57 protein-coding genes (1 of these 57 running past the window's edge) are annotated in these 57,671 nt (G+C 34.0%); 35 read left to right on the top strand and 22 right to left on the bottom strand.

The features are described from left to right. Positions 1 to 602, bottom strand: the 5' portion of a protein-coding gene (locus tag FA048_RS14280) for a cytochrome c biogenesis protein (RefSeq protein ID WP_136842254.1). Its footprint begins 55 nt before the window's first position; 602 of the gene's 657 nt are visible here — the first part of the coding sequence; its start codon is at positions 600 to 602; the stop codon falls past the left edge of the window. Positions 603 to 644: 42 nt separating this feature from the next. Then, complete coding sequence (locus FA048_RS14275; RefSeq protein WP_136842252.1) at positions 645 to 1,310, bottom strand: heme exporter protein CcmB; 666 nt, start codon at positions 1,308 to 1,310, stop codon at positions 645 to 647. 143 nt (positions 1,311 to 1,453) lie between these two features. Here FA048_RS14275 and FA048_RS14270 point away from each other — a divergent pair, with 143 nt between their 5' ends. Both FA048_RS14270 and FA048_RS14265 read left to right on the top strand, forming a co-directional pair. Further along, the gene (locus tag FA048_RS14270; protein ID WP_136842246.1) at positions 1,454 to 1,936 is read left to right on the top strand and encodes a methylated-DNA--[protein]-cysteine S-methyltransferase; all 483 of its coding nucleotides are present in this window, start codon (positions 1,454 to 1,456) and stop codon (positions 1,934 to 1,936) included. A gap of 44 nt (positions 1,937 to 1,980) precedes the next feature. After that, on the top strand, positions 1,981 to 2,496 hold the full coding sequence (locus FA048_RS14265) for a DUF421 domain-containing protein (RefSeq protein WP_136842244.1): 516 nt from the start codon (positions 1,981 to 1,983) through the stop codon (positions 2,494 to 2,496). Here the strand turns inward: FA048_RS14265 and FA048_RS14260 are convergent. The 4 genes from FA048_RS14260 to FA048_RS14245 all read right to left on the bottom strand — a co-directional run bounded on the left by FA048_RS14260 (position 2,493) and on the right by FA048_RS14245 (position 5,052). After that, on the bottom strand, positions 2,493 to 2,900 hold the full coding sequence (locus tag FA048_RS14260; RefSeq protein WP_136842242.1) for a hypothetical protein: 408 nt from the start codon (positions 2,898 to 2,900) through the stop codon (positions 2,493 to 2,495). The genes FA048_RS14265 and FA048_RS14260 overlap by 4 nt on opposite strands. A 74-nt stretch (positions 2,901 to 2,974) precedes the next feature. Continuing rightward, positions 2,975 to 3,310, bottom strand: a complete 336-nt coding sequence (gene gldC / locus FA048_RS14255) for a gliding motility protein GldC (protein ID WP_131553050.1) — start codon at positions 3,308 to 3,310, stop codon at positions 2,975 to 2,977. A 126-nt stretch (positions 3,311 to 3,436) separates the two neighbouring features. Then, a complete protein-coding gene (locus tag FA048_RS14250; RefSeq protein ID WP_136842240.1) occupies positions 3,437 to 3,706 on the bottom strand; it encodes a hypothetical protein in 270 nt (89 codons plus the stop codon). 2 nt (positions 3,707 to 3,708) lie between these two features. After that, complete coding sequence (locus FA048_RS14245) at positions 3,709 to 5,052, bottom strand: DEAD/DEAH box helicase (protein ID WP_136842238.1); 1,344 nt, start codon at positions 5,050 to 5,052, stop codon at positions 3,709 to 3,711. A gap of 286 nt (positions 5,053 to 5,338) precedes the next feature. Here FA048_RS14245 and FA048_RS14240 point away from each other — a divergent pair, with 286 nt between their 5' ends. Both FA048_RS14240 and FA048_RS14235 read left to right on the top strand, forming a co-directional pair. Beyond that, positions 5,339 to 6,673 carry a dihydroorotase gene (locus FA048_RS14240; protein WP_136842236.1) on the top strand — a complete coding sequence of 445 codons (1,335 nt, stop codon included), beginning with the start codon at positions 5,339 to 5,341 and terminating at the stop codon, positions 6,671 to 6,673. Positions 6,674 to 6,676: 3 nt separating this feature from the next. Next, on the top strand, positions 6,677 to 7,765 hold the full coding sequence (locus tag FA048_RS14235) for a DUF3810 domain-containing protein (protein ID WP_136842234.1): 1,089 nt from the start codon (positions 6,677 to 6,679) through the stop codon (positions 7,763 to 7,765). 49 nt (positions 7,766 to 7,814) lie between these two features. Here the strand turns inward: FA048_RS14235 and miaE are convergent, their stop codons facing one another. Further along, positions 7,815 to 8,396 (bottom strand): tRNA-(ms[2]io[6]A)-hydroxylase, encoded by a 582-nt coding sequence (miaE, locus tag FA048_RS14230; RefSeq protein WP_136842232.1) that lies wholly within the window; start codon positions 8,394 to 8,396, stop codon positions 7,815 to 7,817. 99 nt (positions 8,397 to 8,495) lie between these two features. On the opposite strand from miaE, the gene FA048_RS14225 reads away from it, so the two are divergent. The 10 genes from FA048_RS14225 (at position 8,496) to FA048_RS14180 (ending at position 20,460) form a co-directional block, all read left to right on the top strand. Continuing rightward, positions 8,496 to 9,725 (top strand): glycosyltransferase family 4 protein, encoded by a 1,230-nt coding sequence (locus FA048_RS14225; RefSeq protein WP_136842230.1) that lies wholly within the window; start codon positions 8,496 to 8,498, stop codon positions 9,723 to 9,725. A gap of 94 nt (positions 9,726 to 9,819) precedes the next feature. Next, positions 9,820 to 11,682, top strand: a complete 1,863-nt coding sequence (gene hscA / locus FA048_RS14220; RefSeq protein WP_136842228.1) for a Fe-S protein assembly chaperone HscA — start codon at positions 9,820 to 9,822, stop codon at positions 11,680 to 11,682. A 172-nt stretch (positions 11,683 to 11,854) separates the two neighbouring features. After that, a complete protein-coding gene (locus FA048_RS14215) occupies positions 11,855 to 12,415 on the top strand; it encodes an RNA 2'-phosphotransferase (protein ID WP_136842226.1) in 561 nt (186 codons plus the stop codon). Between the two features lie 41 nt (positions 12,416 to 12,456). Further along, the gene (locus tag FA048_RS14210; RefSeq protein WP_136842224.1) at positions 12,457 to 12,891 is read left to right on the top strand and encodes a hypothetical protein; all 435 of its coding nucleotides are present in this window, start codon (positions 12,457 to 12,459) and stop codon (positions 12,889 to 12,891) included. Between the two features lie 261 nt (positions 12,892 to 13,152). Continuing rightward, positions 13,153 to 15,531: a DUF2339 domain-containing protein gene (locus tag FA048_RS14205; RefSeq protein WP_136842222.1), complete on the top strand. Its 2,379-nt coding sequence runs from the start codon at positions 13,153 to 13,155 to the stop codon at positions 15,529 to 15,531. Beyond that, positions 15,512 to 16,744 (top strand): DUF3999 family protein, encoded by a 1,233-nt coding sequence (locus FA048_RS14200; protein ID WP_205943492.1) that lies wholly within the window; start codon positions 15,512 to 15,514, stop codon positions 16,742 to 16,744. Before FA048_RS14205 ends, FA048_RS14200 begins: the two co-directional genes overlap by 20 nt. Before the next feature lie 123 nt (positions 16,745 to 16,867). Continuing rightward, the gene (locus FA048_RS14195) at positions 16,868 to 17,956 is read left to right on the top strand and encodes a DUF695 domain-containing protein (RefSeq protein WP_136842218.1); all 1,089 of its coding nucleotides are present in this window, start codon (positions 16,868 to 16,870) and stop codon (positions 17,954 to 17,956) included. A 13-nt stretch (positions 17,957 to 17,969) separates the two neighbouring features. Beyond that, complete coding sequence (locus tag FA048_RS14190; protein WP_136842217.1) at positions 17,970 to 18,665, top strand: phytanoyl-CoA dioxygenase family protein; 696 nt, start codon at positions 17,970 to 17,972, stop codon at positions 18,663 to 18,665. A 53-nt stretch (positions 18,666 to 18,718) separates the two neighbouring features. Next, a complete protein-coding gene (locus FA048_RS14185; RefSeq protein ID WP_136842215.1) occupies positions 18,719 to 19,483 on the top strand; it encodes a methyltransferase domain-containing protein in 765 nt (254 codons plus the stop codon). A 20-nt stretch (positions 19,484 to 19,503) separates the two neighbouring features. After that, positions 19,504 to 20,460, top strand: coding sequence for a zinc dependent phospholipase C family protein (locus tag FA048_RS14180; RefSeq protein WP_136842213.1), 957 nt, complete (start codon positions 19,504 to 19,506; stop codon positions 20,458 to 20,460). A gap of 131 nt (positions 20,461 to 20,591) precedes the next feature. Here FA048_RS14180 and FA048_RS14175 read toward each other — a convergent pair whose 3' ends face one another. The 6 genes from FA048_RS14175 to FA048_RS14150 form a co-directional block, all read right to left on the bottom strand. Continuing rightward, entirely contained in the window at positions 20,592 to 21,275 is a 684-nt protein-coding gene (locus FA048_RS14175; RefSeq protein WP_136842211.1) for a VTT domain-containing protein, read from the bottom strand. A gap of 159 nt (positions 21,276 to 21,434) precedes the next feature. After that, on the bottom strand, positions 21,435 to 22,559 hold the full coding sequence (dnaN, locus tag FA048_RS14170; RefSeq protein ID WP_136842209.1) for a DNA polymerase III subunit beta: 1,125 nt from the start codon (positions 22,557 to 22,559) through the stop codon (positions 21,435 to 21,437). Between the two features lie 32 nt (positions 22,560 to 22,591). Beyond that, positions 22,592 to 24,328: a gliding motility-associated ABC transporter substrate-binding protein GldG gene (gene gldG / locus FA048_RS14165; RefSeq protein ID WP_136842207.1), complete on the bottom strand. Its 1,737-nt coding sequence runs from the start codon at positions 24,326 to 24,328 to the stop codon at positions 22,592 to 22,594. Beyond that, a complete protein-coding gene (gene gldF, locus FA048_RS14160; RefSeq protein WP_136842205.1) occupies positions 24,322 to 25,050 on the bottom strand; it encodes a gliding motility-associated ABC transporter permease subunit GldF in 729 nt (242 codons plus the stop codon). Before gldF ends, gldG begins: the two co-directional genes overlap by 7 nt. A 236-nt stretch (positions 25,051 to 25,286) precedes the next feature. Continuing rightward, complete coding sequence (locus tag FA048_RS14155) at positions 25,287 to 25,793, bottom strand: acyloxyacyl hydrolase (protein ID WP_136842203.1); 507 nt, start codon at positions 25,791 to 25,793, stop codon at positions 25,287 to 25,289. 123 nt (positions 25,794 to 25,916) lie between these two features. Next, positions 25,917 to 26,624, bottom strand: a complete 708-nt coding sequence (locus FA048_RS14150) for an ATP-binding cassette domain-containing protein (protein ID WP_136842201.1) — start codon at positions 26,622 to 26,624, stop codon at positions 25,917 to 25,919. Positions 26,625 to 27,029: 405 nt separating this feature from the next. On the opposite strand from FA048_RS14150, the gene FA048_RS14145 reads away from it, so the two are divergent. Together FA048_RS14145 and FA048_RS14140 are read left to right on the top strand one after the other, a co-directional pair. Beyond that, positions 27,030 to 28,508 (top strand): glycine--tRNA ligase, encoded by a 1,479-nt coding sequence (locus tag FA048_RS14145; RefSeq protein ID WP_136842198.1) that lies wholly within the window; start codon positions 27,030 to 27,032, stop codon positions 28,506 to 28,508. A gap of 15 nt (positions 28,509 to 28,523) precedes the next feature. After that, positions 28,524 to 29,444 carry a DUF6252 family protein gene (locus FA048_RS14140; RefSeq protein WP_136842196.1) on the top strand — a complete coding sequence of 307 codons (921 nt, stop codon included), beginning with the start codon at positions 28,524 to 28,526 and terminating at the stop codon, positions 29,442 to 29,444. A gap of 48 nt (positions 29,445 to 29,492) precedes the next feature. On the opposite strand, the gene FA048_RS20115 is transcribed toward FA048_RS14140, so the two are convergent. Together FA048_RS20115 and FA048_RS14125 are read right to left on the bottom strand one after the other, a co-directional pair. After that, the gene (locus FA048_RS20115) at positions 29,493 to 29,642 is read right to left on the bottom strand and encodes an ArsC/Spx/MgsR family protein (protein WP_225872551.1); all 150 of its coding nucleotides are present in this window, start codon (positions 29,640 to 29,642) and stop codon (positions 29,493 to 29,495) included. A 195-nt stretch (positions 29,643 to 29,837) separates the two neighbouring features. Further along, positions 29,838 to 31,037: a C40 family peptidase gene (locus FA048_RS14125; protein WP_136842191.1), complete on the bottom strand. Its 1,200-nt coding sequence runs from the start codon at positions 31,035 to 31,037 to the stop codon at positions 29,838 to 29,840. Between the two features lie 208 nt (positions 31,038 to 31,245). Between FA048_RS14125 and FA048_RS14120 the strand changes: the two genes are divergently transcribed. From FA048_RS14120 to FA048_RS14055, 14 genes are all read left to right on the top strand, one after another. Beyond that, complete coding sequence (locus FA048_RS14120) at positions 31,246 to 33,177, top strand: LTA synthase family protein (RefSeq protein WP_136842189.1); 1,932 nt, start codon at positions 31,246 to 31,248, stop codon at positions 33,175 to 33,177. A gap of 91 nt (positions 33,178 to 33,268) precedes the next feature. Next, positions 33,269 to 33,757, top strand: coding sequence for a GtrA family protein (locus FA048_RS14115; RefSeq protein ID WP_136842187.1), 489 nt, complete (start codon positions 33,269 to 33,271; stop codon positions 33,755 to 33,757). 301 nt (positions 33,758 to 34,058) lie between these two features. Continuing rightward, positions 34,059 to 34,448 carry a hypothetical protein gene (locus tag FA048_RS14110; RefSeq protein ID WP_136842184.1) on the top strand — a complete coding sequence of 130 codons (390 nt, stop codon included), beginning with the start codon at positions 34,059 to 34,061 and terminating at the stop codon, positions 34,446 to 34,448. Between the two features lie 11 nt (positions 34,449 to 34,459). Continuing rightward, the gene (gene arr, locus FA048_RS14105; RefSeq protein WP_136842182.1) at positions 34,460 to 34,897 is read left to right on the top strand and encodes an NAD(+)--rifampin ADP-ribosyltransferase; all 438 of its coding nucleotides are present in this window, start codon (positions 34,460 to 34,462) and stop codon (positions 34,895 to 34,897) included. A 16-nt stretch (positions 34,898 to 34,913) separates the two neighbouring features. Then, positions 34,914 to 35,450, top strand: coding sequence for a hypothetical protein (locus FA048_RS14100; protein ID WP_136842180.1), 537 nt, complete (start codon positions 34,914 to 34,916; stop codon positions 35,448 to 35,450). A gap of 201 nt (positions 35,451 to 35,651) precedes the next feature. Continuing rightward, positions 35,652 to 36,806 carry a toxin-antitoxin system YwqK family antitoxin gene (locus tag FA048_RS14095; RefSeq protein WP_136842178.1) on the top strand — a complete coding sequence of 385 codons (1,155 nt, stop codon included), beginning with the start codon at positions 35,652 to 35,654 and terminating at the stop codon, positions 36,804 to 36,806. A 112-nt stretch (positions 36,807 to 36,918) separates the two neighbouring features. After that, positions 36,919 to 37,563 (top strand): hypothetical protein, encoded by a 645-nt coding sequence (locus tag FA048_RS14090; protein WP_136842176.1) that lies wholly within the window; start codon positions 36,919 to 36,921, stop codon positions 37,561 to 37,563. Between the two features lie 50 nt (positions 37,564 to 37,613). Beyond that, positions 37,614 to 38,045, top strand: a complete 432-nt coding sequence (locus tag FA048_RS14085) for a hypothetical protein (RefSeq protein WP_136842174.1) — start codon at positions 37,614 to 37,616, stop codon at positions 38,043 to 38,045. Between the two features lie 11 nt (positions 38,046 to 38,056). Further along, positions 38,057 to 38,416 (top strand): DUF4180 domain-containing protein, encoded by a 360-nt coding sequence (locus FA048_RS14080; RefSeq protein WP_136842172.1) that lies wholly within the window; start codon positions 38,057 to 38,059, stop codon positions 38,414 to 38,416. A gap of 93 nt (positions 38,417 to 38,509) precedes the next feature. Continuing rightward, positions 38,510 to 38,971, top strand: coding sequence for a hypothetical protein (locus FA048_RS14075; RefSeq protein ID WP_205943491.1), 462 nt, complete (start codon positions 38,510 to 38,512; stop codon positions 38,969 to 38,971). A 563-nt stretch (positions 38,972 to 39,534) separates the two neighbouring features. Further along, the gene (locus tag FA048_RS14070; protein ID WP_136842166.1) at positions 39,535 to 41,319 is read left to right on the top strand and encodes an aromatic amino acid hydroxylase; all 1,785 of its coding nucleotides are present in this window, start codon (positions 39,535 to 39,537) and stop codon (positions 41,317 to 41,319) included. 75 nt (positions 41,320 to 41,394) lie between these two features. Beyond that, entirely contained in the window at positions 41,395 to 42,096 is a 702-nt protein-coding gene (locus FA048_RS14065; protein ID WP_136842163.1) for an SDR family NAD(P)-dependent oxidoreductase, read from the top strand. Between the two features lie 93 nt (positions 42,097 to 42,189). Next, positions 42,190 to 42,723: a C40 family peptidase gene (locus FA048_RS14060; protein ID WP_136842160.1), complete on the top strand. Its 534-nt coding sequence runs from the start codon at positions 42,190 to 42,192 to the stop codon at positions 42,721 to 42,723. 56 nt (positions 42,724 to 42,779) lie between these two features. Continuing rightward, the gene (locus FA048_RS14055; RefSeq protein ID WP_136842158.1) at positions 42,780 to 43,202 is read left to right on the top strand and encodes a DUF1801 domain-containing protein; all 423 of its coding nucleotides are present in this window, start codon (positions 42,780 to 42,782) and stop codon (positions 43,200 to 43,202) included. 760 nt (positions 43,203 to 43,962) lie between these two features. Here the strand turns inward: FA048_RS14055 and FA048_RS14050 are convergent. From FA048_RS14050 to rpiA, 3 genes are all read right to left on the bottom strand, one after another. Further along, positions 43,963 to 44,850, bottom strand: a complete 888-nt coding sequence (locus FA048_RS14050; RefSeq protein WP_136842153.1) for a flavin reductase family protein — start codon at positions 44,848 to 44,850, stop codon at positions 43,963 to 43,965. Between the two features lie 133 nt (positions 44,851 to 44,983). Continuing rightward, a complete protein-coding gene (locus FA048_RS14045; protein ID WP_136842150.1) occupies positions 44,984 to 45,979 on the bottom strand; it encodes a fumarylacetoacetate hydrolase family protein in 996 nt (331 codons plus the stop codon). 86 nt (positions 45,980 to 46,065) lie between these two features. Further along, on the bottom strand, positions 46,066 to 46,767 hold the full coding sequence (gene rpiA / locus FA048_RS14040; protein WP_136842148.1) for a ribose-5-phosphate isomerase RpiA: 702 nt from the start codon (positions 46,765 to 46,767) through the stop codon (positions 46,066 to 46,068). Positions 46,768 to 47,015: 248 nt separating this feature from the next. On the opposite strand from rpiA, the gene FA048_RS14035 reads away from it, so the two are divergent. The 3 genes from FA048_RS14035 to FA048_RS14025 all read left to right on the top strand — a co-directional run bounded on the left by FA048_RS14035 (position 47,016) and on the right by FA048_RS14025 (position 49,821). Then, a complete protein-coding gene (locus FA048_RS14035) occupies positions 47,016 to 48,182 on the top strand; it encodes a homogentisate 1,2-dioxygenase (protein ID WP_136842145.1) in 1,167 nt (388 codons plus the stop codon). Positions 48,183 to 48,268: 86 nt separating this feature from the next. Next, on the top strand, positions 48,269 to 49,399 hold the full coding sequence (gene hppD / locus FA048_RS14030; protein ID WP_136842142.1) for a 4-hydroxyphenylpyruvate dioxygenase: 1,131 nt from the start codon (positions 48,269 to 48,271) through the stop codon (positions 49,397 to 49,399). A gap of 68 nt (positions 49,400 to 49,467) precedes the next feature. Continuing rightward, on the top strand, positions 49,468 to 49,821 hold the full coding sequence (locus FA048_RS14025) for a DUF6970 domain-containing protein (protein ID WP_205943490.1): 354 nt from the start codon (positions 49,468 to 49,470) through the stop codon (positions 49,819 to 49,821). A 537-nt stretch (positions 49,822 to 50,358) separates the two neighbouring features. On the opposite strand, the gene FA048_RS14020 is transcribed toward FA048_RS14025, so the two are convergent. Then, entirely contained in the window at positions 50,359 to 53,352 is a 2,994-nt protein-coding gene (locus FA048_RS14020; protein ID WP_136842139.1) for a glycoside hydrolase domain-containing protein, read from the bottom strand. Between the two features lie 192 nt (positions 53,353 to 53,544). Here FA048_RS14020 and FA048_RS14015 point away from each other — a divergent pair, with 192 nt between their 5' ends. Beyond that, positions 53,545 to 54,432 carry a YihY/virulence factor BrkB family protein gene (locus tag FA048_RS14015; protein ID WP_225872545.1) on the top strand — a complete coding sequence of 296 codons (888 nt, stop codon included), beginning with the start codon at positions 53,545 to 53,547 and terminating at the stop codon, positions 54,430 to 54,432. Here the strand turns inward: FA048_RS14015 and FA048_RS14010 are convergent. Next, entirely contained in the window at positions 54,418 to 54,696 is a 279-nt protein-coding gene (locus FA048_RS14010) for a hypothetical protein (RefSeq protein ID WP_136842134.1), read from the bottom strand. The genes FA048_RS14015 and FA048_RS14010 overlap by 15 nt on opposite strands. A gap of 111 nt (positions 54,697 to 54,807) precedes the next feature. Further along, positions 54,808 to 55,395, bottom strand: a complete 588-nt coding sequence (locus tag FA048_RS14005; protein WP_136842131.1) for a porin family protein — start codon at positions 55,393 to 55,395, stop codon at positions 54,808 to 54,810. 134 nt (positions 55,396 to 55,529) lie between these two features. On the opposite strand from FA048_RS14005, the gene FA048_RS14000 reads away from it, so the two are divergent. After that, positions 55,530 to 57,293 (top strand): sensor histidine kinase, encoded by a 1,764-nt coding sequence (locus FA048_RS14000; RefSeq protein ID WP_136842128.1) that lies wholly within the window; start codon positions 55,530 to 55,532, stop codon positions 57,291 to 57,293. A gap of 33 nt (positions 57,294 to 57,326) precedes the next feature. On the opposite strand, the gene FA048_RS13995 is transcribed toward FA048_RS14000, so the two are convergent. After that, on the bottom strand, positions 57,327 to 57,626 hold the full coding sequence (locus tag FA048_RS13995; protein ID WP_136842125.1) for a hypothetical protein: 300 nt from the start codon (positions 57,624 to 57,626) through the stop codon (positions 57,327 to 57,329). Positions 57,627 to 57,671: the final 45 nt, after the last annotated feature.

Genomic DNA, 57,671 nt, shown 5'->3' with positions numbered 1-57,671 from the left:
TAACCAATAATAATCCAGCCTAAACATGCAGGATAAAAAACTGCACGCATCCTGCTATCTAAATCATAACTGTTGAAACCAGGGTTACCACCATTACCAGGGTGTAAGGAAGATTGTAATCGGGGTAACACAAAAAGTAAAACCACCATCATTGGGAAAGCGAAAATGTTATAAATAGCTGATATTTTAGCTCTTTTTTGCTCTTCATCTATTGCATTACGAAGCACTAAGTAAGCGAAATACAATAAAATTGATATGGCAGCAAAATTTTGCTTTGGATCGAAACTCCAATACTGACCCCATGTAAATTTAGCCCAGATGGCGCCAGTAACTAAACCTAAAACACCAAAAACAATACCTACGTTAATGCTTTCAACAGCTCTCAAGTCATCTGTTTCACTTTTTGAACTTAATGACTTTATACTATAAAAAACAGAGATAGAGAATAATACAATCATTGCAAACCACATTGGCACATGAAAATAAAGGTTCCTGATGGTTTCGTTTAAGATATCTAGATGCGGAACTCCTAACAATAAGCCAGCAATTGTAGTATAGATAACCAATATTGGTCCTAAAATTTTCCACCAAGTTTTACTCATATTGTTTATTTAAATCTTTATTAGTCAATTAAAATACCAAAACTAATCTCGCCAAAGGTAAGGAAATAGCAATAAAGACACGGCCATCACCATTATATTTACAATTACCACCATACCTATATCATCTAAGCTTACACTCCTATCTAACCCATCAATAGCGTTTTTAGCCAATTTTATCAATAAAATTAATACAGGAATAATAATGGGAAAACTTAAAATTGCCATTAGCATGCCCCCATTACCTGCTTTTGATGCAATTGCAGAAACCATGGTAAATATGGTTGCGAAAGTTAGACTACCTAAAATGGTTGCTACGATATACATTAACAAATCTCCACCTGCAGGGAAGTCGAAAACCATGCAATAAAACAGCAAAGCTATTAGGGTTAGCCCTATCATTAATAAGCTGTTATAAATAGTTTTGGCAATGATTAATGCTGTAGGACTAACTAAAGTATAAATATATAAATGCCTACCCTTGCTTTCCTGCAAAAAGCTTTTAGCCACCGCATTGATAGAAGCAAAAAGCATAATGATCCAAAAAAGGGCATTCCATGTCAATTTTTCGGGTCTATTTAAAAAAGATAAAAAGCAAACAAAAACAGTAGATACCACATATAATAAAACACCATTAAGGGCATATTTTGAACGCCACTCTAAAAGCATTTCTTTTCTGATAAGCTGTTTAACTTGTTTTGCTAATTGCATTGTCGCAAAGATAGTTTTTTGAGCTTAAAGCAGAAAGACGAAACCTTAAAGTGACAAAAGCTTGATTCATTTAATGGAAATAGAAGATGAAATATGGTTTTTCAGCAACATATAATTCTCAATACTATTTGTAAATTGCATTGATGAACAAATATTGTAGCATAGTTAAAAGTCCTATTGGCGAGGTAATTATTATAGCTAATGAAACTGCTGTTAATGAAATTACATTTGGCAAAAGAGAAACTGATGGGTTGGAAGAAAATTCGATGAGTAAATTGGCAGCTGAACAACTAAAACAATATTTTGAAGGAACACTAACAGTATTTACATTTCCCATGTCACAAACGGGAACTGAATTTCAAAAAGAAGTTTGGCAAAATTTATTACAAATTCCTTATGGCGAAACAACCTCTTATGCTAAGTTCTCAGCACACAAACCTTTAGCTATTAGAGCTATTGCGGCAGCAAATGGCAAAAACAATATCGCTATTGTAGTTCCTTGCCATAGGGTAATTGGGAGTGATGGTAAATTAGTTGGCTATGCTGGCGAATTATGGCGTAAAAAATGGTTGTTGCAACACGAAATAGAAGTAGCTCAAAGGGGGCAAACAGAACTGAAGTTTTAATAGGACAAAGATTAAGGAGCAAAGAACAAAGATAAACACATGCTATGAATCCATATTTAGATATTGCGCTTCGAAGTTTATCAGTTTACTTATTTATGCTGGTAGCTATTCGGTTAACCGGCAAAAAGGAACTTTCACAACTTAATACAATTGATGTAGTATTGATTTTATTAATCAGCAATGCAGTACAAAATGCGATGGTTGGAAACAACACTAGTTTACTTGGTGGAATTATAGCTGCAGCTGTACTCTTCATTCTTAATTACATTCTCAAAAAGATAACCTTTAGCAGCAAAAAAATTAGCGAATTCATATTTCAGCATCCGGAAATTTTGATCCATAATGGCAAATTAAATTTCGATAAATTAAGTCATTTAGGAATTAGTGATGAAGAATTAAAGGAAGCGATGCGTGAACATGGAGTAGAATATTACAAAGATGTAAAACTAGCCATTTTTGAAGTTGATGGCAATATCAGTATCATTACAGGTGAAAGCAATTTAAAGCAAACTCATTTTAAGCGCAAGAAAATACACAAAACACTTGGCCTAAATAGTTAAACAGTTGGCATTTTTAATTGCTCTTTTCTAACACTTGTAGCTAACAAGAGGACAGCAACTAATAAAACAATCCATCCCCATTGGTAATGCACAACCTTACCTATAAATTTATTTGCAAAGGCAGATTTAGTGTAATTGTTTGATTGAAAATAAACTGCACCGGCCATTAAAAAACACCAAATAAGAAATACAATAGAGAAAAGCTTGAAACCTCTTAATTGCCTAATTAACAGACAAAAAGTAGTTATTGCCAAAATTGCAAAAGAGATAAAAAACAACCTCGTATCGGTTTGATATAAATTCCAATTACCTTTTATAGGCACTCTTAACATTGGTGCAATGCTAATGGCTATGATGGCTAAAATTAAGCCGATGTATGCATTTGTTTTTCTTACGATTAACATTCTTAAGTTTTAAGTAGTAAGTAATAAGTTCTAAGTTAACTTCTATAAATGAAAACTGCTAACTGAAAACTGAATTATTTCCTTGGGTCAATACCCATTTTATCTGCAAAATGCGCACAATAATCACGCAAATCTTCAACTATGTTTTCTTCCCCAGTGGCTTTTAAAAAACTATCTCCCATGGTTTGCAAAGTCTCGTAAAAAAAACGTTTCATTTCATCAACAGGCATATCTTTAGTCCATAAATCAATGCGCATAGAGTTTTTATAATTATGATCCCACAAAGCCAAAATCATAGATTTTACAGGTACTTGGTCTTTAGTTTCAGCATCTGTACTTTCCCAAAGAATATTCTCTGGCATATTCTGGTCATCTAATTCTACGGTAATTTTTATTTCTGCTTGTCTCATAAAAGTGATTTCACTGATTTTAAATGATTTCACCAATTAAGATGATATCACCGAATTCGGTTTACTATTTATTTTTTCGGTTGCAAATATGCTGATTTTACAAAGCATATTTAAACACGCATCGTTTTACTTTTGTAATATTAAAAAAAGGACAACCGTTAACGCAATAAAAAACAACTCTACAAACCAAATGCGTTTTAGTTCTTTAAAGATAAACCTGAAAATCATATCAGTAATGAAAGAAACAACTACCATAGCGCCTAAAACTATTTGATAAAGACTACTCACATCAATGTGACCTTTAGCTATTGGTTTAGGTTGAAAAAAAGACACAATTAAAAATGCCAGTGCAAGTGCAGCTACAATATTTAAAGGTGTTATTCTAAGCTTCTTCATTACTACTTCTTTTTATCAAAGCGTTTTTTATTCTTAAATACTTTTGTTTTGTGGGCTTTATTTCTAGCCTTTTCTCTTTCACGATCTTCAATCTGTTTTGCATTTTTCTTTTCGTGGAAAGCACCTTTAAAGTCAGGGTCTTCCTTACGTTTCTGCAAATCTATTTCTTTAGCTATTTGTTGTTTTTCTTCATAAGGTGTTTCTTCTACAAAAACTCCCTCAGGAATTGGTTCAACTGGAATAAACTGACGCGTTAATTTTTCAATTTTACGGATGTAATATTTCTCAGCCTCTGTACAAAAAGTAATTGCATCACCTTTGGAAAATGCCCTTCCGGTTCTACCAATTCTATGTACGTAATCTTCTATAATAATCGGTACATCAAAATTAATTACATGACTTACCTCAGTAACGTCAATTCCTCTTGATGCAACATCAGTAGCTACCAAAACTCTAATATTACCTTCTTTAAAGCTATTTATTGAATTAATCCTTGTGTTCTGGCCTTTATTAGCGTGAATAACACGAACAGATTCTTCTCCAAATTTACGAACCACATAACTGAAAATATTATCAGCCACTGCTTTCGTTTTACAAAAAATAATCAATCTATTGAAAACTTCAACATCCTTCAGCAAATGCTGTAATAGGTTAATTTTAGTTTTAAAATTTGGCACTTCATACAAAACCTGCGTCACGGTTTGCGCTGGTGTTGCCTGTTCAGATGCTTCTATAATAGTTGGATGTTTTAAAAAATCTCCCGCAATTTTCTGAACTAAATCGCTCATTGTTGCAGAGAAAAGCAAGTTTTGGCGTTTACGAGGAACTACTTCTAAAATTCTATGGATAGAGCCAATAAACCCCATGTCCATCATTTTATCTGCTTCATCTAAAACCAAAAACTGTAAATATTTAGTGTTGATTTCTCCTGAAAGGTAAATATCTAAAAATCTACCCGGTGTAGCAATGATAATATCTACTCCAGCTTTGAGCTGTTCCTTTTGTGCTTTTGGACCAATACCACCGAAGATAACTACCGAACGTAAATCGGTATAGGTGCTAAAACGCTTCACTTCCTCAGCAATTTGCATGGCCAATTCCCGTGTTGGTGCTAATATTAAAGCCCTAGCGGCGTCGCCCTGTGCATATTTTAATTTCATTAACATTGGCAAAACATAGGCAGCTGTTTTACCAGTTCCTGTTTCGGCAATGCCACAAATATCCTGACCAGATAAAACTGGTGCAATTGCTTTTTCTTGTATTGGCGTGGCAACAGTGTAACCAGCATCGGCAACTGCGTTTAATATTTGCCTATTTAAATTAAATTCTTCGAACGATTTTGCCATAGCGCACAAAGATACGGAATAAGGTTGAGGGTTTGAAGGTGTAAGGCAGAAGGTTAATAAACCCAACTTATAATACTTATATGGTTCAAAATAATTTGAAAAGCAGTTTCAGTGCTCATTGGCGAGTCCAGTCCTGCCCTCGCTACAATCTTTTTGCGCTTCGACTACGCTCAGTGTGACAAAAAGGATTTTCGCTAAGTCAGGTTTAGATAGCAAAGTATGTGATCAAAACTTTCTGACTTCCCGACATTCGGACTTTCCGACTCTAATTCCTACCTTTACCACCATGAATACTTACTTGATAAAAGGCGCTACTTTAGTAAACGAAGGACAACAATTTATTGCTGATGTTTTGATTAAAAATGGTGTGATTGAGAAAATTGGACAATCATTATCAGCTCCAGAAGCACAAGAAATTAATGCCGAAGGCCTTTACCTTTTACCAGGAATGATAGACGACCAAGTTCATTTTCGCGAACCAGGTTTAACGCACAAAGCAGATATTTTTACAGAAAGTATGGCTGCAGTAGCAGGTGGGATTACCTCTTTTATGGAGATGCCTAATACTGTTCCAAATACTTTAACGCAAGATTTACTGTCAGATAAATATGCTATTGCCGCAGAAACATCATTGGCAAACTATTCATTTTATATGGGTGCTAGTAATGATAATATTGATGAAGTTTTAAAAACTGATGCTAAAAACGTTTGCGGTATCAAAGTTTTCATGGGTTCATCAACAGGCAATATGTTGGTTGACAATGAAAAAACACTAGAAAATATCTTCAGTAAAGCACCAATATTGGTGGCTACACATTGTGAAGATGAACAAACCATTCGTGAGAATCTAGCATCTTTCAAAGCAAAATATGGAGAAGATTTAACTATAGAAATGCATCCGTTAATTCGCAGTGCAGAAGCCTGTTATAAATCTTCATCATTAGCTGTAGAATTGGCAAAACGTTACCAAACTAGATTACATATTCTTCATATTTCTACGGCAAAAGAAATTGCCTTATTTGATAATTCTATTGCTTTAAAAGACAAAAAAATTACTGCTGAAGCTTGTGTACATCACCTTTGGTTTAACGACCAAGATTATGCTACAAAAGGGAATTTCATTAAATGGAATCCAGCTGTAAAAACCGCAGCCGATCAAGCTGGAATTTTACAAGGTGTTTTGGCAGACAATATAGATGTAATTGCTACTGACCATGCACCACACACTTTAGCCGAAAAACAACAATCTTATTCACAAGCGCCTTCTGGTGGGCCATTGGTACAACACGCTTTACCTGCATTATTAGAAATGCATTTACAGGGGAAAATATCATTAGAAAAAATTGTAGAAAAAACGGCGCACAACTTAGCTATTTGTTTTGATATCGAAAAACGTGGGTTTATTAGAGAAGGTTATTGGGCAGATTTAGTTCTAGTAAATTTGAATGATCCTTTTAAAGTAACTCCACTCAATGTTTTTTATAAATGTGGTTGGTCACCATTTGATGGAGAAACTTTTCAGGCTAGCATTACCCACACTTTTGTGTCTGGAAATTTGGCTTATCAAAATGGAAAATTTGTAACGAGTGAACTTGGTAAGAGATTGAGTTTTACTCGCTAGTTTATGCAAACTACAACGCCTAAAAAGTTATTCATTAAATCTGCCATCATAATAGGTATTGCTTTAGCTATCTTTCTATTTGGCTTATTTCCAGAAATAGTTCTCAGCTTTTATTCTAAGGGATTATTCCCAATTATCTCCGCTGTTTTAAGGTGGATTTCCTCTTTATTCCCTTATGCCTTAGGTGATATTTTATATGTAGCGCTAATCATTTATATCTTAAGATTAATTTTTCAATTCTTTTGGCGGATTAAGAAGAATGGTTGGCAAAAAAGCGATAAGCTTGCTATTCCACTCTCTATTATCAATACATTTCTAATTTTTTATATCAGTTTTAAATTGCTTTGGGGCCTAAATTATTCTAGGCCAAGCATTACCCAGCAATTAAATATCAGTGACGAAAAATATTCAGTTACTGAACTAGTAATTTTAGGAGATTACTTCATAGAAAAACTCAATAAACTACAACCTAAAATCTCACCAAACTTAAGTTATGACATCAAACAACTTCGCATAAAGGCAGTTTCAGACTATCAAAGTTTAGCTCAAAAAAATCCATTTTTCAACTATCAAGTTCCATCAGTAAAACCAGTAATTAATGGGTGGGCAATTAGTAAAATAGGAATTGAAGGTTATTATAATCCATTAAGCGGAGAAGCAAATGTAAATATGAAATTACCTGCTTGGGTTTTGCCTTTTGTAACACTTCATGAAATTTCTCACCAAATAGGTGTAGCTAGAGAAGATGAGGCGAACTTAACTGCTTATCTTGTTGGCAGTAATAGTAAGGATGTAAATTTTCAGTATTCAGTAAATTACAATATGCTGAGGTACATTTTATTAGAAATTAGATTTAAATCTCCAGAAGATTACTTAGCCTTGCGGGATAAAATTGACCCAGGTGTTTTGGCCAACTTTAAAGCAGAAAATGAATTTTGGGCAAAGTATAACGGTCAGATGTCTACTTACATGGGGGTAGCTTTCGACAAATTTTTAAAACTCAATAACCAAAAAAGAGGAATTAAAAGTTACCAGAACATTGTAGTTTGGCTGTGGAATATACATAGAAGCCAGCTTGCAGTTGCCAATTGACAGTTTTCAGTTATATCCAGTTGGAGTTAACTGAAAATTGAGATCTGATCTAACCATGTATCGCTTCTTTTTTACCAAAGCTTTTAATCAATTCTCCTTCAAACTCCAACCATTCTTTCCATCGTTTATCTATATCCACGTCTATTGTATATTTACGGGCGAAGTTTAAGAAAGTAGTATAATGTCCTGCTTCAGACACCATTAAATCATGATAAAATTTTGCCAGCTCTTTGTCTTTAATATTTTGGGAAAGTACTCGAAAACGTTCGCAACTTCTGGCTTCAATCATAGCTGCAAATAACAGTCTCTCTATAAAAGAATTATTTCTAGAACCATCTTTTTTACAGAACTTCATTAATTGCCCAACATAGTCGTCCTTACGTCCACGGCCTAAAGTATAACCTCTTTCTTTGATGATGTTCACTACTTGCTGAAAATGCTGCATTTCCTCTAACGCAATTAATGTTAGTTCATCTACCAAATCTTGATGCTCGCAATTATCAGCAATTAAATTAATAGCATTAGTAGCCGCTTTCTGCTCACACCAAGCATGGTCAGTTAAAATCTCTTCTAAATTCGATTCTGCAATATTAGCCCAACGTGGGTCTGTCAACAATTTTAATCCTAGCATGTGTTTAATTGATACTTAGCACATCAAAATTAGAAATAAATAGCATGGCTTTTAAAATTGTGAGATAAAAACATCTTATTTTGCACAAAAAATAAATTAATGACGAAGAAAAGAATATTGATTATTGGGTTAGTCTGGCCAGAACCCACATCTTCGGCTGCTGGCACTAGAATGATTCAATTAATTAATTTATTTCTTACCAAAGGTTATGAAATCATTTTTGCATGTGCTGCATTAAAGAGCGATTTCAGTTTTGATTTATCAAGTATCGGAGTTAAAGAACAAGCTATTAAGCTAAATGATGAAGGTTTTAATGATTTAGTCAAAAATATCAAACCTGATGTGGTGATGTTCGATCGATTTATAACTGAAGAACAATATGGATGGCGGGTACATCAAGAATGCCCAGAAGCGATGACAATTCTAGATACTGAAGATTTACATTTTCTTCGCCAAGCTCGCCAACAAGCACATAAGACCAACTTTACTTTAACAAAAGAAGATTTATTTACAGCACATGCAAAAAGAGAAATTGCTTCTATTTTGCGTTGTGATTTATCATTGATTATTTCTGAAGATGAAATAAAAATTCTTCTAGAGCAGTTTAAAATTGATCCTTCATTATTGCATTACCTCCCATTTCTAGAAAAGGAAATCACCGAAACAGACAATTGGCTATCATTTGAACATAGAGCAGATTTTATTTTTATTGGTAATTTTTTGCACGAACCAAACTGGAATACTGTTCAATTCCTTAAGACAACAATTTGGCCATCCTTAAGCAAAAAAATACAAGGAGCAAAGCTGAACATCTATGGGGCTTATCCTAGCCAAAAAGTCTTGCAATTAAATAACCCTAAAGAGAATTTCAATATCATTGGTAGAGCTGAAAATGCAAGGGCAGTGATTGCTAAACATAGGGTTTTACTGGCTCCAATTCAATTTGGTGCGGGAGTTAAAGGGAAATTTATTGACGCTATGCAAGTTGGAACTCCATCAATTACTACAACAGTTGGCGCAGAGGCTATGAAAGGAAATTTAGAATGGAATGGTTTTATTGAGGATGATATTGAACTTTTCATCACAAAAGCAATAACACTTTACCAAGATAAAAACCTGTGGTTACATGCCCAACAAAATGGAATAAAAATCATTAACGAACGTTACAGTGAAAATAAATTCCAAAATGCTTTCATAGATCGGATGACAAACATTTTAATTAATTTAAAAATACATCGTCAACAAAACTTTTTCGGACAATTGTTACATCACCATACTTTACAAAGCACAAAATATTTGTCACTTTGGATTGAAGAGAAGAACAAGTAGAAAGAAGTTTATAAGCCACAACCTCCGTCTTTCTGACTTTTAAAAAACATTAAAACTTTCCAACACTAAAACATTAACGTAAATTTGCGCTGTTATGGCAAAAATATCCATCAACCTGTCGACAGGCTCATTACAACAAGAAGAAATTATTGTAGGCATAGATTTAGGCACTACCAACAGTTTGGTTGCATTTATCAATCCAGATAAAAATCCTCAGGTAATTAACGATACCGGAAAAGGGCTTTTAGTACCTTCTGTTGTGCATTTTAATGAGCATGGAGACGCAGAAGTTGGTAATGAAGCTAAAGCTTTTTTAACTACCGACCCGACAAATACTATTTTTTCTGTAAAAAGATTATTGGGTCGTTCTTATAAGGATATTGCCAGTCACCAAGATATTTTTTCTTATAAAATTATTGATGACGATACGGATGCCTTAGTAAAAATTAAAGTAGGAAATAGGTTTTATACACCAATTGAGCTTTCTGCTGAAATTTTAAAGGAACTAAAGGCAAGAGCAGAACATGCTTTAAAAACACCAGTTAATAGAGCGGTGATTACCGTTCCTGCATACTTTAATGATAGTCAAAGACAAGCAACTCGTGATGCGGGTAAACTTGCAGGATTAGATGTTTTAAGGATTGTAAATGAGCCAACAGCGGCGAGTTTAGCCTATGGAATTGGTCTTGATCCAACACAGCAAAAAACCATTGCGGTATACGATTTAGGTGGGGGAACTTTTGATGTTTCTATTCTTCAAATCCAAAATGGGATATTTGAAGTTTTAGCCACCAATGGCAATACCTTTTTAGGTGGCGATGATTTTGATAGAGCCATCTTAAACTATTGGATAGAGAAAAATAAGCTAAATCCAGTCGATGTTGCGAAAGACAATATCTTAATGCAAACGCTACGTTTACAGGCCGAAGCCGCTAAAAAAGCATTATCTACCCAAAACTTATACAATGAGCAATTGGGCGAGATTTGGTGCACTTTAGACAAACAAACTTTTGAGCAGTTGATTGCGGATAAAGTTGCTGAAACTTTAACCTGTTGCAAACAGGCTTTAGCTGATGCAAATCTTAACGTTAGCGAAATTGATGAAGTTGTTTTAGTAGGCGGCTCAACTCGTACCCCTTATGTTAAACAAGCGGTAACTGATTTCTTTAATCGCCAACCACATGATCAGATTAACCCTGATGAAGTTGTTGCACTTGGGGCAGCTATCCAAGCAGATATTTTGGCGGGAAATAGATCTGATATTTTATTACTAGATGTTACACCACTTTCTTTAGGAATTGAAACTATGGGAGGCTTAATGGATGTGATTATTGCAAGAAATAGCAAAATACCTACCAAAGCTGGTCGCCAATATACCACTTCAATTGATGGGCAAATAAACATGAAGATTTCTGTTTACCAAGGTGAACGTGATTTAGTAAAGGAAAATCGCAAATTGGCCGAATTCGATTTAAAGGGAATCCCAGCAATGCCTGCAGGTTTACCAAAAGTCGACATCAATTTTATGTTAAATGCAGATGGAATTTTAACAGTTCAAGCGATAGAATTACGTTCTGGTGTAAAACAAGAAATAGATATTGTACCTAGTTATGGACTAAGTGATGATACCGTTGAGAAAATGTTGATTGACAGCATAGAAAATGCAAAAAGCGATGTTGAACAACGAATGCTGATTGAAGCTAAAAGCGAAGGCGAACAGTTAGTTTATACAGCTGAAAGATTTATCAATAAAAACAGTCAAATTTTAACTGAAGCAGAAATTAATGCTACCAATGCGCATATTACAGCATTAAAAGAAGCATTAGAAACAGGCGAGAAAGACCTCATCCTTAAAAAAGCAGATGAATTAAATGAATTTACCCGTCCTTTTGCAGAACGCTTAATGGATATGGCTGTTGGCCAAGCCATGAAAGGTAAGAGTATAGACGAGCAATAATTTGTCATTCAGAGCGAAGCGATGAATCTCGCTTGATTATTAATCCCGCCAATGGATTCCTCCAGAGGTGGAATGACAAGTTTATTAAGCATTTTGCCCCGCTCTCGGCCGTACTATTTTCGTTTCCATAGCAATTCACAAAAGGTTATATTCGTATAATAATTGAGTTTAAATGTTAAGCGAGAAGGAAAGTAAAAGAATAAGTAAATTTTTAAGTTACGTATTAAGGCATCATCCAGAACTCATTGGAATTGAATTAGATGAAAATGGTTGGACAGATATTACTATTCTTATCGAAAAAGCTATTGCTCATGACATTAAATTAGACCAAGAGACACTCAATTACATTGTTGAAACAAATAATAAAAAACGTTTTGCATTTAATGAAACCTTCGATAAAATTAGAGCCAGTCAAGGTCATTCTGTCAGTATTGATTTGGCTTACACTCCTCAAAAGCCACCTAAATTATTGTACCATGGCACAGCGGTAAAAACTGCAGCCTTTATTTTTAAATCTGGAATAGAAAAACAGAGCAGGCAACATGTACATTTAAGTGTAGATTTTGAAACAGCCATTAATGTAGGCAGTAGACATGGAAAACCTTTTGTTTTTACAGTTAATGCAGAAGAAATGTTTAATGATCAATTCAATTTCTATTTAGCTGAAAATGGAGTTTGGTTAACGGACTATGTTCCTGCAAAATATTTAGCAAATGAAATTATGGAAAGCTAAAAATTGATCATCATATAAGTGATTGATCATATTATCAGCTTATGAACTTTATAAAAATCTCCATATACGCTTCTGCATTAAATTTTATAATTCTTGGTTTAGCAAGTGCATACTATTTTGTAATTCCACAAATGTATTTTTGGCAAGACGAAACTTTTGCAACACTCTATTATAAGTGTCCAACTTGTTCAATTGCTAAAGAAAATGCTGCTATTGACTTTAAGAAAGGAGAATATCAAGTCGTATTTTGGGGATTGGGAAATATTGCAAACAATAAAATATTCAGATTAAACCTATTAGCTAATTACAAAACTAAAGCAATTTCAGGAGGTTGTGTGCCATTATCCGAAATGAATTGCTATAGTATAAAAATGCAACAACTGCTATTTAAAAAGTACGGTAACAACTTTATATTTAACACGTACAAAAAAGCTGATAGCCTTGATAATCTATCCCAAAAGAACTGGTCACAATAATTCACTATGTAACCTTTAATAGTTTTACAATCCTTGTATTTTAAATCGCACAATAGAAGCATCTTTTTGGTTCCCTTAAAAACTTACGAAGTTTAATAATAGGCTTAAGTAGAGGTAGTGTATAGGCGAACTACTTTCCAAAAAAGCATTTGTATTTCCTTTATAGAAAATCATTTGATGAATAAGTTAAACTTTGAATTAAATAGTCAACCTTGTCGCAATCATTGCTATATTTAATAAAACTTACCATAAACTATACGAATGGAGAATGACAAGGAAAGGTTAAATATTTTACTGTTAAAGCTAGAAAATCTATCCCTTAAACAGCAAACTTTTGAGGCAGAAATCAACAACCTCCGACAAGAGATTAAACAATTACAATCTCCAGGTACTGAACCAATTGCTCTAAGTACACAAGTGTTCTCAAACCTTGAACCGCAGGTTATTTTTCCTCCAAAAAACACACCAATAAGTACCCATTCATCAACTCCTCCAACATTTACGCCACCTGCAAATCGCCAACCTAATTTTAGTGATAATTTTAAGCGGGCAAATTTAGGTAAGTCTGATTTCGAGAAATTTATTGGTGAGAATTTAATCAGTAAAATTGGGATTTTAATTTTAGTGATCGGTGTTGCCATTGGTGCTAAATATGCCATTGATAAAGATATGCTTAGCCCTTTAACACGTATTATTTTAGGCTATTTAGTTGGCATTGCCTTGATGGGTTTTGCGCTAAAATTAAAAGCGAAATATGAAAGTTTTAGCGCTGTTTTATTGAGTGGTTCGATAGCCATAATGTACTTCCTTACCTATGCTGCATACGATTTTTATGGTTTAATACCGCAAACACTTGCTTTTGTGTTAATGGTAATATTTACTTCATTTACAGTTATTGCCGCTATTAAATACAATAAACAGGTGATAGCACACATTGGTTTAGTGGGTGCTTATGCCGTTCCTTTTTTACTGAGTGATGGCTCTGGAAAAGTTGCGGTATTATTTACTTACATGGCCATTATCAACATCGGAATACTCATACTAAGCTTTAAAAAATATTGGAAACCATTGTTCTATATGTCTTTTGGCTTAACATGGTTAATATTCGCATCTTGGCTACTTTTTGATTATAAAGACACCGTACATTTCACCTTGGCTTTTAGCTTTGCTTCCATCTTTTTCCTTACTTTTTATATCAGCAACTTAGCTTATAAAGTGACCAAAGCAGAGATTTTTGGCATTTCAGATGTGATTGTTTTGCTCTTAAATTCTTTCGTATTTTACGGAATAGGCTATTATATTTTAAGCGAAAATAAAAATGGCGAAGAATTGCTAGGTTTATTTACCCTAATTAATGCAATTATCCACTTTGTGGTAAGCCTAGTAATTTACAAACGTAAACTGGCAGACAAGAGCCTATTTTATTTCATTTTGGCAATGGTAATTACATTCGTTACTATGGCTGTCCCTGTTCAGCTAAGTGGCAATTGGGTTACTATTTTTTGGGTAGTTGAAGCTTCTATTTTGTTCTATCTAGGCAGGATGAAGAATATTACAATTTATGAAAAGCTATCATTTCCACTTGTATTTTTAGCTTTTTTAAGTTTATTGCAAGATTGGGCAATGAGCTCAAGTGAATTTAATTACGATACAGATTACGTACCTGTTAAACCTTTCTTAAACGTTGGTTTTTTAAGTGCTTCGATCTTCATATTGGCTTTTTTAGGAATGTTTATCGTAACTAGAAAAGCGAAGGATATGGAAGATACTGGTAAGGTGTTATCCATCAGACAAATCCTTTCTTATGCGATACCAACCATACTTATTGCCACTGTTTATTATACTTTCAGAATTGAAATTGCTAATCATTTCCAGCATATTTATCAGCAGACAAAAATAAACACAACACCTTCTGGAAGAGGTATTAATATTGTTTACAATGAAAATATCCCTTGGCTTAAAAAGGCTTGGGTCTACATTTACACCCTGTTTTTTGCAAGTGGATTGACTTATCTAAATCTTAAAAAAATAAAAAACAATGAGTTATCGATTACCAACACCATCATTAACCTCTTTGTAATTATTGCATTTTTAACAGAGGGATTGTACAATTTAAGTATACTAAGAGAAACTTACATTTCACAAAACGATCAGTATTTTGTAAGCAGTACAATGAACATTACCGTAAGGTATATCTCTTTGGCCTTTTTTGTCCTATTGATGGGAATGTGTTATCAGCTTAGTAAATCAGAAATTTTCAAGAAAAAGTTCAATAAAACTGCATTCGATTATTTGTTGTACATCGCTGTACTTTGGGTGATTAGCAGTGAACTTTTACACTTATTAGAACTATATGGAATGCGAAATGGATATAAGCTAGGACTGAGCATTTTATGGGGCGTTTATGCTTTGTTCTTAATTAGCATAGGTCTTTGGAAAAACAAAAAACACTTACGGATCGGCGCCATAATTTTGTTTGGCATCACACTAATTAAATTGTTCTTCTACGATATCTCTTCATTAGATACCATTTCGAAAACCATTGTTTTTGTATCTCTTGGGGTACTTTTATTAATCATCTCCTTCCTTTACAATAAATACAAACACTTAATTATTGATGATGTTAAAACTGAAAATTAAAATACTTGCTTTGTTAGTATGCTGTGCTATTGGTTTACAAGCACAAACAAACACCTATCGTTATAAACGAGAACTGAAGGGAATAAATACAACCTGGCATAGTATTACTTTACCAAATGAGGTTTTCAAAAATGCACAAAGTGGATTGGCAGATTTGAGAATTTATGGCTTTAAAGGAAAAGACACTGTTGAGGTTCCCTACATTTTAGAGCAAAGTGCTGATCAAATGACAGACAAAGAAACTTCTTTTAATATCATTAACCAGAGCAACAATGCCAATGGATATTTCTATACTTTCCAAGCATCAGCTGCTGCTACAATAAATCAGATTAAGCTTTCATTTAAGCAAACCAATTTTGATTGGAAAGTGAAACTTGAAGGAAGTAATGACAATAAGGAATGGTTTACTGTTTTAGAGAATTATAGAATTTTAGCTATTAAAAACAATAACACCGACTATCAATTTACGCAACTGAATTTCCCTGTAGCAAAATATAGTTATTTTAGATTAGCCATTAAAGCCAATGAACAACCACAGCTAAGTGCAGCTAAAATTTTAAAGACAGATACATTAAAAGGCATCTCGAAAAACATTACCTACCAATCTTACCAACTATTTAATGATGCAAAAAATAAGCAAAGCACAATTGATGTTACTTTAGCCAATCCTACTCCCCTATCTTATTTAAAAATAAATACACAAGGTGATTTCGATTTCTACCGAGCTTTAAAAATTGAATATGTAACAGACAGTTTTAAAACTGACAAAGGCATCCAATACAATTACGCCCCACTGTTTGAAGGCACCATTAGCTCTTTAGAAGTTCCTGAATTTAATTTTACAGGCACATTGGTAAGCCGATTAAAGGTTACAATTGAAAACAATGACAATAAACCTTTGCACTTAACTTCCATTACTTTAAAAGGCCCTGTTTATGAGCTGGTTGGCAGATTTGATGATGCAAGCCTAAGCTATGCCCTATATTATGGTAACAAAGAGGCAACTACACCTAGTTATGAATTAAAGAACTTTGAGCATAAAATTCCGATGAGTGTTGTTGCATTAGCTATTGGAGCAGAGCAAAATAACCCAGCTTTTACAACAGCAAAAACTAAAGCTCCATTGTTTGAGAATAAATTATGGCTTTGGTGTTTAATGGGGGTAATTATCGCTCTACTTGGCTTTTTTGCTTATAAGATGTTGAGGAGTTAGTTATAGCAGTCCTCCCCCAGCTCCCTCTAGAGGGAGACAGCATGATGCCTATGCAACCAGAGTCTCCCAATGACCAAGGAATTAAAGTAGTGGAATAAAGATTTAAAATAATAATAAATTATAATGAGCTTTTTAAAAAACATATTTGGTTCTAAAGAAGAAACAATAAATAATTATGATGATTTCTGGAATTGGTTTCAGAAAAATGAAAAAACTTTCTATAAAGCAGTTAGCCAAAACAACGCGATTGAAAAGAATTTCTTTGAAAAACTTTCTCCCAGACTAAACGAACTTAGGGAGGGTTACTATTTTTTAACAGGTATGATGAATGATAATACTGCAGAATTAGTATTAACTGCTGATGGCATTGTTAAAAACATTGTTTTTGTTGAAGAATTAGTAAATGCGGCACCAGTTATTGATGGATGGAAATTTACTGCATTAAAACCTGCCTTAAATATTGAAGATGTTACCATTAGGATGGCAGATTATGAGTTCACTAAAAGCAACATCAGCTTTTATTATAATGAAGACCCAAACTATCCCGATGAGATTGATGTTGTAATAATTAATAACGATTTAAATGAGGCCAATAAAGACACCATCATCAATGGAACTTTTATTTTTTTAGATAACCTCTTAGGAGAATTAAACTTTGCTACTACAATAGATAACATTGTTGTTCTTGGTAAAGAAAATGCTCAAAAAGAGCTCATCCCAATAGAAAAGTTAAAAGACTTTTTAATATGGAGAGAAAAAGAATTTATAGAAAAATATGATGGGCTTTGGCACAGTACAGAAACCGACAATCATTCTATTTTAGAAGGAACCCTACAAAATGGCAAACCTCTATTAGCAGTAATAAATATGGATTTGTTAAGTTGGGAAAACAAAGCTTCACATCCTTGGATTTTGGATATTATTGTAAAGTTTGTACCAGATAAAAATGGTTTTCCTAATGATAAAACAATGGCTCAATTAAATGATTTTGAAGATATTCTTTTAGGTGAATTAAAAGACAGTGAAGGTTATTTAAACATTGGAAGAGAAACTGCAGATGGTACCAGAGATTTTTATTTTGCTTGTAAAGACTTTCGTAAAGTATCAAAAGTAGTCGAAAAAATCATTGCTGATTATGAAGATAAATTTAACATTAGCTTTGATATCTATAAAGACAAATACTGGCAATCATTTAATCGTTTTATTAACTAAATCAAGCTAATTAATGAACAAAGAAATTTCAGCAGAAGGTTTTTCGATTATTTCTGATGTTTATTCTAATCAAGAAATTGAGCAAATTTTAGCTGTGATTAATGAGGTTGATACAACCAAAGATACATTTAGAAAATCTGCTGATTTATTTGCAATTAGACAATTTTTAAAAGAAATTCCAGCAGTCTATGGGTTGGTCTTTAACTCTAAACTAAAGTCAATTATACAGTCTACTTTTGGTGAAGATTATTTTGTTGTTAAATCTATTTACTTCGATAAACCTGAGCAATCCAATTGGTTTGTTTCCTATCATCAGGACTTAACAATCTCAGTAGATAAAAAAGTAGAGCTTGCAAATTTTGGGCCATGGACAGTTAAACAAAATCAGTTTGCAGTTCAACCACCAATCGAAATCCTAAAAAACAATTACACAATCCGTATTCATTTAGATGATACAGATGAAAATAATGGTGCCTTAAAAATTATTCCGAAATCTCATTTAAAAGAAATTTATAGACCAGAAACGATCGATTGGAACTTTGAAAGTGAAACCGTTTGCAAGATTAAAAAAGGCGGCATCATGATCATGAAACCTTTATTATTACATAGCTCATCAAGAACAACAAATAATACCAAAAGAAGAGTTATACATATAGAGTTTTCAAATATTGAATTACCTAAAGAAATAAAATGGGTAGAGAGGATTTAATAGTTTTCATTCCCTTATGGTCGGTTATTCACAATTATTAATAGATATAAACCATGGCATGGAACCCAAAGACATACAATCAATTTAAAACAGAAAGGTACGCTCCGTTTTATGATATTTTAGATCTAATCGAAATTAAGCCCAACTTAAAGGTAATCGATCTAGGTTGTGGAACCGGAGAGTTAACCAGCATGCTTGCCGAGAAGTTACCAAATGCAAAAGTTTTAGGAGTTGACTCTTCAATTGAAATGCTAAATGAAGCAAAAGCATTCGCTAGTGAGACTTTAAGCTTCAAACAAAACTCTATTGAAGAACAAATTGATACCAATCAAAAATGGGATTTAATTTTTTCTAATGCAGCAATTCAATGGGTTGATGACCATGAAACATTATTTCCTAAAATTATTAGGCTTTTAAACCCTAATGGCCAATTGGCTATTCAAATGCCATCACAAACTCAAAATGCTTTAAATCAAATTCTTGATAATCTAGTTCAAGAAGAACCTTACCAAAATAGTCTGCTAGGTTATCATCGGACTTCTCCAGTGCTTAAAACAGATGCTTATGCGCAATTACTTTTTGAAGGGGGAGCAAAAACTATAACTGTGTTTGAAAAGATCTATCCAATCATAGCCAAGTCATCTAATGATTTATATGATTTCATTTCAGGTTCCGCTTTACCTCCTTATTTAGAAAAATTGAACGGAGAAATGAGAGAGAACTTCATAGCTGAATATAAAAAGCGAATACAAACTCGGTTCCCTAAATCGCCAACATTATATCCATTTAAAAGGATAATCATAGCAGGAAAATTCTAAAATTTATTTATCTTCATTTTATGAAAAGATTAACAATTTTAACCTTGTTAATCATCCCTTTTATATTGTGTACTTCCTGGGGCTTTTTTGCTCACCGTAGAATAAATCAATTGGCCATTTTCACCCTGCCAAGTGAAATGATTAATTTCTATAAAACTGCCAATAAATATATTGTAGAACATGCTGTAGATCCTGATAAGCGTAGATATATTGACACTTTAGAAGCACCAAGGCATTATTTAGATGTAGAAAACTACGAGGAAAATATGGATAGCATTCCTCCAAAATTTAATGATGCCTTGGCCAAATATGGTCAAAAGAAATTAAATGAAAGCGGTATTGTGCCCTGGCAAATACAACGGACGTATTACAGTTTGGTTAAGGCTTTTAAAACTCATGACTCCTTAAAAATATTAAAGTATTCTGCAGAACTCGGTCACTATATAGGTGATGCCCATGTCCCATTGCATACTACTAATAACCATAACGGACAATTAACCAATCAGGTTGGCATTCATGCATTTTGGGAAAGTAGGATACCAGAATTATTCGCTGCCCGTTATAATTTTGTAGTTGGGAAGGCAAGCTATGTTGACGATCCTTTAAAAGCTGCCTGGGCAATTGTTAAACATTCGCACAGTTTGTTAGATAGTGTTTTACTACTTGAAGCAGAGCTGAATAAAACATTTCCATCAGACCAAAAGTATAGTTTCTCTGAACGAAGCAATACGGTGATAAAACAATATTCTGAAGCCTATTCAAAAGCCTATCAAGATAAAATGAATGGGATGGTAGAAAAACAAATGAGGTCAGCAATTATAACTATTGGTTCTTTTTGGTTTTCAGCTTGGGTTGATGCTGGTCAGCCTGAACTTAAAAACCTAATTAAATTAGAACCAGGTCCAGAAGATAAAAAATGGGCCGAGCAACAAGAAAAAAAGTATAAAGAAGGAAAAATTATTGGCAGAGAGAATTAATCATTAAATCCGTCACTTCGATACGTAACAAAGTGGAGTGAGAAGTCTCGAATCCTCTTGAGCACTGACTTAATAACATCAAATGTCATAGCTATGGGATATCTCCTCACTACGGTAATATAGAAGAATATTTAATCTTCTTTTATCTCTTCCTCTATTTGTTGTTCAACTGGTTTTTTAGAGAATAAAGATTTTAATGCGCCATAAACTACTGGCACAAAAGTTCCAACCGCTATAATTAACACTAGAATTTCAAAATTCTTTTCTACAAAAGGAATTTTACCCAATAAGTAACCGGCAAACAATAAACTTGTAATCCAAGCAATACCACCTACAACATTGTAATAAGTAAACTTACCGAAAGACATTCTAGCTGCACCAGCAACAAAAGGAGCAATTGTTCTTACAATAGGCAAAAAACGACTAAAAACAATGGCCTTAGCACCATGTTTTTCAAAATATTCGTGAGATTGATGGTAGTATTTTAACTTAAGTATTTTGTTATTTTCTTTAAAAACCTTAATTCCAAAATATTTACCCAGTTGATAATTTAATGAATTGCCCAAAATAGCTGCTATAATTAAAATGACTAGCATAAACCAAATGTTTAAGCCTGTACCCTCGCCTGCAACAAGCGCACCTACAGCAAATAACATCGAATCTCCTGGTAAAAATGGGGTAACCACAAATCCAGTTTCTGCAAAAATAATGATGAAAAGAATTAGATAGGTCCAGGTTTTATATTCCTGCATGATTACTTCTAATGTTTCTTTGGTATTAGTAAGTAATTGTATAATTAAATCGAGAAATTCCAAGTTGTTCTGTTTTTTTACAAAAGTAACGATATCGTTCTGATAAGTTACTAAATTTTAAAATATGACCTCAATTAAATAAAAATGGCTCAGTAACCTAAGCCATTTTGTACTTGTTGGATATAATTATCTTTGTTCCTTGCTCTTTAATCTTTTCTCTAACTAGTAGCTGTTATTAAGCATTACAGGCATTACTAACATTAAAACATCTTCATTTTCATCGTTAGTTTGTGGAATTAATAAACCAGCTCTGTTTGGGGTAGACAATTCTAAGGTAACTTCTTCGCCACTTAAATTACCAAGCATCTCGATTAAGAAACGAGCATTAAAGCCAATTTCTAAATCTTCACCTTCATATTGGCAACTTAAACGTTCGTGAGCCTCATTTGCAAAATCTAAATCTTCCGAAGAGATATTCAATTCGCTTCCGTTAATTTTCAATCGCACTTGATGTGTAGTTTTATTCGCGAAAATTACAACCCTACGTAAAGTATTTAAGAACAATGCCCTATCAATTACCAATTTATTTGGATTGTTAGCAGGAATTACTGCTTCATAATCTGGATAACGTTCGTCAATTAAACGACATACCAAATTGATGTTTTCGAATTTAAAGAATGCACTAGTTGCATTATAATCAACCGAAACATTTACATCAGAACTTGGTAAAGCCGCTTTCAATAACGTTAATGCTTTTTTAGGGAGGATAAATGATGAAGCTTTATCAGCTTTGCTATCCATTCTGCGGTAACGAACCAATTTATGTGCATCAGTTGCCACAAAAGTAATATGTTGAGGAGAAAGTTGGCAATAAACACCTGTCATTGCTGGTCTTAACTCGTCATTACTTACTGCAAAAATTGTTTTTGTAATTGCTTCTGTTAAAACAGATGCTGGTAAATTTACAGATGATGCATTTTCTACAACTGGAATTTTAGGAAAATCATCTCCGTTTTCACCGCTTAATTTATATTTACCATCACCAGCGCTAATTTCTATTGAAAAGCTATTGTCATCAATATTAAATGAAATTGGTTGATCTGGTAGCGTTTTTAAAGTATCTAATAATATTCTAGATGGAACGGCAACTTTACCTTCTTCTTTAGATTCTACAGCTAACGAGGTGGTCATACTAGTTTGCAAATCTGTAGCAGAAATAGTTAAGTTTCCATCTTTAATTTCGAATAAGAAGTTTTCTAATATAGGCAAAACTGTACTGCTGCTAGATGCACCATTAACAGTCTGCAAATGTTTTAATAACGTGGAAGTTGATACTATAAATCTCATAGTTGTTTTGTATAATCTCAAAAATATAAAAATTACTTCGCATACTTATGCTTACGGTAATAATGTTGAAAAATTGCGAAACATATTAACAATACTAACGGCACAATTGAATTTATCACCTGCCATTTCAACTTTTCTGTACGTAAACGGGCTTTATCTAGTAATCTTACTTTAATTTCTTTATTTCTTAGTGCGATAAGGTTATTGTCATCTGTAAAATAATCTGCAATATTTAGCAACAATGCTTTGTTGCCATAATTCTGCTGTGTATATCTATCTAAGCCCAGTGGAAAAACAGAATTGTCTGTACTACTATATTGATTAGTAAAAATATCTCCATCGCCAATTACAATCATTTTAGTTGGTTTACTAATGCTAGGTACATTATAATTTTCAGTTATTCCCTCTGGTATTGGTCTATTTAAAAATACAGATTTAAAATTCCCTTCTAATAAAATACCTGCAGTTTTTGGGGTACTGGTATATTCTTCTTGCTTTGGTTCTTGTGCCAACATTTGCAAAGAGAGCATTTTAGGCGTTTCGAAGACTTTGTTGTAAGGTGAGGTTTGTAAGATAACCTTTTTAGTTACGTTGGGTACATCAATAATATCTACCGTACTTGCAAACTCTGCTCTAATGCCATCAATATTTTTAACAATCGCGTTAGTGGTATCTGGTGCAAGAATTGGGTAATAAATCCAGGGCGCCAAGTCTATTTGTGCTTGCTGACCGGGATTATTAGTTGCTATAGGTATTGAGGCACAATTAACATCTGTAATTAAGTTATAATTGATTCTAGCTCCATACTCAAAAAGCATATCATCTATATTAAGTTGGTTATTAAAAGCCATCATTTGAGGCTTTTTCTGCAAACTATCTAAACTTGCTGTAACCTGATCTATAGACCAAACTAATTTACCACCTTTCATTACAAAATAATTGATTTTGTATTTTTCAAGCTCTGTGAGTGCAGTTTTTGGCTTAGCAATAAATATTACATCTAAATCATCTAACCCTTGTTTTTTAATGATTTTAAGATCTACCCAGCCCACATAAAAATTTTGGGAAAGCGTATTATTAATGGCATCGTAAAATTGGGGATTTGATGATTCTCCATGTCCTTCGGTAAAGCCTATTTTAGGACTGTAGCCCTTCTCTAATCTTTTAATAGCCGATGTAAATGAATATTCTAAGGTTTGAATGGAACTGGTAATATTTGTTTCATAATCAGTTGCTGGCCCACCTGTTTTTTGAAGCAAATTAACAGCCATTGGTTTACCGTCAATTTCTATAAGTGCCATTGGGAAGATGATTTTTTGCGTTAAACCTGCATCATTTTTAATATTTACCGCAACTGGTCTAATGCCTATTTCTCCCAAATTTTTAATAATAGTATCTTGTTCACTTGCAATAACACCAGCTAAGGGGTCTTCAAAAATGATTTTTACATTGGCACTTGAATACGCTTTATAATCGTTTAATAAATCTTTCGTTGCGTTGCGCAATCTTTTAAAAGCAGCTGGAATTTCCCCATCTAAAAACACTGTGATGGTGATGTCTTTTTCTGTTTTTGTTAAAATTTCTTTTGATTTCTGATTTAAGGTATAACGTTTTTCTTTGGTAAAATCGAAACGGGTGTAAAAATACTGTGCTAAAACATTTATCAGAATCAACACAATTAAAAACACAAGAATTTTTAGGTAATTCTTCTTTTTTAGTCCTTGGCCTTTAGTCTTTAATCTTTCAGCTTTATTCTGAACACCTACCATTTCCTACCTCCTATAGCTAGTTTGGTAAAACCAAAAAACACCAACACAAAAGTGATGAAATAGACAAGATCTCTGGTATCAAGCACCCCTCTGCTTATAGATTGATAATGTTCATTAATTCCGAAATTAACTAATACACTGCCCAAAGCCTGGAGTTCGAATATTTTGCTGATTGAGTCGAAACCACTAAAAGTAAAAAAACAAAGAAACACCGCTACTGCAAATGCAATAACCTGATTTTTCGTGATAGAGGATGAAAAAATGCCTATAGCTGAAAATGCATTCCCCAATAAGAATAAGCCTAAATAGGAGCCTATAACTGCACCAGTATCTATATTTCCTTTGGGTAAGCCTAGTTCAGAAATGCTATAATAATAAACCAAAGTAGGGATTAAAGCAAAAACCATTAAAACAACACATGCTAAATATTTGGCCAATATAATTTGGGTATCGCTTAAGGGCCTTGTTGCTAAAAGCACATAGGTGCCTTCTCTTCTTTCTTCTGCAAATGAACGCATGGTAATTGCAGGAATTAAAAACATAAAAAGGAAGGGAACTAAACTAAAAAAGCCATTTAGCTCTGCATAACCATAATCTAATATCGAAGTATCTGGAAAAACCCAAAGCAACATGGCGCAAGCCAATAAAAATACACCAATGGTGATATAGGCCATTAATGAATTTAAAAAACTGAATAATTCTCTTTTAAAAACTGCGTACATGCAAGGCGATTAATGACGCCGAAGTTATGCAATATCTCCTAAAACAAAAAAGTCTCAACACAATTGTTGAGACTTTTAATTAAAGACTTTAGGATTAAAAAGTAAAGCCTAGGCCAACAGAAAAAACTTTGTTCTTAAACTTCATATCAAAATCTTGCTGATCTGGAACTACACTACTTAAAAAAAACCTCAGCAAATTGCTGAGGTTTTTTTATTATTTGATATTAAATTGTAACCTACAAACCAAATGCCCAAGCAGCACGTAAGCCAACAAATGAACTAGAACCATTGTTAGACCAAGTTTCATAACGTAAGCCGAAATCTAAGCTAGATTTATCTGAAACTGAGAAAGAAGCACCTAAGCCCGGAGCAAATGCAAATGCCGTACCACCACCATTTTCGGTAGAAATTGTAGCACCTACCTCACCTGCACCATAAAAGTTACCACCAAAATAATATTTAGCACCAGCTTTTAAAGGAATAAAACCTAAGCTAAGACTAGGTCCACTACCAGTATAAGTAAGTGCTGTATAACCAGCAGAACCAGTTAAGTTTAAAGATTTTGCTACTGGGTGCTCATACTGCAATGAACCACCAACATATAACCAGTCTTTTGATCCACTTTCAGTAGGCAAACCAACTTCACCACCAATACTTAATTTTCTAACTGCACCTTCTGTTTGTGCACTTGCTGCAAATCCTAAACCTGCAACTAATGCTAATGATAATAATAATTTTTTCATGTGTTTTTTGTTAATTTATATTTGTTAATACTGCTGCTTAAGACACAACAACTAAGCCAGTAGTTACAGTAAATCGTCACTAAATTGACAACTTTTAGGAATGAAAAGTTAATTAAATGAATTTCAACCAGTTAATTTTCTAAATATTTCTTCTAGAGAATTTGATTTGTATTGATTTTTAAGACTGGAAATTGTGTCATTCGCGACAATTTTTCCATTATTAATGATGATAACTTCATCACAAATTGCCTCTACTTCTTGCATAATATGGGTAGAGATAATTACAGTTTTAGCTGCGCCTAAATCTTTTATTAATGCCCTAATGTCAGTCAATTGATTAGGGTCTAGGCCAGAAGTTGGTTCATCTAATATTAAAACTGAGGGATGATGGATAATTGCTTGAGCTAAACCAACACGTTGCTTGTAACCTTTAGAAAGCATCCCGATTTTTTTATGTTGCTCTGGCGTTAATCCAACCTGTTTAATCACATCCTCAACCCTATGTGATAAATTTGCAATGTGATAGGTTTCTCCTACAAAACTTAAAAACTCACGAACGTACATGTCATTATACAAAGGCGTATTTTCTGGCAAATAGCCAATTAGCTCTTTTACTGCCAAATTTTCAGTCAAAATACTTTTACCACAGATCTCCGCATCTCCAGAAGTAGGCGCTAAATAGCCAGTAAGCATTTTCATGGTGGTAGACTTACCTGCCCCATTTGGCCCAAGAAAGCCTAAGATTTTGCCAGGTCTAGCTTCAAAGCTAATAGCATCAACTGCTTTTTGCTGACCATAATGTTTTGATAGGCTTTTTACTTTGATACTCATTGCTTCAAAAATAGGAAAAATGATGGATTGTTTGAGTGCTCAATTGTTGAATTGCTAGATTGTCAGTTAACCATTTAATAGCTGCTCTGCCCTTGCCTCCTAAACCCGACTTAGCGAAAATACTTTTTTGTTTTTTTACCAACCGTCATACCGAAATGAGGAACGATTGAGGTATCTGTTCGTTTTTAGCACTTAAGTAACAGATTTCTCCCTGCGCTCGAAATGACGAAAAACTAAAAAGATTGCAGCGAGGGCGGGACTGATTTTAGTTTCTTGCAAACAATTGCTTTTCAAAAAACCCAAAATCACCTAAAGGGTACTTGTAGTTTTCAAGGAAGACCTTCTATCTATGCTTTAGTCTTTTGGCTTTAGTCTTTCGGCTTAAAATATTATCTTTGCGCTACTATGGCTAAAACTAACGACGAACAATTTAAAAATGTAATATCACATGCTAAAGAATACGGTTTTGTATTTCAAAGCAGCGAAATATATGACGGTTTAAGTGCTGTTTATGATTACGGACAATTAGGGGCCGAATTAAAAAACAATATTAAAACTTACTGGTGGAAAGCAATGGTGCAAATGCACGAGAATATTGTAGGAATTGATTCTGCAATTTTTATGCATCCTAAAGTATGGAAAGCGAGTGGTCACGTTGATGGTTTTAACGACCCAATGATTGACAATAAAGACTCCAAAAAACGTTATCGTGCAGATCAGCTATTAGAAGATAAAATTGCTCGTTACGAGAAAGATGGCAAAACCGAAAAAGCAGCAAAATTGCAGGCTGACATGGATGCTGCCTTAACTGCAGAAGATTTACCTCGTTTAAAAGTATTAATTGAAGAGCATGAAATTGCTTGTCCAGTTAGCGGCACAAAGAATTGGACTGATGTTCGTCAGTTTAACTTAATGTTTAGCACTCAGTTTGGTGCAATGGCAGAGGGAAGTGATGAGGTTTACCTTCGTCCGGAAACAGCACAGGGTATTTTCGTTAACTTTTTGAATGTGCAAAAATCTGGAAGAATGAAAATTCCATTCGGAATTGCACAAATTGGTAAAGCATTTAGAAATGAAGTAATTGCCCGTCAGTTCATTATGCGTATGCGTGAATTTGAACAGATGGAGATGCAATTTTTTGTTCGCCCCGGTGAAGATAAAAAATGGTTTGCCTATTGGAAAGAGGCTCGTTTAAAATGGCACCAAGCCTTAGGAACTGCACCAGAAAAATATCGTTTCCATGACCATGTTAAATTAGCGCATTATGCAAATGCAGCTACAGATATCGAATTCGAGTTTCCATTTGGATTTAAAGAAGTAGAGGGAATTCACAGTAGAACTGATTTCGATTTAACACAACACCAAGAATATTCTGGCAAGAAAATGCAATATTTTGATAACGATTTAAATGAGGAAGGCAAGCCTTATGGCAATTACGTTCCTTATGTTATCGAAACTTCAATTGGTTTAGATCGTATGTTTTTGTTAACGATGATCAATGCCTTTGAAGAGGAAGATTTAAGCACCCCAGAAAAACAAGACAGTAGAACATTGTTGCGTTTACATCCAGCTTTGGCACCAATTAAAGTCGCTATTTTCCCATTAACTAAAAAAGACGGCCTGCCAGAAAAAGCTCGTGAAATTATGGATCATTTGAAATTTGATTTCAACTGTGTGTATGAAGAGAAAGATGCAATTGGTAAACGTTATCGCCGTATGGATGCGATTGGCACACCTTTCTGTGTTACAGTAGATCACCAAACTCTAGAGGATAACACAGTTACTATTCGTCATCGTGATACAATGGAGCAGCAAAGAATTGAGATCAAAGAATTGCATACCATTATTGAGGGTAAAGTAAGTTGGAGAAATTTATTAACTTAGTATATCTTTATAAAAATGAAAAAATTACACGCTCTCTTCTTATTTCTTACTGTTTTATGTTTGGGCTTTAATTCTTGCCAAAAAGATATCGTATTTGTAGAAGGTTCTGGCCCTGGTGGCACTAAACCAACAACATACACTACGAAGATGAGCGCAAAAGTTGATGGTGTTTTAGTAGAGTGCGAATTTGCTTATGCACAACCATTCACAAATCAAGATGGAACAAAAGACATCGACATTAACGGATTAAAAAACCCACAAGGATTTATTCTTAGTTTTCAAGATTTTAAAGGTGTGGGGACTTATAATGCTGCCGATTTAATTTCTAGCGGTACTTATATAGCAGGTATAACCAATCCTTATGCTGATGCTTATTATGCTGAAACTGGAACAATAAAGATAACAACATACAATAGCAAAGTGATTATTGGCACCTTTGAGTTTAAAGCAGTTAATACCGATGGGGCTGTTAAAACCATTACCGAAGGGCAATTTGTAATTACCCTAGAGCCAATTCCGGGACCTACACCAGGCCAAGGCACTTCCAATATGAGTGCAAAAGTTGATGGCACGAGTACCAACTTTGTTGGGCAAGCAGGCTTAGTTAAAAGCGCAGCACTAGGAAATATGATGACAATTGTTGGTACAAATGGTGTTAAAGCTTTAACCGTAATCATTTACAATTATAAAGGAAATGGCACTTATGACATTGATATTGATGCCCAAGGTAGCTATAATGAAGATCAATCTCAAACTGGCTCGTATGCCTCAGAAACTGGGGTAAAAACCGGAAAGTTAATTATAACTAGCTCTAGCACTACTACTGTTAAAGGGACATTTGAATTTGTTGCCCCAAATATGGATACCTTTCTAAGTACAAAGAAAACGATTACTGAAGGTAAGTTTGACTTAAGTTATACGACTATAACAATGTAATTGTTTGGCAAAGGAATAGAAAAGCCAGCTTAAATTAAGCTGGCTTTTTCATATAATCTCATCCAAAGCATCATCAGATCTGCCAATTACAGCAAAATCATCTCTTACAATAATTGGTCTTTGAATTAATATAGGATAATTATGCATTACATTAATCCACCCGTCATCAGTTAAAGATTTACCTTTAAATTTTTCGATGTAAATTGCTTAATTAGTTCTGATTAAATCGTGTGGTTTGATATGTAACTTCACAATAATTTCTTTCAATTGTTCAATACTTGGCACATCTTCCAAGTAATTAATTATCTCAAAAGGCTCATTATTTTTTGTTAATGCAGCTAAAGCAATTCGACTTTTAGTGCAGCTGCTGTTATGATAGATTGTAATCATATTTTAATTTTTCCCATACCAGTCGTGCTGTTCTATCCTAGTAATTTCTGGTTTTCCTATTTCAGTTAATATCCTACGAGCTCCAACAAGTGTAGTGCTTTGTCCACTGTCATAATTTGGTGCGGTAGCTATCATACTGCTAATTTTTACCATTCCAGCACTTTGAATAAACTCTCCATTACCCATATAAATTGCCGTATGCGAAACCCTACCTCCATTTATACCTCTACGTTTAGCTGCAGAGAAAAACAATAAATCTCCAGGCAGTAGGTTTTTTAAACACTTGGTTACACTAATGCTGTCATTTTCTAATACATCAATGGCTGTACCTATTAAAGCTTGCTGAGAGGCATCTCTCGGAATAACAATTCCATTTAAAAAGTATGCAGTTTTGGTAAAGCCACTACAATCTACCCCTTTAATAGAGGTACCTCCCCATAAATAAGGAACGCCTAATAAGGTTTGGGCAGTTTTTAAAATGGCATTAGCATTGGGGTTAACTCTTTTAATCCAGTCTTTATAAAGTTTTAATTGCGAAGTTTGTACATAAGCCACTCTCCCATCTGGATAGCCAACTTTACTAAAGGCCCTTCCCCACGCTAACAATTGCAGAATATTACCGTTAACCAAATCAGAAACCCTCATTCCATCTATCTTTGGCGAAGTGAAACTATGTCCATAATCTGCTGTAAAAACTACCTTTTCAGATTTTTGCCAAGCTTCATAAGCATCTTTGTTCATTGGTTTAATGGCACTCCCATCAGTCCAAGAAAGATATCCATCGGGGGTTTTAACCAAATAAAATCCACCTTGTTTTTTTAAAATTCTAATGGGTGTACCCAAAAGCATTTGCGTCATCAGCTCTGCGGCATTCTGTGGATTTGCTCTATTGTTACTTACAGAAAGATTTGAAACTCCGTATTCTAGTCCGTTTAAAGACTTGGCTGGCAATAATGTAGCTGTAAATTTCACATTTGCCATAGTTGGTTTAACTTTATCAAACTCACTCAATACCTCTTGAGAAGTGCTTTCAAGTTTTACAGAATCTCCTCTAATCTGCATGTTAAAATAGATCGCACGTTTATCAGGCGCAAATTTCTTTTGGATATTTGTAGCCTGCATTCTATAAGCAGAGGTGTCGGATTGTGCGTTTGCAATAAAAACACAAACAGTTAAAATAAGAGTTAAGTATAAATTTCTCATCACAGAACTAAGTTACAATAAATAGAATTATCTACATATTTCGTAACTGGCAACTTACATTCTTTTACCACTTTGTATTTTTAAGGAACCTAAGTCCATCATAAATTTATCATTTACAAATCCATTTACTCTCTTAGGCATGCTTAGGTGCCTTAGGTGGTGAATTAATTAACAACAAATCCGTAAATTGCGAACTTTTATAAAATAAATGGACCAAACACGTAAAAGAGAACAATCAATTTATATAGTATTAGCTTATCGCTTTTTAGTTTTATTGGTCTTGTACACACTTTGCAGACTTGGCTTTTACCTATCTAATTTATCTCTTTTTAACCATATCAGTTTTTCAGAATTACTTTATATTTTTTTAGGCGGAATAAAATTTGATATCGTTGCATTACTCTACCTCAACTTGCTTTTTATCGTACTTCAAGCAATTCCTTTCCCATTTAGATATCGAATAGGTTATCAAAAATTTTGCAAGTGGCTATTCATCATTACCAATAGCCTTGGCTTTTTAGCAAACTTCGTAGATTTCGCATACTACAAGTATACCCTTAAAAGAACAACAGCAAGTGTATTTTCCCAGTTTAGCAATGAGCAAAATAAATTTAAACTTGCAGTAGATTTTTTAATAGACTTTTGGTTTTTATTAATTCTATTAATGGCTTTCATTTGGCTGTTCATTAAACTTTTTCAATTGGTTCACTTGCAAAAAGCACCAAAATTTACATGGAAAGTTTACTTGGCACATACTTTAGCTTTGGTGTTAATTGCTGGTTTAGCTGTTATTGGGATGCGAGGCGGATGGCGTCACAGTACTAGACCAATAACCATGAGTAATGCGGGCGATTTTGTAGCATCTCCAGGCGATATGAGTTTAGTGCTCAACACACCATTTACCATCATGAAAACGTTAAAGTCGTCTAATTTAAAACCAGTCAATTATTTTAATCAGCAAACATTAGATAGTCTTTACAACCCTATTCATCAGCCAGAAAATAAAGCACCATTTAAAAAACTCAATGTAGTATTCTTAATTATAGAAAGTTTAGGAAAAGAACATATTGGCGGATTAAATAAGGATTTATTAAACGGCACTTACAAAGGCTATACCCCTTTTATCGACAGTTTAGTTGCACAAAGTTTTACTTCATCACATACCTATGCCAACGGACGTAAATCAATTGATGCCTTACCCTCAATTATTTCGGGTATCCCTTCTATTCGCGAACCTTTTGTACTTTCTACCTACTCTGGCAATAAAACTACTAGTATTGCCAAACTATTAGGTGATGAAGGTTATGAAACCGCATTTTTTCATGGTGCTCCCAATGGTTCTATGGGTTTTTCGGCTTACACCAACCTAGCTGGAATTAAAAACTATTATGGCAAAAGCGAATACAATAACGATGCAGATTTTGATGGCATTTGGGGCATTTGGGATGAACCATTTATGCAATACATGGCAAAAACGATCAATACTTTTAAACAACCCTTTTTCTCTGCTTTTTTCTCTGTATCGTCTCACCATCCTTTTAAAGTACCAGAAAAATATATAGGTAAATTTCCAAAAGGTTCACTACCCATACAAGAACCTGTAGGTTATACAGATATGGCAATAAAAAAATTCTTTGCCACTGCTGCCAAAATGCCTTGGTACAAAAACACCTTATTTGTATTGGTTGCAGACCATGCTACAGTATCTTATTTACCAGAATATCAAACCACGCCAGGTTATTTTTCTATTCCAATTTTGTTCTATTATCCGGGTGGCGATTTAAAAGGAAAAACAGACAAATTGATACAACAGACAGACATTATGCCTACTGTTTTAAATTACCTTAATTACAACAAACCATACTTTGCATTTGGCTTTGATGCGTTGAGCAATAAAAACAACAACTTTGTAGTTAATAACAACGATGGTAGTTTTAGCTTTTACCAAGGTGATTATTTGTTGCAAAATAATGGGCTAAAATCTACTGCTTTATTTAATTTAAAAACCGATAGACTAACACAAAAAAACCTAATAGATAAAGAACCTGTAATACAAGCTAATATGGAAAAATACCTCAAAGCATTTATACAGCAGTACAACACCAGAATGATTAAAAACCAGTTAACAGTTAGTAAATAACCGCCATTATTATCCTGAGCTGGGTAAAAAATAACAATAGAGCAATATCACAATTCAACATAATAACAATCTCAACAAACCAACAACACCAATGCGCAAAGCAATATTAGCCTTTATAGATTTTTTCCATCCACCATTTAAAAAATATGTTTCATTGCATAACTTTAGGTATTTAGCTACTGGTGGTAGTACGTTTGTTTTAGGTTACATAGTCTATTATTTATCATTCTATCATCTTTTTAAAACAGACGAAGTAGAGGTATTATTCTTTACGCTAAAACGCGGTACTGCTGCAATGGCTATAGATTTTGCTTTCGTAATTCCTTACAGTTTTATCATGAACCGTTATGTAGTTTTCACACATAGTGAAGTTAGGGGAAGAGTACAATTATTTAGATTCATGAATCTACAGTTCATTAATATATTACTTAATATATCACTTTATAAATTTTTAGCAGACGTACTTTTAATTTACCCAACTGTTGCAAGATTTGCTGTACAAGTTTTATTAGCAGGTTTTAGTTATTTATACCAACACTACTTTACGTTTAGCGTAAAAAAATTGGGAAAGAAAGGTTAGCTTTTTTTAGAAAAGTAGATACACCCATTTTTTGTTATCCTGACGTGTGCCGATTTTACATCGGCAGCCTGTCGAAGGACGCAACAAAAAGATTTTCACTACCATCAGGTTTAAATAACGCAGGTTCTTGCTACTATTTAAGGTTTCTTATCAATGCAAAAACATTATATTCGATTATAAATCTTTGTTGGTCATCCTGACGTGTGCCGATTTTACATCGGCAGTGTATCCATGGGTACAACAAAAAGATTGCTTACCTTCAATTCTTGCAAGAGCTACAAACAACCAAAACAAACATATTATGAAAGAAGAACAAAAATCATTACCAAAATGGATACTCATCGTATCCGGAATTTTTGCATTGCTCGAAATTATGGTCAGCTTTTCATTATGCTTCTCACCACAATCGGTTATGGAAACAGTAGACCTCAACGCAAAAGGTGTTGACTACATTATCTATATGTGGGCTGTTAGACAATTTGCACTTGGTTTTATCTTTGCCTTTGCCACATTTAAAAAATCCATTCCCATGTTAACCATTGCATACATTTTCTTTTTAGTAATGTTTGTGGGCGACTTCTTTATTGGAATTTTACAAAAAGAAAGTTCGCTCATCATTGCTGCTGTAGTTATGTGCATAATCTCTTCAGTATTGATATATGCGATCAATAGAAAAAATAATAAACAGTAAAAAACAAAAAAATGGAAGAACAAAAAAGCCAATCAACAGTGACCAACCATCAAGATGCAGTGCCATTTTATCATGGCACAAAAGCTAAGCTAAAACAAGGAGACTTAATTGAAGTTGGCTTTAATTCAAACTACGGACAAAGAAATAAAGCTAAATACATTTATTTCACCGCTACCCTAGAGGCTGCAACTTGGGGTGCTGAACTTGCCATAGGTGAAGGACAGGAAAGAATTTATATCGTTGAACCCACAGGCCCATTTGAAGACGACCCTAATTTAACAGACAAAAAGTTCCCTGGCAATCCTACAAAATCATACCGCACAAAATCCCCAATTCGAGTTATCGGTGAAGTTACCACTTGGCAAAGCCACTCGCCAGAACAGCTTAAAGCGATGAAAGATCACCTAGAGAAGCTTAAGGAACAAGGCATTGAGGCAATTGAAGACTGAAATAATTTGAAAGAAAATGGGATTTGGATTTAATATACTATTTGTTTTTATCATTATTCCACTAACAGTTTTGCTTCTATTGTGCTGGTTGCTAACAAAGAAGAAAATATTCTACAAAATACTTGGAGCAATCTGGCTTGCAATATTTGGACTTGCATTTATATCTTTAACATTTCAGTTTTTAACAAAGAAAAAAGAACTGAAGAAAAAAGATTATTACGGGCATTACATCATTAATCGCGACTATTTTCCAGGCAAACAAGCCGACTGGCAATATGATAATTTTAGGTTTGAAATTAAGGAAAATGACTCTATCTATTTTTATGTCACTGACAAGCAAAGGATATTAAAAACTTATAGAGGAACCGTCATGACCAGTCAACCCTATAGATCAGAACGTTTAATCATAAATATGGATGATACGACTCACCATATTATGGCAAGCAATCCAACTACCTATCGTAGTGCTTGGAGCTTTTATTTGGTGTTCTATTCACCAAAATTTAACAACGTATATTTCAAAAAAGGAGAATGGAAACTAATTGATAAATAAGTAGAAGAAAAGCCAGCATTTAACATCAATTTGGTAAAGAGGCTTAAGCCCAAGAGCTGTAAGAAGTAAAAGCGGTAAAGAATTTTCTATAAAATGTTAAATTGCAGAGATTAATTTAACTGCAAATCACCAAATAACAAAACCCTATGGGTTATGCTATAGAAGTGCAAAAAACCACATTTGTAGTTATTAAAAAACCTTATGAAGAAAACCATTTTGATAGCCGTCCTATTGGCATTTACATTATTAAACGCTTTTGGGCAAGCTTCGAATGACAAGATTATCTACATTGTAGACTCAATAGCTGTTATCGAAGACCCTGAAGAAGGAAATGAAATATCCCAAAATGATATTGCAGATCTTGTCGTGGTAAAGGATAAAGAGAAACTAAAACGCTTAGGATATGAGCAATTTGACAGTGCCATCTACCTTTTCACAAAGGAGTACAGAAATCGGCCAGACAGTATTAAAATGATTCCCTCTTCAAAACAAATGGAAAGGAAGGATGGCGTTTGGCATTTTCATGGTGCTGCTTTTAATGGCAGAATCATTGATTACTATTATAGCGGTAAAAAACAAGGTGAAGGAACTTTTTTGAATGGAAAAATAAATGGGTATAGGGTTTTATATTTTCAGAATGGAAAAATATCTACAGAGCGAACTTATAAATCAGGAATTGCTCATGGTTTTGAAAAAGAGTTTTATGAAGATGGATCGATAAAGCAAAAAGGTGAATTCGTTGATGGTAAAGAAAATGGTATATGGGAATCATATTTTCCAAACGGACAAGTTAAACTACGTAGCAATTATGATAAAGGGGAAATAAAAGGTAATGCAATAAAATACTATTCAAATGGAAAAATTAAAGAGAGTGTTTTCATTAAGAATGGTAAAGTAACTGAAGACCCAAAGCTTGAAAAACTTACACAGTTAATGACAAGAAGCAACGAAAGTAATAAGGAGGGAGATCTTAAGTCAGCTATTAAATATTGTTCGAAAGTACTGGAACTAGATAGTACCTATGCCGAAGCATATTTTTCGAGAGGGACCATTAAGCTGAACGACTTTCAATTTGACGAAGCTATTGCAGACTTTGATAAGGCCTTACAGCTAGAACCATTTATGGAATTTGCTTTAGCCAATAGAGCTTTTGCAAGAATCAGAAAATACCAATTTGGAAATAGTCGAACACTATCACAAAGTAAGGATATAACAATTTTAGCTTCAAAAGAGAAAGTTTCAATTCCAGAAGCTGAGCAAGCAAAAATTTGTAATGATCTAAAAAAATCAATCTTTTTGGGCAACAAAATTAAAATGATTACTGAAGCCCTAACCGAATATTGTCAAGCCCTCTGAAAACCAAAGACCTAGTTAAACTCTACAAAATAAAAATTACTGGAAATCTCATTTCTAAACATGAAATTGCTTAGAAATTAATTCAATAATAAGCTATGCCAATTCTATAACAATGTCTCAAAATCCAGAACAAATAACATTAACAATTAAGCGAGGACCATTCGATAATAAGCCTAGACAATTGATTTTAGATCCAACATTTATAAGCTTTGAAGACGACGAATCCTCAACTAAAAGCTTAACAAAATTTGAAAAAAACTCAATTACAGCATACAGATTTGGGGTTAAATGGATTAGGGGTTTTGAATTTACCGTTGGGAGAGAGTATCAAATATTTATCCGAAATAATGAGGGTAAAATCTTGAAAATAAATTTCAAAAGCTTTTATGGGAGGAAGAAACAGGAGAATTATGAAAAATACATTAAAATAATAAATACATTATGGGTATTCTATTTCAGTGATATCACAAATAATCTTCTTCAACAATTTAATGAGACAAAAGAGTTTGATATCGGGGCAGTTAAATTTAAAAGAGAGGGTTTAGAAATAAATATTGCTGGATTAATAAAAGAAGAAAAGAAACAAATTCTTTGGGACCAAGTTGCAACAAGAGATTATCAAACCTATTTTGCAATTTATTCTCTTGATGATAAAAGCAAAATAAATAGAACCTATAACTATTTATCTGACTGGAACACAGGTGTTTTATATAGCGCAGTTAGAACAATCTTAAAAATTAGAGATGAAAATAATTAATATTTAAATCCGTAAAGAATAAAAAAATCTAAAAAGAACAAAATAATTAAATGAAAAAAGTCCTTTTATTACTAGCCTTAATTTTAACTTTAAGTTACTGCAACTATACATCTCAACTAACTACAGACGAGGGTCTAACTAAAATTATTGAAGCTAAAATTAATTCAAACCCAAAAGAAATTGATCTTTCTACTATTGATGATTTCGATTATGATAAGCTACTCATTTTAGAACCCTATTCATCTATAGGCCAAATAGAAGACGAATTGCACATACATTTATCAAACATTAATGAAAATAAAATTAAATTATCAGATGGAATTAATTTATTGGTTTTTTTGAAAAATGATAAATCAATTAAGATATCAGAACTAGACAGAAAAAATGGAGATTTTGATACCTATAAAGTTATCATCGACAGAAAAAATGCAATTTTCGAAAAGAATGTAAACAGTAAGATTACATTAAAGAAGAAGAAATAAAATTACTAAAAATGAACATCGAAACACACACCATCAACAACATTAAAATTGCCGAAGTAACATCAGAAGATATTATCATTAACTCTGCAGAAGATGGGCTAGATTTACTAGGTAATCTCTACTATCAAGAGTTCGACAAAATTATCGTTTACGAGAAAAATATAACACCTAACTTCTTTGATTTAAAAACAGGAATAGCCGGAGAGATTCTTCAGAAATTCTCTAATTATCGAATTCCACTAGCCATTATTGGCGATTTTGACAAATATGAAAGCAAAAGCATCAAAGACTTTATTTTTGAAAGTAATAAATCAAAACATATTAACTTTGTAAATACCTTAGCAGATGCTTTACACCAACTTACAACATAACTAAGAAGCTAAATTATGTGTCGTTATGCAATGACTTCTTATAAGCCACATTATGCCTGCTTTAATTGCCGAAAGACATTTAAACGGAGGTTCATGGCCGATATTTATAGAGGTGAAGATACAAAAGTTGAAGCCAAGTGCCCAGAATGTGCTGGTTTAATGGCCAGCATGGGACTGGATTTTGAGTCGCCCAAAAAAGACGACCTAAAAAAATGGGCACACATTAAAACGTTATATTCAGTTGGCATTACTTTTCACTCTTGTGGTTGCACTGGTCCAGGATATATCCCAAATACTACCGAAAAATTAACTGCATACTTTGAAGCTTTAAAAGCTGACTATTTTAAAAATATAACATTTTGGAGAAATAGAATTGAACCCACTACAAGTGCAGAATTAGATCGAGATCATAGCAAAAACTCTCAACAGCTATGGCAAATACCAAAAAGTTATAGAGCAGATAAGAAAAACATTAAAAATGAAGAAGCCATTAAATTTTGGCTAGAAAAAGTAATGGAAGTAGAGGAAAAACTAGCAACACTTAATAAAAACTGACCCCCCCTTTTTTAGGTTAAAACGTGATAATTTCGAAAAAATACCTATATTTAAATCATACCTCCCACCTGGCAAAAACCTGCCAAATCTCAACCTAAATTCACATACCCTTACAGCGACCTTAAGGCGACATTACTGCGACCTTACCGCGACTTGTGTTCTAGAAGACTTCGTACCTAGCTCGTACCTAGTCCCTACCTAGTCCGTGATTGGTTCGTATTTAATTCGTCTTAGCTTCTCGTATCGGTTTATATGCCAAGCCAAAATTCGACATTTCTTCGGTCAAGAGTCGAACAAGACACGACGCAGATACGAACTTGGTAATACGCAGGTACGATCTAGGTAATACGAAAAGATAAAGGATAGCCGAACAAAGGACGATTGAAACCCATCTAATAATCGATTCTTACTACTATTCCCTATGTGCCTATGTGGTAAGTTAAATTGTTTAAAACTTTGAAAAATAAAAGTGATACTCATCATCTTAGCGTAAAAGGGCATTCTTTTTTTGGATTACTAGTTCGAACAAGCTATTTTAGCCATAATCAATATCCACATAACCTATGAGTGATTTTAATGATTTTAATAATCAACAAGTAGCTAAGCTTCCAAAACATTTAAGACAGTTTATAGTTGAGCAAAATTATGAGAAGTATACGCCAGTAGACCAAGCGGTTTGGCGTTATGTAATGCGCCAAAACTATAGCTATTTAAAGCATGTGGCATTTTACCCTTACATCAAGGGTTTACAAAGAGCAGGATTAAGCATAGAATATATTCCTGATTTGCAGTCTATGAATGATAATCTTGGCAAAATTGGCTGGGGCGCGGTAACTGTTGATGGTTTTATTCCACCAGCTGCATTTATGGAATACCAAGCTTACCGAGTTTTGGTAATTGCTGCAGATATCCGCCAGATTAATCACATTGAATATACTCCTGCTCCAGATATTATTCATGAAAGCGCTGGTCATGCTCCAATTATTGCAGATACAGATTACAACAATTACTTAAGCTATTTTGGCTCTATTGGTGCTAAAGCAATGTTTTCTAGCAAAGATTTCGAATTGTATGAAGCCATTCGTAAACTCTCTATTTTAAAAGAAGCTTATGGTGTTGATGAGCAAGAAATTGCAGTAGCTGAAAAGAATTTAAGACATATAGCCGACAACATGGGCGAACCATCTGAAATGGCCTTATTAGGACGTTTACATTGGTGGACTGTAGAATATGGCTTAATTGGCACTTTAGAAAATCCTAAAATTTATGGTGCTGCATTGCTTTCTTCTATAGGTGAAAGTGCAACCTGTATGAATGCAGATGTTAAAAAGATTTGGTACGATTTAAATACAATAAATTATCAATACGATATTACCCAGCAACAACCTCAATTATTTGTAACGGAAAATTTCCAGAATTTAATTGATGTTCTAGAAACATTTGCAGATACAATGGCCTTTAGACGTGGAGGAACAGAGAGTATTTTAAAAGCGATTGAATGTAAAAACCCTAGTACCGCAGTTTATAGTTCTGGATTGCAGGTTACAGGTATTTTTACCGATGTTGGCATGAACAATAAAGATGAATTAACTTTCATTAAAACTACAGGTCTTTCTGCTTTAGCTCATGATGGCAAACAGTTAGCTGGACATGGAAAAGATTACCATAAGGATGGATTTTCTTCGCCTGTTGGCAAATTAAAAGGAATTGAAAAACCATTTGAAGAGCACAATTTAATTGAGCTTGAGTTAATGGGAATTATTGAAGGAAAGCATGTTGAACTTAATTTTGAAAGTGGCATTACTGTTAATGGACTAGTTAAAGACATTTTAATTAGAGACAGTAAAGTAATTCTGATTGCTTTTGAAGATTGTACGGTTAAAGAAGGCAATGGAAATGTGCTATTTATGCCAGAATGGGGTATTTATGACATGGCAATTGGCGAAAAAATAGTTTCTGTATTTAATGGTGCTGCAGACAAGGATGCTTATGAAGAAATTCCATTAATTAGCCATGAGCAAACTCATAAAACTGTGTACGATGAAAAAACACAACAGTTACATGTATTATACCAAAAAGTACGTTCAGCGAGAGAAAATGAAAAGGGTTATGAAGAACTACCAACCATATTTAATGAGTTAAAAACTAACCATAGAACAGATTGGCTTTGTGCTTTAGAAATTTTAGAAATTGTATACCACAGAAACTTAGGTGATGGTTTTGAGAAAGAATTACGCATATACCTTGAAATGAAGGCGGCAACCATAGCAGACCATACCAAATTAATTAATGATGGACTACATGTAATTGCCAATCCGGTAACACAATTAATTACAGAAGAAGATTAAGAACGTTTTAAGTTGTAAGTTTTACGTTATTAGTAAAACGTACAACCTACAACTTATAACCTATAACTTTTATAAATGAACGTAATAATAACTGGTGCAAGTAGCGGAATTGGTTTTGAAGCAGCCCTAGAATTTACTTTAGATAGTAAAAACAAAGTAGTTTGTATTGCACGTTCGGCAGATAAATTAAAAAAGCTTTTTGATATTGCTAAACAGATCAACCCTGATTGTACACTTTTACCTGTTGAGTTTGATTTAGTAAATGACGATTATACGGTCTTGGTACCATTTTTAACTGAGCGATTAGGTACAATAGATATCCTGATAAATAATGCCGGAAGTTTAGTTAACAAACCATTTTTAGATACTACAACCGCTGATTTAGCCGAAATGTTAGAAAGCAATGTGGTGAGTCATTTTAAAATGATTCGTGCTACTTTACCTTTAATGCAAAGCGGAAGCCACATTATAAATATTGGCAGCATGGGTGGTTTTCAAGGAAGTGTTAAATTTCCTGGCTTAGCGGCTTATTCTGCTAGTAAATCTGCCTTGCATACTTTAAGTGAGTGTTTGGCTTTTGAATTAGCTGAGCAAGGAATAAAAGTAAATTGCTTAGCCTTAGGTTCTGCGCAAACAGAAATGTTAGAGGCTGCTTTTCCAGGGTATGAGAGTCCGGTAATGGCTTTTGAAATGGGAAAATATGTTGCAGACTTTGCTAAAACCGGACATAAGTTTTTCAATGGAAAAGTGCTACCAGTAGCAGTAACTACACCATAAATCCATCTTTCTAAAACACAAACCAAAGTTAAGTAACAAGTTTTCAACATTTTATCTCATTTGTATTTTTTTGTTATCTTTGAAACAACACGTATGAAGAAAATACTATTGATCCTTTCATTGCTATTGATTTTCGCTTTTAACAGCAAAGCTCAAGATAATGCTTCGTTACCCACGCAATATCAAAAAATGATGGAAAAAATATTGGGCAACGTTCCAAAGGTTGCCAGCTCTACTGCAACTCAAGTATTAGATTTTGCTAAATCTTTAATAGGTGTTCCTTATAGATATGCTACTAGTAATCCAGAAAAAGGTTTTGACTGCTCTGGGTTTGTAAGTTATGTATTTAGCAATTTCGGCTTCAAAGTTCCCCGTTCATCTTCTGAGTTTGCAAGTGCTGGGGTTCCAGTAAAATTGGCAGATGCGAAAGTGGGTGATGTTTTAATTTTCACTGGGACTAATCCTAGAGTTAGGCAAATTGGCCATGTTGGCATTATCTACTCTATAGAAAATGGAGATATTAAATTCATCCATTCTACTTCTGGTAAAGCACATGGAGTTACTGTAACAGAATTTAACGACTATTACAAAAGTCGTTTCATGAAGGCTGTTAGCATTGTAGAATAATATTATTCTTCCTTTTATCCTTTTTTCCTTATTTTCATTAAGTAAAACCCATTAGTATGGCAGAACTTAAAACAAAGGTTACCGAACAATCTGTAACAGATTATTTAAATCAAATTACAGATGAAACTACACGTAAAGATTGCTTTGCTATTTGTGAGTTAATGGAAGAAACCACCAAAGCCAAAGGTAAGATGTGGGGTACTGCAATTATAGGTTTTGGAGATTATAAATATTCTTATTCAACTGGTAAAACTGGCGATTGGTTTATGATGGGATTTTCACCACGAAAAGCAAACATAAGTTTATACATTATGGGCTGTGATGGAAACAAAAAAGAAGAATTACTATCTCGCTTTGGTAAGCATAAAGCAGGAAAAGGTTGTGTTTACATTAAAACGTTAACAGATATTAATTTTGATGTATTAAAAGAAATGTGTACGGTTTCTTATCAGAAACTATCGCCTTTGCAAACGCAGTAAAGTAATCTCCTTGCGGGAATTGACCGGTATTAAAAGAATGTCATCCTGAGCTTGTCGAAGGAATTCTTTTTTGGTCTAATAGTCTTCGACAGGCTCAGACTGACAATTATATTAGGATATTCGACTAACTATATCAGCAGATTGCTTCGTTGTGCCTCCTTGCAAAAACGCCCCTCCTTTTCGAAATAAGTAACATACACGTCATTGCGAACGCAGTGAAGCAATCTCCTTGCGGGAATTGACTGGTATTAAAAAGAATGTCATCCTGAGCTTGTCTAAGGAATTCTTTTTTGTCTAATGGTCTTCGACAGGCTCAGACTGACAATTATATTAGGGTATTCGACTAACTATATCAGCAGATTGCTTCGTCGTGCCTCCTCGCTAAGACGTCTCTCCTTCTCGAAATAAGTAACATACACGTCATTGCGAACGCAGTGAAGCAATCTCCTTGCGGGAATTGACTGGTATTAAAAAGAATGTCATCCTGAGCTTGTCTAAGGAATTCTTTTTTGTCTAATGGTCTTCGACAGGCTCAGACTGACAATTATATTAGGGTATTCGACTAACTATATCAGCAGATTGCTTCGTCGTGCCTCCTCGCTAAGACGTTATCATGTATTAGCGAACTTATTATTCTAAGAAGTTTCGTCATTCTGAGCGTTTTTGTCATTCCGAGCGAAGCGAAGAATCTATTCATTAAATTCTATCCAATAGATTCCTCTAAAGTCGGAATGACAAATCAATTAGGATTGACAAAAACTTACAACAACACCACCTTCAACGCATCAATAACATTTCCGGTAGCTAAAAGTTGATGCGCCAATTCATGCAGTTCCCTTTCCCGGTTGGTTACATCTCCAATTGTTGCATCTAAAATATCCTTTACATTTGCATTCCATTGCATGGCATCTATTTCTGCATCAGTTGGTAATTTTTCTAAGTTACCAAGCATTCCTAGATCGTTTCCAGTTAATACTTTAGAATTACGTACTGAAACCGGCAAAGCATCAACCCCTATACCTAAAGTTGTTAGTGGTTTTGCTACTTTAAACAAGCTCTCTGGGGTAACCCTGCAATACCAATCGCCGCCTAAACGAGCAACCAAGTCTATTTTAGCCTGGTCTATCTTTCCTTCACTGTCTAAGATTTCTTCTTTAATATGAATTAACTTTATTTCAGCTAAAACCAAATTTCCAGCTCCATGTTGGTTTCCTAAAGGGATAACTTCCTTAACCACACACTCCAATTGTACTGGTGCTTCAGCAACTCTTGGTGGTTTTACCAAATGAGATTCCAGCATACTAAAACCTGCCTTTTCAAATTCATTAACACCTTTTGCATATTCGGTACTGGCCAAACTTGTTTGTTGTACCATTGCATAGTTTACAATGTTAATTACACATTCCTTAACTTCTAATACATTCTCCAAACTATGTTTTGTGGTATTGTCTCTTACCCTTCTAGCTGGAGAAAAAATACACATCGGTGGATTTGTACTAAACATGTTAAAAAAACTAAAAGGACTCAAGTTAACATTACCTTCGGCATTAATAGTAGATGCAAAACAAATTGGTCGCGGGGCTATAGCATATTGCAGGTAATTTTGCAATTGCATAAGCGAAAGATCTGATGTATTGAGTGTAAGCATTATAGCTAGAGGTTGAATGTTGTAAAGTTGGAATAAAAAAACCAAAAAAGAATGTCATCCTGAGCTTGTAGAAGGAATTCTTTTTTGGTTTAATAGTCTTCGACAAGCTCAGACTGACAAATTATATTAAGGATTATTTTTTTAGAGCTAATATTGAAAAATCAGTATCAACTTTGGTGATAATGTTAGTTAAACTTCCTAATCCAGTAATTTGCATTTCTACGTCATCACCAGCTTGCAACCATTGAGTTTTATAATTAGGATCATTTAATAATCCCGTACCATTTAATTCTAAAAAACAGCCTGTTCCAACTGTTCCAGAGCCAATAACATCTCCAGGTAAAATATCAACGCCATAAGCGCAACGCTCAATTATTTCTGCAAAGGTCCAATCCATATCGGCCATATTACCTGCAGAAACTTCTACTCCGTTTACTCTACATGTCATTTTTAAGTTATAGGCATTACCTACATGATTTGGTTTTGCATCAACTTTGTATGGTTCCAATTCATCTGGTGTAACCAACCAAGGTCCAATTACAGTTGAAAAATCTTTTCCTTTTGCGGGACCTAAATTTAACAACATCTCTTCCATTTGTAAGGTACGAGCACTCATGTCATTCATGATCATGTAGCCAGCTATATATTCATCAGCCTCAGCAGCCTTTACGTTTCTCCCTTTTTTACCAATTACTACCGCAACTTCTAATTCGAAATCTAATTTTTGGAAATGATCTGGCATGCATTCTATTTCTCCTGGGCCTTGAATTGCATTATGGTTGGTGAAATAAAAGATTGGATACTGGTCAAATTCAGCAATCATATCTACTTTACGGTTGCGTCTTGCTGATGCCACATGTTGGCGAAAGGCATAACCATCCCTACAAGAAGTTGGATGAGGTACAGGAGCTAATATTTGATAAAAAACTTCTTCCTTTGGCTTTATGGCACCAGAGATAATATCTTCATTAATTTGTTTTGCTCTTTCCATTAAAGGCTCTCCACCTTGTAAAAAAGCATTCATATCATCAGGTATTAATTTGTGACATGAGTTTAAGTTGTAAATGTGGCCATTCACAAAAACACCTAAATGTTCAATATCTTCAGTTTTATAGGATACTAGTTTCATATGATATTTGGTTAAGAATATACTGGTAAAGCTAAGGATTAGCCATATAATTCAAAATTTTAATTAACAATAACCTACAGTTAATTTTAGTTCTCTTCAATTTGCTTTTTTGAGTATGTAATTACATTACCATCTTTTGCCATCAAAATAGTTGTAGTTAATTTAATAAAGATCCCGTGTGCCAAAATTCCGTCAATTTGGTTAAGTGCTACGCCCAACTTTTCAGGATAATCAATTAAGCCAAAATCTACATCAACAATGTAATTCAAATTATCAGTGATGAAAATTTTATCATCCTTATATCTTAAAGTTACGCTACCCTCTAACTTTTCAAGTTGATCTACAACATATTGATAGGCTGTCGGAAGCACCTCTATAGGAACTTTAAAAGCACCTAAATTGTTTACCTTTTTAGATGAATCTGTAATGATAATTCTATTCTTACTTAATGAAGCCACTATTTTCTCTCTAAATAATGCACCACCACCTCCTTTTATCAGTTCAAAATTTTCAGTAAACTCATCAGCTCCATCTATGCTGATATCAATTGAATTAACTTTACCTAATTCTAATAAAGGAATACCTAATGAGGCAGCTAATTCTTTTGTTGCCTCAGAACTTGGCACACCAATTATTTTTAGGCCATTTACCATCAGCTTTGCCAATTCTTTAATGGCTATTGTTGCTGTAGAGCCAGTACCTAAACCCACCACATCATTATTTTTCACAAACTTAATGGCAGCTTTTGCAACAGCTAATTTCTCTAAATTTTGATTATCATTCGCCATATTTAAAAGTATGAATTAATTTGAAATTGCAGTTAAAAATCATAATTTTACTCACTGAAATGATTAGCAAATCAACATATCAAAACCATAATGCAAACGAGGTTCTCGCTGCATTTAGATATGCTATGCTTTCAAAAATCATTTTTGCGCAATATTCTTTATAGGCAACACTTAGTCCTTACACACCATAAAACGTTTTCACGTTTTTATCGTTATATATTTACATTCTAACCAAATTACCTAACGCTATGCCCATATATCATACATTAGGAACAATTCCACCAAAAAGACATACGGTTTTTCGTAAACCAGATGGCAATTTATATGCTGAGGAATTGGTTTCTACAGAGGGTTTTTCGAGTTTATACTCACTAGTTTACCATTGTCATCCACCAACAATTGTAAAATCTTTAGGCGAGCCTTACTCAGTAGAACCTAAAATTGCTCGTGAAAAACATTTGCGCCACACAAGCTTAATTGGCTTTAACATTAAACCAGAAGATGATTACTTGCAAAGTCGTAAACCGGTTTTGGTGAATAGTGATCTCCATATTTCTTTGGCAGCGCCGAGAAAATCAATGACTGATTATTTTTACAAAAACAGTCAGGCAGATGAAGTTATTTTTATTCATGAAGGAACAGGAACCTTAAAAACTGGCTTCGGTAAAATCAAATTTGCCTATGGCGATTACCTGGTTGTTCCTCGCGGCACCATTTATCAGCTAGAATTTGATGATGAAAAAAATAGGCTTTTTATAGTTGAGAGTTTCAGTCCTATTCGTTCTCCAAAACGCTACCGCAATTCATTTGGACAATTGGAAGAACACTCTCCTTATTGCGAAAGAGACATTAGACGCCCACAAGATTTAGAAACAATTGATGAGCTTGGGGATTTTAAAGTTTTGATTAAAAAACAAGGCATTATGTACCCTTACACTTACGGAACACACCCTTTCGATTTTGTAGGTTGGGATGGTTTTCATTACCCTTGGGCATTGTCTATTCATGATTTTGAGCCAATTACAGGCCGTTTACACCAACCGCCTCCCGTTCATCAAACTTTTGAGGGCCATAACTTTGTGATCTGTTCTTTTGTTCCCCGTAAGTATGATTACCACCCATTGTCAATTCCAGCTCCTTACAACCATAGTAATGTAGATAGTGATGAAGTGTTGTATTACGTGGATGGAGACTTTATGAGCCGTAAAAGCGTAGTAAAAGGTCAAATTACCTTACATCCTGGGGGTATTCCTCATGGACCACATCCTGGAACTGTTGAAAAATCTATTGGTAAAGAGAAAACTGAAGAACTGGCGGTGATGATAGATCCTTTTAGACCTTTAATGTTAACACAAGATGCGGTTGATATTGAAGATGAAAGTTACCATACCAGCTGGCAGATAAACGTAGAGTAAAGTCCGAAAGTTATTAGACCGAAAGTCCGAAAGACATTAACGGACTTTCCGACTTCCGGACTTTCTGACCCTTAAAAAACAACAATATGAGCACACAAACATTCGCAGAAAAAATAGCAAAGGCACAAGATTTCCTTCCAATTAATGGAACGGATTATATAGAATTTTATGTAGGCAATGCCAAACAGGCTGCCCACTATTACAAAACAGCATTTGGCTTTCAGTCTTTGGCCTATGCCGGACCAGAAACTGGTGTTAGAGACCGGGCATCGTATGTATTAAAGCAGGGAAAAATTAGGTTGATTTTAACAACAGCGCTAAAATCTGATAGCCCAATTGCAGAACATGTTAAAACACATGGAGATGGTGTTAAGGTATTAGCACTTTGGGTTGATGATGCCTACAGTGCATTTGAAGAGACTACTAAACGTGGTGCAAGACCATATTTAGAGCCCCAAACCTTAACTGATGAGCATGGTGAAGTAAAAATGAGCGGTATTTACACTTACGGCGAAACCATCCACATGTTTGTAGAACGCAAAAACTATACAGGAATATTTATGCCTGGATACCGTGAATGGAACAGCGATTACAATCCTGCAGACGCTGGTCTTTTATATATTGACCATTGCGTTGGTAACGTGGGTTGGAACAGGATGAACGAAACTGTAAAATGGTATGAGGAAGTAATGGGTTTTGTAAACATCCTTTCATTTGATGATAAGCAAATTAACACGGAGTATTCTGCCTTGATGAGCAAGGTAATGAGCAATGGCAATGGCTTCTCCAAATTCCCTATCAATGAACCTGCTGAGGGTAAAAAGAAATCACAGATTGAAGAATATTTAGAGTTTTACGAAGGCGAAGGTGTACAACATATTGCAGTGGCTACAAAAGACATTGTTAAAACAGTTACCGAATTAAAATCTCGCGGAGTTGAATTTTTAAGTGCACCTCCAGAAGCTTATTACGCGATGATGCCAACACGTGTTGGAGAAATTGATGAGGAAGTGGAGCTGTTAAAAAGCTTAGGTATATTGGTTGATTGTGATGAAGAAGGTTATTTATTGCAAATTTTTACCAAACCTGTAGAAGACCGTCCTACCCTTTTCTTTGAGATCATTCAACGTAAAGGGGCACAATCTTTTGGCGCTGGTAATTTTAAGGCACTTTTCGAATCATTAGAACGTGAGCAAGAATTAAGAGGAAATTTGTAAGGCGTTTGGCGATGCAGAACGCTTTACGCAATACGCTCAACGCTATACCGTTATACCAATCCAATATAATGGCTTTAAAAATTAAACTGTTACTCATTGGGTTTGTGCTTTTACAAACCCAAACTTGCAAAAAAGAAGATTTTGCAGCTGTTCCAACTTGTCTGTTAGAAAAGATTAAGAAATTAAAGTCCGAAAATATAGCAAATCCACCAGCAAGTGTTTGGCAATACGAATACAATGGACAAGTTGTTTATTACATCCCTGCAAAGTGCTGTGATATACCAAGTTTGCTTTATGATAGCAATTGCAATTTAATTTGTAGTCCGGATGGTGGATTTACAGGAAAAGGCGATGGAAAATGTAAAGACTTTTTTGATAAGCGTACCAAAGAAAAGTTAATTTGGAAGGATGATAGAGAATAAGAAAAAGCTGTTTAGAAAACAGCTTTTAACAATGGCCTAAAGCATAATAAATGATCACAAAAATAACAATGGTAGATAAACAACCACCACCTAGTTTTTTAGCACCGTAGCCTGCAATTATCGTTCTGAAGAAATTATTCATAGTTTAAGTTTTGTAGAATAACCACAAAAAGTGCTAAAAGTTTTCTGAAAAGCCATTTAGTAGTCCTTAGCAATCTTAGTCCCGCCATTCATTAAATCTTTTACCCCTAAATCCCCTAAAGGGGACTTCGTGAAAAAGGATATCATTCCTGTCGGGTTTAGAATTAAAGGCAGTGGTTTTTGGCAAGCTTGTAAGTTGCCTAACATAGTAGCACAAACTCTTGTTAATTAAACGGGATTGAAGTGATATCCTTTTTTAAGGTCATCCTGAGCGTAGTCGAAGGATAATTAAAAAAGATAAAACGAAAAGCCCGACTAACCTAAATCGGGCTTCTGCATTTGCTTTTCTAATCAATAAAATCTTCGGACTTTCGGTCTTCCAGACTTTCGGACTATTTACTTTCTTTTAATCACAATTAGTAACCCTTTTCCTTTAGGAATAATAATTTCACTTTGTACATTTAAAGTTGTACTCGCTTGAAAACTATGTACCTCTGGAACAGTAATCACTGCTTTTGCCGGATCAATACCTAATTTACTCCAATCTATATTTAATGTAATTTTAGTATCGTTATCTGCCCAACTTGCAATAGCAACCAATGCAGCACCCTGTTTTTTATATACAGTTGCTAAAACTTCGGCATTGCTTGTTTTAACTGGGCAATTCTCAGACCAATAGCCAATCATTTTTGTGCCTTTCATTCCAAAATTGTCCCAAACTTTCCAAATAGGCCTGGGATCATTATTGCCAGACCAAGGTAAACGATTGGTCATTCCGTAAATCATGCCACGCCAAGGATTACCACCATCTTGTAACATTTCGCCCATTAAACCAAAGGGAATACCACTGATTTCAGTTAAATAGAAATCTGGTTTATTCTTTTCGTAATCAAAATACTCACCAAACCAAAGGCGATTTAAGTATGGGAAATGCTCCATATACAGGTTTGCACTGTTATTAAAACCATCGCTTTTATTGTATTGATTTGCAGAGTGTAAATCGATAATCCCAGGTTGCCCATTTTGAGTAAGTACACGTTTTACTCTTTTCATGGTAATTCGATCAAAAGCAACATCATCTAAATAAATACCATCAATACCTACATTTTTGGTTAACCAATTCATGCCTTCAACATAGTAATTATGCCATCGGCTCATGCCACTATTTACAATGGCAGCATCTTTAATTTCTGGTACAAACCAAGCAGCAATATAATCATCCTTTACATGTTCTTGCAACCAAGAAAAACCTCCACCCTTACCTGGCGAATAAATTTCATGTCCTAAACTTCGCATCGGAAAGGTTTCATATGCTCTATTTGACAACTCACGAACGGTATTGTAAATCTTTACCTTTAATCCTTTTTCATGTGCTTCATCAATGTAAGCTTTCATCTTAGCATGTTCAATAAATGGATAGTTAATCCAAGGATTGATTGGTGTTGCATGGTGTATGTTTACTACTGTTGCACCTTTAGCTTTAATGCTATCGATGGTATTGTATTTATGGTAAAATCTATTCTCCCACTGGAAATCTGTATTAATGGTATGAAAAGGTGTAATTAACAATGTGAAATTATAATACAATACATCTCCCTTCTTCATGCTGTGTTCACCTGTATAATTGTTCGCTAACATTGAGCTTCCCTTTATACCAACTGTTACACCACCTTTATTTCCGTTACCCCAGGACGTTGGTAATAGTAATGGTTTTTGTAAGTAAAAATTTGTGTTCAAAGGCCTTACATATTTTTCATCTCTCAAAGAATATTGCAAGCCAGCGTTTACATTTCCTAACCAAGTACCATCTTGATTTTTATTGGCTACATCCCACTTCCATTCTACCTTTTCTGGCCTTAGTCCTCCTTTTTGACCTAATCCCATCATGTAGGTGGCTGCAGTTTTATTAAAGGGAATATGCATGGTTACATCTTTCAAATCAACATCTTTTAAAGCTGTTACCTTTACTGTATATGCTAAAAAACCATCAAACTCTAAACTTCCAGCTACATCAATTTGTAAACTATCATTGCCACTTTTAGTTTTCCATTGTACAGTTCCAGCTTCCTTTTTAGTAAATTGTACACCGCCATCTGTTAGCTTGATATTTTTTCCATCTGCTTTGCGCACAAAGTGGAAGTGAATATTTTCTGCCAATAAATTATTTGGTGTGGTGGTTACTTCTGTCATTTCTGGACTAAAAAAGGTTTGAATTTGCTTTGGGAAACCATTTTTATCAAGTTCAACTTTTCTACCTAAAAGACTGATTGTATTTTCTTGCACCTGTAAAGCGGTATATGGGGCTATTACGGTATTTTTTTGAGCTAATGTAGAATTTAGCCACGTTAACCTAGTTTGTTTCCAAGGTTCATTTATACCATTTTCTTTAACAGACCTAGGCACTACCATTAATTGCAGTTTAACAATTTGAGAAGGTGCATTGGCTGAAGAAATAGTAACGGTGCCATTATAAGTTGTGCTATATGCACTAGCAGGGATGGTTAATAAACACCACAATGCCTGTACTTGATTTTTAGCTACATTAACTTCTTTGTTAAAAGGCATTCCACTATAATCTACACCATTGGTATTAAGGCAAGAGATTAAACTTGCCGCTATTTTATGCCCGACATTATCTTTTAAATCACTAAATTTTAATTTTACATTTTGCAGGTCTTTTAATGCAAAAACCCCTATTTGAAAAGAGAAATTTTCTCCTCTAAATGCTCTATCTGAAAATGTTTTTTGATTTTTATTAATCCAGCGTTGTGGAATATCATTTTTCATTACTATAGGATGCATCCTATCTTCTGGAAAAACAAGAAAAGCAGGTTCTGCATTTTTAGCTCTTAGTTTAGCTACTTCTGCTTCGGTTGCAATAACCTCCATTGGGTAAACACTATTAAAAGCATTAATAGATTGTATTTCTAAAACTTTTGTGTTTATAGGTATGGTGGTTGCATCTTCTTTAGCTAACCAATTGTCTTTTAGTTTTTCTTGTTTTGGATAAACTCCTTTTGGGTAATTAGACCTACCTTCGTTTTTGTAAGGTTGGTAGTAGATATAATAGGTACCTGCTCCGCTTTCTGGTTCAAAACAAATTACACCTTTTTCCCTACCTAAAGATAAAGGCAAAATATGACTAATCTTTTTACCAGTCTTCGCATCCTGAACAATAATTGCTTTCTGTGATGGATCATTATCGCTTCTGCGCCATTCAATGCTCACTTTAGCTACTTTTCCAGTTCCAACAAAGCTAACAAGTGCTCTTTGATTACCAAGAGAATCTGCATTCCAGCTATCGTTACCAGAAGTATATTTTACTTCTTGTGCATTTGCAAAAAATGAAAAGAAAGTAATAAAAATTAGTGTAGAAAATGATTTTCTCATTGATTTAGCTTGACAGGTTAACTAGGCGTAAATTTAATTTATTTCTTGGTTTATTAACAAAATACTAAATAACCTTTACCAAAGAGTAAGGTAGAATATTTACATAATTTTACTAATTTTGGGTTCAGGGCAAAGCTAAGAATGTACGCAACGAAAATAAAAAGATCAAAGCTGTTTTTTAAACATTTTGGAATGGCATTTAAGCTATTCAGAAAAAATGATCCTTTACGTTTAGCTGGTGCAACTGCATTTTTTGCCAATTTTGCCTTGCCTCCCATTCTGCTTATATTAATACGCTTATTTGGCTTCTTTGTAGACAGAAAAACCTTAGCTACAAGAATATTTGAACGTTTAGCAAGTATTTTAGATGAAGGCAGCACGGCTCAAATTCGTGAAACCTTAAGAAACATTAGAGGTGTTGATTACAATTGGCTAGCCACCATTTTAAGTTTTGTATTTTTCATTTTTGTAGCTACAACACTATTTAATGTAATTAAAAACTCAATGGATCAAATTTGGAGGATTGGATTAAATGATAAACTAGGAATTTTATTTACCCTAAAATTAAGGGGAAGATCTATGATTATTATTTTGCTAGCCGGAATTTTATTCTTTGTGGGTTTGGTAACAGATAGCATCCAAGCATTTATAGGAAGTTACATCAATACTGCGGCACCCACTTTCGGAAAAGTATTTCTCTCCATCTTAAATCAAATTTTATTTATAATTATAGTTACCATTTGGTTTACCGTTCTTTTTAGGTTCTTAACAAATGGAAGACCTAGCTGGAAAACAGCAATAAGAGGAGGGCTGTTAACTGGTATCTTGTTTACTTTAGGAAAGTATATTCTAAGAATAATGTTGCCTTTAAGTAACATTGGTAACATTTATGGAGCTTCGGGTTCTATTATTTTAGTTATGCTTTTTGTATTTTATTCTTCCTTTATATTCTACTTCGGAGCATGTTTTGTAAAGGTATTAAGTGATGCCAGTACAAGTCCAATTAGACCTATAAAAGGGGCTTTTCTGTATGAATTAAAGGAAATTATAAAAGACGATAAAGAATTAGTTAGTTCTTAGGTCAACTTGCTCAAAACCCTGCATCTCGAAAACCGCCAATTTATTTAACAAATTGAAGTGCAGTGTTCCAAAGAAATTAAAAATTCCTTTGTCATTTTTACCTTCAATACAAATTGTCTCCTTGCCTATTTCACGATGTGCTAAATTTTGGTCAGCAAGTATCAAATTTTCGTCCTGTATTACGATATCTTTAGCTTCAATTGCAAACTCTTTTAATAGCGCTAAAAAGCTTTGTCCGTTTAATAGTAGTTCTTTGATATTCATGGCAATAAGGTTTAAGTTTTGGCGAGAAACTTACAACAATTTTAAAGCCAAAAAAAATGGATAAACCCTAAAAGCTTACCCATTTTTGTCATTAATGAAAATATGATTTTTTTAGAACACTTTGTAAGCTAAGCCAAGTGTAAATAAATTTAATTTTGTGGAAGAATAGCCTGAAGCATTTAGCTTAGAAAGACCTAATTCATACCTTAAATCTACACCTAATTTACCTAGGTCTACACCAGCACCAAACTGCCATGCAAATGCTTGATCTTTAAAATTACCATTAAAAGCAGAAGACGCTGCTTCAGAAAGGCTTTGATCTTCATTTAACACAAATGATACAACCGGACCAGTATTTAAACGTAGGCCTACTCCGGCAGCACCAATTTTAGTACCCACTAAAACAGGTATATCTAAGCTGGTGAATTTTACTTTATTCTCTACACCTGCAGCATTTTTTAAAGTTGCATTTTTGCCAGATAAATAAAGCTCTGGCTGTAAGTGTATACCTGCAGCACCTATACGTGCCCAAACACCCGCATAATAACCTGCTTGGTTATCACTACTAAATGTGTTTGAAGTATTAAATTTTGAAAGGTTAAGCCCCCCTTTTACCCCAAACTGGAAAGATGGAATAACTTGACTGAATGCAAAAAAACTGCAACAAAGAAGTAATAGTGATAAACTGATCTTTTTCATAAGAATAATATTAAATATTAGAATTTATACGTAAAACTAATAATATTTTTAATTGAAAGCTAAAATGTGTAGTTTTATCTACTTATCTATTCAGCTAAACATATCTCTAATGGCCAATTTTTGACATTTTATGAATGGATTTTACATTTAACGGTTTCTCTATAGTACTGCTAACATGTGGTGCAGCAACATTTGTTGTTTCAACCTACATTTTTAGAAAAGGTGGCGATGCTGTAAGATGGTTTAGTTTAATGATGTTTGCCAATGCAATTTGGTCTATAGCCTATGGTTTCGAACTTGCAAGCAGCACATTGTCGCAAATTAAATTGTTTATTAACATTGAATATATAGGTATTGCTACCTTACCGCTGTTCTGGTTCTTATTCGCTTTGAGTTTTTGCGGCAAAGAATCTTGGTATAAAAAACCGTTAAATCTTATACTCATACTCCTATTTCCTCTTGCCACTATTTTAATGGTATGGACTAATGCCTATCATCATTTACATTATAGTACGATAATAGTTGATAGTTCAGGCCCCTTTCCATTGGCAAGCATAAAAGCTGGAATTTGGTATCATTTTTTTACAATATATTTTTATTTGCTACTTGCTTGTGGATGTTTTCTAATTCTTCGCAAGTTTCGATCTTCCGATCCGATATATAGAAAACAAAATTATAGCATTGTTATTTCTGCTATTGTACCATGGCTTGCAAATATGGTATACCTATTGGGATTAAGGCCTTTTGGCCATGTAGACGTTACGCCTTTTGCATTTATCATTACCACTTTTTTAATTTTAATAGGCATTTATCGTTTCAAGTTATTTGATATTATCCCTATAGCTAGAGAGAAAGTTTTAGAGCTAATGCAGGATGGCTTTCTTGTGCTGGATCAACAAAATAGAATAATAGACTACAATAAATCTATACTCGATTATATTAATCTTCCTGAAGGAAAAAAATTAATTGGAACAGATCTACAAGATGTTTTTCTTCATCAACCAGATTTTTTTAATAGGATAAATAAGCATAAAGCTGGCAAAATTGAACTGATTCTTCCTGTTAAGGATGAAGATAAATATCTAGAAGCCGACATTCTTTTTTTAAATGACAATAAGCTAAGCAATGATTTTAGCATCATTAAGCTGCAAGATCAAACAAACCTAAAAAAAGATGCAATTAAAACTAAAGAGCAAGCCAATGAACTTGAAAAACTAAACCAGTTAAAAGACAGAATATTCTCAATTATATCTCATGATTTAAGAGGTCCTTTGGTAAATCTTTCTGAAGTACTAAAAATGATTGCGAAGGATCAAATCACTAGTGAAGAATTTAAAAGTCTATCACCAACTTTAAGTAAGGATATTATTTATACAACTGACCTTTTAGAAAACATTTTGCACTGGTCTAGAAGCCAACTAAAGGGCTTTGGTATTAAGAAGGAATTGTTTAACCTTCGCAACTTGATCATTAACGAAATTAATTATCATTTGCCTTCTGCTACTACAAAGAAAATTAAAATTATCCATGATGTATTTCCTGGAGAGATGGTTTATGCTGATGTGCTGATGATACAGATTGTAATGCGAAATGTTCTGAATAATGCCATCAAATTCTGTAATGTAAATTCAGAAATACACATCACAGCAGCTTATCAGAAAAATCAGACCATGCTAATCTGTATTCAAGATAATGGCGTGGGCATAGCTGAAGATGTTATTGATAAAATATTTAAAGAGGAAAATGTTACTACGCGTGGAACTTTAAATGAAAAGGGCACGGGGCTTGGCCTAATCGTTTGCAAAGATTTCATGAAACGAAACGATGGCGATATTACTGTAACTAGTAAAGTTGGTGAAGGTGCAAAGTTCTGTATCACTTTACCTACTACAAAATAAAAGGGCTCAGATAAATTCTGAGCCCTTTTATTTTTATTGACCTGTTGCTTGATTAATTGCTTCTTGTTCTTTCAAAGCATCAACATTGTTTTTATTGCCAAAATTTTCTGTTTTATCTGCAAAATAACTTAAAATATCTACTATTGAATCTAAGTTATCTGCAACTCTTTGATGCATATCTGGCAAATCTTTATCTAATTTACTGTCACCTAATTCAATATTATCAACTTCAATTTTTCCAATTTTTTGAATAATTGCTTGTTGTGAGTGTTGTAAGTCTTCTAATTCCCTTACAATTTTTTCCATTAATTCAAACTTCTTTAACGTATTCATAATTCTTTTTAATTAATGATAAACATTCTGTTTCTCTAATAGAAC

The sequence above is a fragment of the Pedobacter polaris genome (genome assembly GCF_005116505.1).
Classification (GTDB): domain Bacteria; phylum Bacteroidota; class Bacteroidia; order Sphingobacteriales; family Sphingobacteriaceae; genus Pedobacter; species Pedobacter polaris.
Note: the sequence above shows the minus strand (reverse complement) of the source record. Positions and strands in the feature narration are given on the sequence as shown.

Excerpts from the sequence above, each read along its gene's own strand:
- FA048_RS14275 (WP_136842252.1), bottom strand. The coding sequence starts at position 1,310 with ATGCAATTAGCAAAACAAGTTAAACAGCTTATCAGAAAAGAAATGCTT.
- FA048_RS14270 (WP_136842246.1), top strand. The coding sequence starts at position 1,454 with ATGAACAAATATTGTAGCATAGTTAAAAGTCCTATTGGCGAGGTAATT.
- FA048_RS14265 (WP_136842244.1), top strand. The coding sequence starts at position 1,981 with ATGAATCCATATTTAGATATTGCGCTTCGAAGTTTATCAGTTTACTTA.
- FA048_RS14260 (WP_136842242.1), bottom strand. The coding sequence starts at position 2,900 with ATGTTAATCGTAAGAAAAACAAATGCATACATCGGCTTAATTTTAGCC.
- gldC (WP_131553050.1), bottom strand. The coding sequence starts at position 3,310 with ATGAGACAAGCAGAAATAAAAATTACCGTAGAATTAGATGACCAGAAT.
- FA048_RS14250 (WP_136842240.1), bottom strand. The coding sequence starts at position 3,706 with ATGAAGAAGCTTAGAATAACACCTTTAAATATTGTAGCTGCACTTGCA.
- FA048_RS14245 (WP_136842238.1), bottom strand. The coding sequence starts at position 5,052 with ATGGCAAAATCGTTCGAAGAATTTAATTTAAATAGGCAAATATTAAAC.
- FA048_RS14240 (WP_136842236.1), top strand. The coding sequence starts at position 5,339 with ATGAATACTTACTTGATAAAAGGCGCTACTTTAGTAAACGAAGGACAA.
- FA048_RS14235 (WP_136842234.1), top strand. The coding sequence starts at position 6,677 with ATGCAAACTACAACGCCTAAAAAGTTATTCATTAAATCTGCCATCATA.
- miaE (WP_136842232.1), bottom strand. The coding sequence starts at position 8,396 with ATGCTAGGATTAAAATTGTTGACAGACCCACGTTGGGCTAATATTGCA.
- FA048_RS14225 (WP_136842230.1), top strand. The coding sequence starts at position 8,496 with ATGACGAAGAAAAGAATATTGATTATTGGGTTAGTCTGGCCAGAACCC.
- hscA (WP_136842228.1), top strand. The coding sequence starts at position 9,820 with ATGGCAAAAATATCCATCAACCTGTCGACAGGCTCATTACAACAAGAA.
- FA048_RS14215 (WP_136842226.1), top strand. The coding sequence starts at position 11,855 with ATGTTAAGCGAGAAGGAAAGTAAAAGAATAAGTAAATTTTTAAGTTAC.
- FA048_RS14210 (WP_136842224.1), top strand. The coding sequence starts at position 12,457 with ATGAACTTTATAAAAATCTCCATATACGCTTCTGCATTAAATTTTATA.
- FA048_RS14205 (WP_136842222.1), top strand. The coding sequence starts at position 13,153 with ATGGAGAATGACAAGGAAAGGTTAAATATTTTACTGTTAAAGCTAGAA.
- FA048_RS14200 (WP_205943492.1), top strand. The coding sequence starts at position 15,512 with ATGTTAAAACTGAAAATTAAAATACTTGCTTTGTTAGTATGCTGTGCT.
- FA048_RS14195 (WP_136842218.1), top strand. The coding sequence starts at position 16,868 with ATGAGCTTTTTAAAAAACATATTTGGTTCTAAAGAAGAAACAATAAAT.
- FA048_RS14190 (WP_136842217.1), top strand. The coding sequence starts at position 17,970 with ATGAACAAAGAAATTTCAGCAGAAGGTTTTTCGATTATTTCTGATGTT.
- FA048_RS14185 (WP_136842215.1), top strand. The coding sequence starts at position 18,719 with ATGGCATGGAACCCAAAGACATACAATCAATTTAAAACAGAAAGGTAC.
- FA048_RS14180 (WP_136842213.1), top strand. The coding sequence starts at position 19,504 with ATGAAAAGATTAACAATTTTAACCTTGTTAATCATCCCTTTTATATTG.
- dnaN (WP_136842209.1), bottom strand. The coding sequence starts at position 22,559 with ATGAGATTTATAGTATCAACTTCCACGTTATTAAAACATTTGCAGACT.
- gldG (WP_136842207.1), bottom strand. The coding sequence starts at position 24,328 with ATGGTAGGTGTTCAGAATAAAGCTGAAAGATTAAAGACTAAAGGCCAA.
- gldF (WP_136842205.1), bottom strand. The coding sequence starts at position 25,050 with ATGTACGCAGTTTTTAAAAGAGAATTATTCAGTTTTTTAAATTCATTA.
- FA048_RS14155 (WP_136842203.1), bottom strand. The coding sequence starts at position 25,793 with ATGAAAAAATTATTATTATCATTAGCATTAGTTGCAGGTTTAGGATTT.
- FA048_RS14150 (WP_136842201.1), bottom strand. The coding sequence starts at position 26,624 with ATGAGTATCAAAGTAAAAAGCCTATCAAAACATTATGGTCAGCAAAAA.
- FA048_RS14145 (WP_136842198.1), top strand. The coding sequence starts at position 27,030 with ATGGCTAAAACTAACGACGAACAATTTAAAAATGTAATATCACATGCT.
- FA048_RS14140 (WP_136842196.1), top strand. The coding sequence starts at position 28,524 with ATGAAAAAATTACACGCTCTCTTCTTATTTCTTACTGTTTTATGTTTG.
- FA048_RS14125 (WP_136842191.1), bottom strand. The coding sequence starts at position 31,037 with ATGAGAAATTTATACTTAACTCTTATTTTAACTGTTTGTGTTTTTATT.
- FA048_RS14120 (WP_136842189.1), top strand. The coding sequence starts at position 31,246 with ATGGACCAAACACGTAAAAGAGAACAATCAATTTATATAGTATTAGCT.
- FA048_RS14115 (WP_136842187.1), top strand. The coding sequence starts at position 33,269 with ATGCGCAAAGCAATATTAGCCTTTATAGATTTTTTCCATCCACCATTT.
- FA048_RS14110 (WP_136842184.1), top strand. The coding sequence starts at position 34,059 with ATGAAAGAAGAACAAAAATCATTACCAAAATGGATACTCATCGTATCC.
- arr (WP_136842182.1), top strand. The coding sequence starts at position 34,460 with ATGGAAGAACAAAAAAGCCAATCAACAGTGACCAACCATCAAGATGCA.
- FA048_RS14100 (WP_136842180.1), top strand. The coding sequence starts at position 34,914 with ATGGGATTTGGATTTAATATACTATTTGTTTTTATCATTATTCCACTA.
- FA048_RS14095 (WP_136842178.1), top strand. The coding sequence starts at position 35,652 with ATGAAGAAAACCATTTTGATAGCCGTCCTATTGGCATTTACATTATTA.
- FA048_RS14090 (WP_136842176.1), top strand. The coding sequence starts at position 36,919 with ATGTCTCAAAATCCAGAACAAATAACATTAACAATTAAGCGAGGACCA.
- FA048_RS14085 (WP_136842174.1), top strand. The coding sequence starts at position 37,614 with ATGAAAAAAGTCCTTTTATTACTAGCCTTAATTTTAACTTTAAGTTAC.
- FA048_RS14080 (WP_136842172.1), top strand. The coding sequence starts at position 38,057 with ATGAACATCGAAACACACACCATCAACAACATTAAAATTGCCGAAGTA.
- FA048_RS14075 (WP_205943491.1), top strand. The coding sequence starts at position 38,510 with ATGGCCGATATTTATAGAGGTGAAGATACAAAAGTTGAAGCCAAGTGC.
- FA048_RS14070 (WP_136842166.1), top strand. The coding sequence starts at position 39,535 with ATGAGTGATTTTAATGATTTTAATAATCAACAAGTAGCTAAGCTTCCA.
- FA048_RS14065 (WP_136842163.1), top strand. The coding sequence starts at position 41,395 with ATGAACGTAATAATAACTGGTGCAAGTAGCGGAATTGGTTTTGAAGCA.
- FA048_RS14060 (WP_136842160.1), top strand. The coding sequence starts at position 42,190 with ATGAAGAAAATACTATTGATCCTTTCATTGCTATTGATTTTCGCTTTT.
- FA048_RS14055 (WP_136842158.1), top strand. The coding sequence starts at position 42,780 with ATGGCAGAACTTAAAACAAAGGTTACCGAACAATCTGTAACAGATTAT.
- FA048_RS14050 (WP_136842153.1), bottom strand. The coding sequence starts at position 44,850 with ATGCTTACACTCAATACATCAGATCTTTCGCTTATGCAATTGCAAAAT.
- FA048_RS14045 (WP_136842150.1), bottom strand. The coding sequence starts at position 45,979 with ATGAAACTAGTATCCTATAAAACTGAAGATATTGAACATTTAGGTGTT.
- rpiA (WP_136842148.1), bottom strand. The coding sequence starts at position 46,767 with ATGGCGAATGATAATCAAAATTTAGAGAAATTAGCTGTTGCAAAAGCT.
- FA048_RS14035 (WP_136842145.1), top strand. The coding sequence starts at position 47,016 with ATGCCCATATATCATACATTAGGAACAATTCCACCAAAAAGACATACG.
- hppD (WP_136842142.1), top strand. The coding sequence starts at position 48,269 with ATGAGCACACAAACATTCGCAGAAAAAATAGCAAAGGCACAAGATTTC.
- FA048_RS14025 (WP_205943490.1), top strand. The coding sequence starts at position 49,468 with ATGGCTTTAAAAATTAAACTGTTACTCATTGGGTTTGTGCTTTTACAA.
- FA048_RS14020 (WP_136842139.1), bottom strand. The coding sequence starts at position 53,352 with ATGAGAAAATCATTTTCTACACTAATTTTTATTACTTTCTTTTCATTT.
- FA048_RS14015 (WP_225872545.1), top strand. The coding sequence starts at position 53,545 with ATGGCATTTAAGCTATTCAGAAAAAATGATCCTTTACGTTTAGCTGGT.
- FA048_RS14010 (WP_136842134.1), bottom strand. The coding sequence starts at position 54,696 with ATGAATATCAAAGAACTACTATTAAACGGACAAAGCTTTTTAGCGCTA.
- FA048_RS14005 (WP_136842131.1), bottom strand. The coding sequence starts at position 55,395 with ATGAAAAAGATCAGTTTATCACTATTACTTCTTTGTTGCAGTTTTTTT.
- FA048_RS14000 (WP_136842128.1), top strand. The coding sequence starts at position 55,530 with ATGGATTTTACATTTAACGGTTTCTCTATAGTACTGCTAACATGTGGT.
- FA048_RS13995 (WP_136842125.1), bottom strand. The coding sequence starts at position 57,626 with ATGAATACGTTAAAGAAGTTTGAATTAATGGAAAAAATTGTAAGGGAA.